Genomic DNA, 56,450 nt, shown 5'->3' on the forward strand with positions numbered 1-56,450 from the left:
GAATCAGTATCGGGATCACCTTTTAGCTGCGTAGTTTTTTTAATACTGTCCACTTTTTGGGGTGCAGTTCAGGGGGCTTGAAAGCTTTTTATTCGCTTATAAATTTTTAACCATGGTTACGTGTGGAATACCTGCATCCATAAATTCGCAAGAAACTGTTTCATAACCAAGTTTTTTGTAAAATTCTTCAGCATAGGTTTGCGCGTTTAACTTTGTTTTCGCAAATCCTTTCGATTTCACATGATCTTCCATGGCTAAAATGATATCTCTGCCATAACCATGGTCACGTTCTTCTTTTAATACACAAATCCGTTCTAGTTTACCGTACTCATCAACTAACCTAAGTCTGCTTGCTGCAACGGGACGACGCTCTAAGTTATAACCGATAAAATGTGTAGCCGTATCATCATGTTCATCCATTTCTTCTTCGATTGGTACTTTTTGTTCTTCTACAAACACAATTTTTCTAATATCATATGCTTCGTCTAATTGTCTTTTAGTTTCTACTTTCTGTACATTTAACATGTCGTATTTCCCCTTACATATTCAATCGTTTAGCAATCTTCGCCAAATTTAAACGTTTCATAAACTGTCCAGCTACCATCTTCAAGCTCATAAAGAAGCTGGAAACGGTCAACCGTATCTTTAATATCAAAAGTATTCATTCTTAAGCTACCGTAAACATCAGAATGCTCATCCTCTGATAGGTCTTGACTAATCGTGATATGAGGAACAAATTTATGCTGGCGTTCACCTGGGAAAGGCTCCTCGTGCATCTTTTCGTTTAAGTAAGTTAAGCTCTCGTGGTCTTCAACACGTAAATAAACCGTATGTGTCACCGGGCTAAATGAACTAACACGATTAATCTCAATATCAAATGGCATCATTTCGTTTGCAAGTTTTTGGCACTCTTCAGCAACTTGATCAATTCTCTCTTGTGAAGCCTGGAATCTTTCTTTTAAAGTAATGTGTGGTGGAATTAAAGAGTACCTAGGATCATAACGCATACGGTATGAGTTTGCGATGTCTTGTACTTCTTTTGATGGAAATATAGCAATGCCATAGTTTACAGAAGTCATAGTAAATCCCTCCATGTTTTCAATTATTGTTCTCCGATTGTTTAGATTAATGAAGTATAAATTTTATTATAACAGAAAATGGGCAAAAATAAGCCCCTTCATTTTGCTTATTTTCGGAAAATATCCCTAATAGCGTCTGGTAACCCAGCTTGCCACTGCTTCCATGTGTGGTCACCTTCTAACTCTTTATACGTATAGTCACTGACTTTATCTTTAAGTAACTTATTTAACTCACGATTAGGGTGGAAAAAATCATCAATGTCACCAAACGTGGTCTCTACTTCTTCTTCATCATCACCAATTGAATGGTAAATAGACATCGTATCGATTTCATCAGATTCTTGAACCATATTCTTTAAGCGCTCATCCACATATGGTGATTGCATAATAACTTTCCCAAATGTGTTTGGATATGTTAGTGCAGTCATTAGAGAAACGGTACCACCTAATGAATCCCCCATTAAGGCTCGACAAGATTTTACGTGGTAGCTTGGAAGCTCACGGTCTAGGATGGGAACCACCTCAAAGCGTAAAAACTTAATGTACGCAGCTTGCTTATCACTATCAGGGTGGAATTTATCCCACCGGTCCTCTCGATCTTTATAATGTATCCCACAAAAGATGGTATTTTCGATTTTACCTTCTTTATGTAGTTCATCACTTACATTTGCCAGACGACCTAACTGATAATAGTCATCACCATCTTGAACGATACACAGATAGTACTTATATAATGGTGAGTAATTTTCTGGACGGTAAATGTTAAGTGTGATTTCTTCATCAAGATATTCACTATCGATTACGCGTTCAACCATTGATCCATCTCTACCCAAGTTGAAGACCTCCAGTTGTGTTATCATTTTATTAGTTTAACATATTTTCACTTTATCGCGAATATTTCGATTTCTCTGTTAACCTTCACATGGTATAATTAGTAAAAGGGGGAGTTATAATGACGACTTATTCAAACCATATAAAAAGTCAAGAAGTCGAAAAAGCTGCTCGTGATTACCTTGAAAAACGAGGTGTCTCTGTTACTAGTATTGCAGAAATCGTTTATCAAATGCAAAAACCTTACAATGAAATGTTAACTTTAGAAGAATGTATAGATAGTGTTGACCGTGTTTTAGAAAAAAGAGAGATCCAGCATGCGATTCTTGTTGGTGTAGAATTAGATGTTTTAGCTGAACAAGGAAAACTCTCTGAACCATTACAATCGTTAGTTGCTCAAGATGAGGGGCTTTTTGGTGTTGATGAAACTATTGCTCTAGGGGCAGCTTTAGGGTATGGAAGTATTTCAGTGACTACTTTTGGTCATTTAGATAAAGCCAAAGTGGGAATTATTGAGAAATTAGATACTAAAAACAGTGGCCAATGTCATACATTTTTAGATGACATTGTAGGTAGCATTGCAGCTAATGCTTCTAGTAGAATTGCTCACAGAGAGCGTGACATTGAGGACGGTATGAGTAAACGTGACATTGAAAGGCGAGACATTGAAGCAAGATTCTAGTCATGAATGATTTTGAAGGAGGATTCGATGGGAAACGAACTATTAAACGTGGTTAAGACACTGAATAATGGTGTCAAGATGCCTGGGTTTGGCTTAGGTGTATATAAAGTTTGGGAAGATGCTGACGCAAGAGATAGCGTAAGAACAGCGATTGATCATGGCTACCGATTAATCGATACGGCCTCTTATTACGATAATGAAGACGGGGTCGGTGCAGGAGTTAAGGAGTCATCTACCAATCGAGAGGAAATTTTCGTTACATCAAAGGTTTGGAACGAGGAACAAGGGTATGATGAGACACTTCGAGCATTTGAGCGAAGCCTAAAACGCCTTAATTTTGATTATTTGGACCTCTATTTAATCCATTGGCCAGTTGGAGATCTCTTTAAAGATACATGGAAGGCGATGGAACGTCTTTATGATGAGAAGTTAATCCGTGCAATCGGGGTTAGTAACTTTAACATCCACCATCTTGAGAAGTTGATGAACCAGGCGAATGTGAAGCCTACAGTAAATCAAATTGAGTATCACCCTCACCTGACTCAAAAGGAGGTCAAAGCTTTTTGTGAAAGTGAAGAGATCCAAGTAGAGGCTTGGTCACCATTAAAACGGGGACAGATTTTTAAGGATGAGACCATTCAGAGTCTTGCAGAGAAATACGGGAAAACGCCAGCACAAATTATTCTTCGCTGGGATATTGATACGAATGTCATTACGATACCTAAGTCTGTAAATAAAGATCGTATTATTGAAAATAGTCAAATTTTTGATTTTAGCCTAACAGCAGAAGAGGTTGAAAGCTTGAATCAATTAAATAAGAATGAGCGTACTGGCCCAGACCCTGAGATTTTTAGTTAATGTTAAGGTCATGTATGCATAGAAGAGAATTGAACTGATATTGATCAGTTCAATTTTTTTAACAGAAAATTAAACTGATATTTAATTTTTAAACATAGTTTAAAAAAGTATTGCATTAGCCTAATCGTGGTGATATGATATTCAATAAATATAGAATTTTCAGATTAATGAATTAAGTTCAAATTTTAAACATACATTCAAAAATGAAAACGCTTTCTAGAGGTGGGTGGTAGTAAGTGAATTTAACAGAACGAAAAATGAAACGTAAAAGAGAACAAATTCTACAAGCAGCTATTAGCATTATTAAAAGACGAGGGTACAGTGGAACAACAATGGAAGAAATAGCTTCTGAGTTACTGATGACGAAAGGCTCACTTTATTATTATTTCAAAAATAAGAGTGATTTAATGTATCAATGTCATAACTTTACATTATCGCAAGCAATTGAAGATCACCATGACATCTTAAATAGAGGCCTATCTCCAACTGAAACTTTCTATGAAATGGTCAGCCTACATATTGAGTACGCTGTTGAACAAAAGGAAACATTTAATCTAATTATGGAACCAAAGCGTTTCTTTGCAGGGGAGAAATTACCACTAGTATTAAAGTTAAGAAAGGAATATGAAGAATTATTCGACTCTGTGATCGCAGACGGGGTACAAAAAGGTGAATTTTCACCTAAAGACCCAAAAATAGCTCGTTTATTTATATTAGGATCAATGAACTGGATTCAACAGTGGTATCGACCTGATGGAACGCTTAATAAACAAGAGTTAAAGGATATTTATTTTGACTATATAATGAAAATTTTAAGATGAAAGGAGTAAAGTATGATCGTACAAGAGATTGATTTATTTAATAGGTCTGGAATTAAAGTTTTTGAAGAACGGCCTGAAAACCTTAACGAGGTCTTAAGTCAAAGTGTTCAAAAGTTCCCTGAGAAGGAGGCGATTGTATCTGAAGAAATCAGTCTAACTTATAGGGAATTAGATGAGTATTCTACAAAGATTGCAGCCTATCTTCAGAATGAATGTTTAGTAAAACCAGGAGACCGTATAGCAACTGTTATAGGGAATCGGTATCAATTTGTCCCTATTCTCTTTGCCTGCTCGAAGGTCGGTGCAATTATGGTACCTGTGAATGTTAAATTAAGCGTCGAGGAAAAGAGTTACATATTAACACATTCAGATATCAAAGTTTTAATGTCTGAGGGAGGCTATCAGCAAGAAGTAGAACAAATTAAATCAGTTCACCAGTCGTCATTGCCAGATGAAGAATCAATTTTTTATCTGGACCATGATTATTTATTTAGTCAACTACTCAACCATCAATATTCCTATCAACCAGTAGAAGTGAAAGAAACAGATTCCGCATATATTTTATACACCTCAGGAACAACAGGAAAGCCAAAAGGGGCGATCCTTAGTCACATCAATGTAATCCACAGCTTAATGAACTACCAACAAATATTTCAAACTCACCACGACTTAAAAACATTAATAGCAGTTCCATTGTTTCATGTAACAGGTCTTGTCGGTCAGCTATTACACATGGTTTATATCGGGGGTACGGCCCACATTATGAATCGTTATCAGAACCAAAAGTATATAGATCTAATATTGAAATATCGTATTAATTTCCTGTTTAATGTCCCAACCATTTTTATCATGATGTCAACCGAGGAATCCTTCCAAAATAACAGCTTTGATTTTGTTACTAAGGTTGCATTTGGTGGTTCTCCGATCTATGAACAAACATTTAATATGTTACGTCATGCTTTTCCAAATGCTGAATTGCATAATGCTTACGGCTCTACAGAAACAACATCTCCGGCTACGCTAATGCCAGTCAAGTACCCAGAATCAAAGGTAAGGTCAGTAGGTAAAGCAGTTCCTGTTGCAGACATTAAAGTAGTGGATGAACAAGGTATTGAATGTCAACCAGGTCAAACAGGTGAGATTCTCATTAAAGGTCCAATGGTAGTTAAAGGTTATTGGCGAAACCAAGAAGCAAATGAGAAAAACTTCTTAGAAGGATACTGGAAGTCCGGAGATATTGGTTGTATGGATGAGGATGGTTATTTTTATGTTCTGGATCGTAAAAAAGATATGATCAGTCGAGGTGGAGAAAAAATTTTTTCTATTGAAGTTGAGGATGTGTTAAAGGCTCATCCTGAGGTTAATGAGGCAGCAGTTGTTGGAATTCCTGACGCTGTCTATGGAGAAAGGGTTAAGGCATTTATAGCTTCTGACCACTTAGACGAACATCATCTCGATAAAATCAAGTTACATTGTAAAAATAGGTTAGCCAAATACAAAGTCCCTGAAATCATTGAAATCGTTGATGAACTCCCAAGAAATGCATCGGGTAAAATTCTTAAAACGCAATTAAAAAATAATAATGGAGGGTTATAAAATGCTGAAGGAATTATCACCACGTGTTCAAGAGTTAAGAGTTGAGCTTATTGAGTTTATGGAACAATACATCTATCCTAATGAATCTGTATTTGAAAAACAGTTAGAGAATGGAAAATCACGCTGGGAAGTCCCACCGATAGTTGAAGAGTTAAAACAAAAAGCGAAGGAAAAGGGACTTTGGAATCTGTTTATACCTAAAGAATACGGGTATGGAGCGGGTTTAACAAACTTCGAATACGCTCACTTATGCGAAGTTATGGGTCGTTCATTAATGGCTCCAGAGATTTTTAACTGTAATGCGCCGGATACTGGGAATATGGAAGTTTTAATTAAATATGGTACAGAGGAACAAAAGAAGAAGTGGTTAGAACCTCTATTAGAAGGCGAAATAAGATCTGTTTTCTCAATGACTGAACCCGATGTAGCTTCTTCAGATGCGACAAACATTCAAGGTGAGATTATTAGAGATGGTGATGAATACGTCATTAACGCTAAGAAGTGGTGGTCTACTGCAGCTTTAGATCCACGTTGTAAGGTAGCTATAGTGATGGGAAAATCAGACCCTAACGAAAAGAAGCACTTACAACAATCTATGATTCTAGTTCCTTTTGATACACCTGGTGTAGAAGTGAAAAGACCTCTAAGTGTCTTCGGTTATGATCACGCACCACAAGGTCACGCTGAAGTTCACTATAACAATGTTAGAGTCCCAAAAGAGAATATTTTATTAGGGGAAGGTAGAGGATTTGAAATTGCACAAGGTCGCTTAGGACCTGGTCGTATCCATCATTGCATGCGTGCAATTGGGGCTGCAGAGAGAGCCTTAGAATTGTTAATTGACCGTGCAAATAAAAGGGAAGTATTTGGAAGTAAAATGGTCGATAAAGATACTGTGCGTGAGCAAATTGCTAGAACAAGAATTGAGATTGAACAGGCAAGACTACTCACTTTACAAGCAGCTAATACGATTGACCAAGAAGGTACAAAAGCTGCCCGGAAAGAGATTGCGATGATTAAGGTTGTCGCGCCAACTATTTCTTTAAATGCAATAGATCGTGCGATGCAAGTACACGGTGGGGGAGGTTTTTCACAAGACTTTCCATTAGCAGAGCATTGGGCAAATGCTAGAACGTTACGTGTACTAGATGGTCCGGATGAGGTTCATTTAAGAGATATTGCTAAATTAGAGGTAAGAAATCAGCTTAACAATCATTAAGGGGGTTGATGTATGAAGAGTTACTTCGTTACACAATTAGGGGAACCTAAAGATGCGCTAGTAGTTAAAGAGTCAGCTCAACCTAATTTGCAAAATGATCAGATATTAATAAGAGTGGAGGCCTTTGCCTTAAACTTTTTTGATATTTTGCAGTGTCAAGGAAAATATCAGGAAAAACCAGAATTACCTTTTACCCCAGGTGCAGAAGTGGCAGGCGTCATTGAAGAAGTTGGTTCAGCTATTAGTAGCTATGATGTTGGTCAAAGAGTATTGGCAACGCCTTTATTACCAAATGGAGGATACTCTGAGTATGTAGCAATTCATGAATCAAATGTATTTCCAATTCCGGATGAATTGAGTTATTCAAAAGCTGCCTCCATGTTCATTACTTACCATACAGCTTATTATGCATTAAAAGAACGTGCTCAGTTAAGACGTGGAGAGAGCGTACTCGTTCATGCAGGATCTGGAGGGGTCGGTTCAGCTGCCATTCAATTAGCAAAAACAATGGGGGCAACCGTATTTGCGACAGCTGGAAGTGAAGAAAAGTTAGGTGTTTGTAAAGAGCTCGGTGCGGATCATGTCATTAATTATCGTGAGGAATCCTTTGAAAAAGTCGTCAAAGAGTTAACAGGTCATAAAGGTGCTGATGTGATATTTGATCCTGTAGGTGGTGACGTTTTCCACCGTTCTCGAAAATGTATTAACTTCTCGGGGAGGATTTTATTAATTGGTTTTGCAGGGGGTGACATGCAAGATGCTCCGATGAACCACGCTTTAATTAAAAATTATTCATTAGTAGGTGTACATTTTGGATATTTCCGTCAATTGTTTCCTGAAAAAGTGAAAGAAGCACATGAAGAATTAATGGTATTGTATCAACAAGGATCTATTAATCCGTTAATCTATCAAACCTACTCATTCAACCAAGTCGTAGAAGGTTTGGAGGATTTAGCATCTAGAAGAACCTATGGGAAGGTTGTTGTTCAGCCAATCATAGAAGGGAGTGATTAAGTGAGCGATATTGTAACTTCTAGTATAGAAGGAAGTGTAGCGTATGTATGCATGAATCGGGATACAAAGCTAAATGCCCTATCTAGGGATTTAGTAAAACAGTTGTTAGTTACGTTAGATCAAGTTTCAGCTGACGACCAGGTTAAAGTAGTTGTTTTAAAAGGGCATGGAAAGGCATTTTGTTCAGGTGGTGACTTGGAAACCATGTCAACAATTGAAACCGCTTACGAGTCACTGGAATGGATTGACTCAGTTGCTGAGCTAACAACGAAAATTAGGTCGTTGAAGCCATATGTAGTAGCGAAGGTTCAAGGTTATGCAGCAGGTGCAGGTTTTAGCTTAGCAATGGCTTGTGATTTTGTCATCGCAAAGCAGGACGCCAAATTTGCCATAAGCTTTACTAATGTGGGTTTAATACCAGACTTAGGGCTTATTAAATCTTTAACAGACCGAGTATCACCTCCTTTGGTTAAGGAGTGGGTCTCATCAGGAAAGGTTTTAAGTGCTAAAGAAGCTTTCGATTACCAGTTGATTAATAGAATTGCTGAAGGTTCTTTAGATGAGGAAGTGGAAGAGTTTATACAATTTATCTTAAATGGACCGAGTGCAGCTAATCGGTATGTAAAAGATATTGTTAATGTAGCCGGCGAGTTAACTTTTGAGCAATGTATCGAGAAAGAAAATAAGATTCAAGCAATTTTACTTCAAACAGAAGATCACCAAGAAGGTATTCAAGCATTTTTGGAAAAAAGAAGTCCACAATTTAAAGGACGTTAATGAAAGTTATATCAAAGGGGAGGCTTTAAGATGAAAATAAGTAGAATGTTATTTTTTGTGGCGTTATTGAGTGTCCTATTGTTAGCAGCTTGTGGTGATTCGGGTGATGGCGAAACGATCGAGTTAAGAGCAGCAACAGGGTTGAGTTCTCAACACGCATGGTGGGATGCAACCATGGTTCCGTGGATGGATCGTGTTGAAGAGTTAACAGATGGTCAAGTACAATTTGAAACATTTACTGGTGGTGAGCTCGTTGATGTTCCCGATGAAGCAGAAGCAACGCTAGATGGGACGATTGATGTTGGTTTGATTCTACCAATATATGAACCCGATCAATATCCAATGGCAGAAGTGACGATGTTACCACTAGCTCATTCAGATACGTTAATTGCAACGCGTGCTTGGAACCGTTTATTAACTGAAAGTATGGAGCTACAAGATGGTGAAAGTTATTCAGATATGCAATTCTCAGAGTTTAAAATATTCCCAACATCGACAACTCAGGAGTACTCGATTTCCACTACAGGACATTCATTTGAAACGGTTGATGATGTAGAAGGGACTTCATTAAGAACCCCTTCAAGAATACATGAGCTTTATTCTGAAAAGACAGGGATTAATAGTGTGACTATGCCTGCTGTTGAAATGTTTGACGCATTAAGCCGTGGATCGTTCGAGGGTAGCTATTATAGTATTGCAGACTGGTCCGGTTATGGATTCCAGGATTTATTTGAGTATACGCTTACTGGAATTAACTTTGGTCACTTTAATGCATTTATCGGAATGAGCGACGATCGTTTTGATGAATTACCAGAAAATGTTCAAGAGGCAATGGAACAAGCCGCTGAAGAAGTGTTGATTCCTGGTGGCGAAGAGTGGTTAGATCGTGCCGAAGAAATGATTGATTATAACGAAGATGAAGGTGGAGAATTCGTTGAATTTGATACTTTAGATCAATCGGTTCAAGATCATTTTAATGAAGGTATTGAAGAGACTTGGTTAGAATATGCAGAATTGCTTGAAGACCAAGGACTACCGGGGACGGACTTAATCATTCTTTGGAGAGATCTCATCATTGAAGAAGGTGGAGATGTCCCTGAGGCTTTAAAGGATATTGAGTAGTAAACATACCCCCTAAACCTTACCACTCCTATGTCAAGGAGTGGTAAGCGTTACATAAGTACTTTATTTAATAAGGAGGGGTTTAAGCATGGATAACATAGTTATTATCGCCATTATATTAACAATGGTTGTTGTCTTGTTAATGTCTGGTTTATATATCCACTCGGTTTTATTTGCTGCAGGTATTATCGGATTAATTATGCTAGAGGGCTTTAATTATCTTCCAGGGTTATTAGGAAATGAGTCGTTTAGAAGAGTTGCTAGTTATACATTAACAACGATTCCTTTATTCGTTTTGATGGCACAGTTTATCTTACAGGCAGGGATTGTTAGAGACGTCTTCTACCTTGTTAATAAAGCTGCTAGAGGAAGAAATAGTGTTTTAGGGATTTTAACATTATCAATTGGTGGTGTGTTAGGGGCAGTCTCTGGTTCTGGGACAGCTACATCGGCATCGTTAGGTCAAGTGGCTATTCCTGAATTAAGGAAGCATGGTTACAGTGGTAGGTTAGCCGGTGCTATCGCTGCTTCGGGTGGGTCCTTGTCTGGAATTATTCCTCCTAGTATTATTCTAATTCTTTATGGTGTTGCAACTGAAACTCCAGTTGGCGCATTATTTATTGGAGCCATTATCCCAGGAATTATTGTTCTGCTAGTTTTTATTACGGTCATGCTAGTCTTTTATCAAGTAGAAAAGAAACGGTCATCGCAAGCTGAACTGCCTGATGAGGAAGGTCAGCTAGAGGTTCATGGTAATCAACAAGTAAATCTATTACGATTATTCGTTGTTAGTTTTGCTGCGACGATGATTATGTTAGTTATCTTTGGTGGGATTTACTCAGGGTTATTCACCCCGACTGAAGCTGGTGGAGTGGGTGCTTTTGTTGCCTTTTTAGCTGCAGTTTGCTTAGGTAAAGTGAATTTTCAATTTTTACAACAATCATTGGTAGAAACCATTAAACTAACGGGAATGGTCATGTTGATTATGATTGGTGCTCAAATCTTTGGAAGATTTGTTTCATTATCATTGCTACCTCGTAAATTAATTGATTTATTAGAACCAATTATGGAGCAGCCAGCGATTGTGTTAATTCTCATTTCACTTTTTCTATTTGTGTTGTTTATGTTTATCGAAGGTGCAGCTGTTATTCTAATGACGATTCCAGTCCTATTACCTATAATGAATGCGTTACAAGTTGATTTATTATGGTTTGGTGTTTTTGTGGGTATCATTTGTACGATTGGATTAATTACCCCTCCTGTTGGGCTGAGTGTTTATGCGGTTTCAGGTGTTAGTAAAATTAGATCAGAAGCCATTTTTAAAGTGTGTATGATTTTTGCGTTATCTGCTTTGGCTATCGTTTGTGGGTTAATGATTCTATTCCCTGAAATTGCAACATTCTTACCAAGCTCTATGGATTAAAAAGTGAAAGGGTGAATCTAAATGGTTGCGATTGAAAAAGCTTATCATATTTTTGAAAAAATAAAGCTAATCGGTGTATGGATCAGTGGCATCAGTTTATTTGGAATGATGTTATTTATCGTGATAGATGTGGTATTAAGAAATTTGTTTAACTCATCTATCAGTGGTGGTTTTGAAATGGTTCAAAACTACTTTATGACATTAACCGTATTTCCGGCGTTAGCTTATGTTTATTCATCCGGGGTTCTACCCAAAATGGATCTATTAATAGAAAGGTTTCAGGATCAAGTTAAGAAGTTAATTATCTTCTTTATGATTGCTTTAGAGGTTTTCATATTAGCGATTATGTTTTATTTCTCACTTGATTATGCGATTAATGGTTTTGAACGAAGCATGTCATTTCCTGCGGCAGGAACCTTATATCCGATTTACCCGTTTTTGTTTTTAATTCCTTTGGCCTTTTTCTTAATTGTCATTGAAAACATGTTTATTCTGATAAAAAATATCATGTTTAAAGAACCATCTTTTCTTTTTAAAGGTGATTCAACACAAGATTCTGGGGAGTAAGTGAGGTTAGGTCATGAGAAAAATATATGTTGTGACTCAAAAAGAGCTTGTCAATTCCGATCGTTTACAAGGCGCAACGGCTATTGTGATAGATGTGTTTTTGGCAACTTCGACAATTACATTTTTATTAGAGAAAAATTATCAGCCGGTTTATGCTGCTGAGAACCAGGAACATGCTATGAATATTGCGAATCAGTTAGGTAGTGATACCCCGTTAATGCTCGGAGAAAAAAATGGTGAATCCATTAATGGGTTCGGTTTCCCTGATCCACGATTACTTAAGCATAGTGAGCAACAAAACGCAGCGATTATTTGCTCTACCAATGGAACACGAGCTATTGAAGCAGCGAAAAGAGCCAAAAAATTATATATATCTTCTATAACGAATGGACATTTAGTAGCCAAGTCTGTTGATCAAGAATCGATCAATCACTCTCCAATTGTATTAGTTTGTTCAGGTAATGGAGGACATTTCTCATTAGAAGACTTTGTAGGGGCTGGTCATATTATTGATCACTTACTTAAGAGTGGAGAATTTGAGTTAAACGATGCTGCAAAACTAGCTAGAAATACCTTTATAAACGTTAGGTCAAATAATTTTATCGATTTATACAGTTGTGATACAAAGCACTTATTAGAAAGGCTAGGTTATCCAGGTTCTGTTGATTATGTCATTAATCAGTTTGAGAAAGTAAATGTTATTCCAGTGTATCAAGAAGGAAAGATTATGAACATATCATCGGAGGTTACTCAATCATAGGGAGGTTAGGGTATTGACACAATTAGTAAATGTTCGTGTTGAGGATCATATAGCGATTATTGAATTGAATCATCAGCCGTTGAATGTACTAACTAAACCATTTTTAGGTGATATTCATTCAGCTGTTGAAGTAGTTACATCAAACGAAGAGATAAGGGCATTAGTGATTCAATCTGCTTCAGAGAAAGCTTTTGTTGCCGGAGCAGATATTAAACAATTTTCAGAACTGGACCCGTCTTCAGGTCAACAGTTAGTCGAACGTGGTAAACAAATCTTTGATCAAATACAGGATGCTAGATTTCCAGTCATATGCGCTATTAATGGGGTTGCATTAGGAGGGGGGTTGGAATTAGCTCTTGCTTGCGATATTAGGGTGGCAGAAAGTAAAGCTAAATTAGGACTACCTGAGACTGGGTTAGGTGTATTACCAGGCTATGGTGGAACACAAAGACTCGCTAGATTAATAGGTTTGGGTAAAGCTAAGGAGATGATTTTTACAGGTGAACCTCTTAAAGCTGAAGAAGCCTATCGGTTGGGGTTAGTTGAACATCTCGTTAGTGATGGTAAATCACCAAAGGTGGCATTAGAGATAGCTGAGAAGATTGCCAAACAGGGTCCTATAGCCATAACAAATGCAAAAAAGGCAGTTAACCAAGGCTTTGAGCTGCCACTCAATGAGGGGCAGCAAATCGAATCAGAGTTATTCGCACAACTATGTGAAACTCAGGACATACAAGAAGGTGTTGAGGCATTTCTTGAAAAAAGAGATCCAGTTTTCAAAGGTGAATAGTTAGCAAGAGAGGAGGATTTCATGACCACTAGTCAAGATTTTGTTGATCACAAATATATTAACTGGGAGTTATTTGAACAATTTTTAAGAGAATCCGTTGAAGGTTTACCGGATAAACTGATGGATGTTAAGAAGTTTTCAGAAGGATACTCGAATCAAACCTATCTTATTCAGGTCGGTGAGTGGGAAGGAGTTATGAGAAGACCCCCTTTTGGAGAAATTCCACCTAAGGCTCATGACATGGAAAGAGAACATAATTTGTTAAAGAAAATTAATCAAGCGTTTGATCTAGCACCCAAGCCATATGTCTATTCTGAGGGTAACCAGATAATGGATAAACACTTCTATATAATGGAAAAGAAAAATGGAATTGTTATTGATGAAAAGATCCCAAGTTGGTATGGGAAATCGGAAGATATTGGGGGCATCATTTCTGACCAAGTTATTGAAACCATGGTTAAGATGCAAGCAATCGATTATCGAAAAGCTAATTTGGAAGGTATCGGAAAACCAAATGGGTACTTGGAGAGACAGGTACATGGTTGGATAAAACGATTCAACCGTTCAAAAACGGATGATGTTCATTCATTAGAACAACTGGAGCAATGGTTTGTGAATAGTATGCCCACTACAAAAGAATCAACCATTGTTCATAATGATTTTAAATTAAATAATATAGTATTGGATGAAAAGGTAGTAGGTAAAGTAAATGGTATCATTGATTGGGAGTTATCAACGATAGGAGACCCAATGACAGACTTAGGTTCAACAGTCGCGTATTGGGGAGAAGCAGGGGATCCTGATTTAGGTATTAATGTCGTTACTGATCAACCTGGATTCTATAGTCGACGTGACTTTTTAAGTCGTTATGCAGAGAAAAGTGGTCGTGATTTATCTGAAATTACGTTTTATGTTGCATTTGGTTTTTATAAATTAGCAGGTATCTTACAGCAAATCTATTATCGTTGGAAAATCGGTGAATTAAAAGATAATCGTTTTAAGGAGTTAAATCATTCAATTAATAATTTACTAGAGATGGCTGAATTAACTAGTCAGAACCGTTTGTTATAGGGGGTTACCAATGAGTGAGGGGATATTCTATTACACTCCTTTAAAAGTTAGTGTCGAGCACATTTATCAGCTCTCTAAGATTTTAGGGTTTAAGGATGATGTTTATTATGATCGCAAAGAGGCTCAAAACCAAGGTTATGCGGACATATTAGCTCCCCCAACCTTTATGACATTGGTCGACTATTCAAATGATAAAGACCTTTATCAGATGTTTGAAGCATTAAATATTGACGGTTCAAAAGTGTTACACGGTGAGCAATCTTATGACTATCTCCAACCTGTTGTTTCAGGAGACACTTTAGAAGCAGAGGCTAGAGTGATCGACAAAGTTGATAAAGGCGATAAACGTTTTTATAAGGTGAGAACGGACTACTATAATCAATCAGGGAACAGAGTAGTTGTTGGCGAGGCAACATATATTGAATTGGATGTTAGGGATGAATAAGATGGAACAGGAACCGTTTGAAAAAATAACTCAAACCCAATTAATGGAATATGCTCAGATTTCAGGGGATTTAAACCCTATTCATATCGATGAGGGGGTTGCAAAGGAACTAGGTTATCAAACAAACTTTGCTCACGGTATGTTGATATTAGGCCTGATTACCAGGTGGGTTCAAGATCGATACAAGAGTTACCAATTATCATCTATAAATACACGTTTTATCTCACCAATTTATAAAGAAGAATCTTTATATTACTCGGAATCTATAAAAGAATCTGAGGTATTAGATGTCGAGATTATCAGTGAGAAAAATATAAGGAAACTGATAGCTACAGTCAACTTATCTAAACGATAGCCTATAGTTGAGGAGGAATAATATGGGTAAAGTATATTTAATTAATGGAGCACGAACACCTTTTACGGCCTTTGGTGGATCGTTTGTTGACACAGATGCAGTACAGTTAGGGGTAGCAACGGCTAAGGAGGCTCTAAAGCGATCTCAAGTATCCCCATCTAATGTGGATCAAGTAATTTATGGGAATGTGATCCAGTCTGGAAAAAATGCTGCATATTTATCACGTCATATTGGTCTGTACAGTGATGTACCTAAAGAAATACCAGCGTTAACGTTAAATCGCCTGTGTGGATCCGGTTTACAATCTGTTGTAACGGGGGCACAACAGGTCTTACTAAATGAAGCGAATATCGTATTAGCTGGTGGTTCTGAGAACATGTCACAGGCTCCTTTTTCGAATTTTAAACAGCGTTTTAAAGGGGTGAAAATGGGAGAATTAGCTTTTGAAGATATGCTTCAAGCAACATTAACTGATCAGTATACAGGTAAAGGTATGGGGATGACGGCTGAGAAGCTTGCAGAGTTACATGGCATCTCTAGGGAAGAGCAGGATGCCTATTCAGTGGAATCCCACAAGCGCGCAACTCAAGCCGTTGAAAATAGGACGTTCGAAGAGGAGATTGTGCCTGTTGAGGTAAAGAAACGTCGAGATACAGTACAAATTTCTAAAGATGAACATATCAAACCAGACTCGACAGTTGAAGTCATGTCAAAATTAAAACCCGTATTCAAACAAGATGGAACGGTTACTGCTGCTAACTCATCAGGCATTAATGATGGGGCAGCTAGTGTTGTTATAGCTGGTGAAAAAGCGATTCAAGAGCACCAGGTATCACCTATGGTAGAAATTAAATCATGGGGAGTTGCAGGAGTCGACCCAACTATTATGGGAATTGGACCTGTCCCTGCTATTAATCAGGCTTTACAAAGAGCTAACCTAACTATTGATGATATGGATTTAGTAGAAGTAAATGAAGCATTTGCTGCTCAGTATTTAGCAGTTGAAAAGGAGTTAGGGTTAGATCGTTCTAAAACGAATGTAAACGGGGGAGCTATTGCGTTAGGTCATCCTGTTGGTGCTAGTGGAACCCGTGTTTTGTTAACAGCTGCTTATGAATTAAAACGCAGAGAAGGTCGCTACGCCGTTGTTAGTTTATGCATTGGTGGTGGCCAAGGGATAGCTGTGGTGATTGAGAATGTCTAAGCTACCTTTAATTGTTGCGCCGATGTTTTTAGTATCAACTCCTAAGATGGTAATTGAAGCAGGAAAGTCAGGAGTAATAGGGTCGTTCCCCTTATTAAATGCTAGACCGATCGAAACATGTGTAGAATGGTTAAAGGAAGTAAAAGCTGAGCTAACTGATCAGCCTTGGGCGGTCAATTTTATTGCTCATAAAAAATCAAATAAACGATATACTGAGGACCTTGAGTTAATTAGGGAATACCAACCACCGATTGTAATTACCTCTCTTGGTAGTCCAAAAGAAGCCATTGAGGTCGTACACGGCTATGGTGGGACTGTTTATTCAGATGTCGCAACAGTGGAACATGCTAAGAAAGCTGCTCGATCTGGTGTGGATGGGTTAATCCTAGTCTGTGCTGGAGCTGGAGGCCACGGTGGAACATTAAACCCATTTGCATTTATAGCTGCCGTTAAAGAATTTTATGACGGTAAAATTGTTTTATCAGGCAGTATATCAACAGGAAAAGATATAGCAGCTGCTCAACTAATGGGAGCAGATTATGCATATATGGGAACTCGTTTCTTGGTGGCTAAGGAAAGTCATGCACCTGAAGCATATAAAGACATGGTACTTGAGTCAACTATGGAAGATGTTATATATACAGATGCTTTTAGTGGTGTACACGCTAATTTGTTAAAGCCGAGTTTAAGAAAACAAGGAATTGACCCTCATGAGTTGACTTCAAAAGGAGAAGTTGATTTAACACACTTAGTTGATGTGAAAGCATGGCGAGATCTTTGGTCGGCCGGACATGGAGTTACAACGGTTAAAGAGAAGAAAACGACTAAAGAAATTATTAATCAGTTAAGCGAAGAATATGGAAAGGGGGTCATGCAACTTGTACCAAACGTTAAAAGTTGAACAGGATGAAGGTATCTTAACGGTGACATTAAATCGACCTGATGCGATGAATGCATATACTTATCAGATGAACGAGGAGCTAATGAATGTTTATCAAAAAGCGAATCAAGATGATCAGGTAAGAGTCATTATTGTGACAGGGGCAGGCCGAGCCTTTTGTGCTGGCATGGATCTTGATGAAGGTGATACCACGTTTCAAACTGAAGATACGATAGAATCCTTTCGTGATATTGGTGGGAAAACGAGTCTAACGGTTTATGAACTAAATAAACCAATTATCGCGGCCATTAATGGTCCTGCTGTTGGCATTGGTCTAACGATGACATTACCAATGGATCTAAGAATTGTTAAGAAAAATACCAAAATCGGATTTGTCTTTGGAAGAAGGGGAATCGGACCTGAAGCAGCATCGGGCTGGTTTTTACCTCGTGTGGTACCAATGGGGAAAGCCTTAGAGTGGACGTTAACTGGGAGAATGATTCCGACCGAGGAAGCATATCAGGCTGGGTTAGTTCAATATGAGGAGGAAGATCCGTTAAATAAAGCATATGAGATTGCTAGAGAAATCGTCGAAAATACGGCAGCTACATCGAATGCATTTACTAGACAGTTAATTTGGCAAATGAGAGGAGATCAACATCCTGAACGATCGCATTTAATTGAATCAAAGTATTTATATTGGGCTAGTAGAAACAAAGATTCAAAAGAGGGGATCGAATCTTTTATGGAAAAGCGAAAGCCAGATTTTCCACTATCAGCTAGTGATTTACCAAACTTTTTTACAGAAAAGAGGGAGTAGTCATGACAATAGGTGTATTAGGTTCAGGTATTATGGGGAATGGAATTGCTCAAGTTTTTGCTATGAGTGGGTACAACGTGACTATTGTTGACTTGAAGGAATCCGCACTAATTAATGCAAAGCAGGCAATCGAACATAGTGTAGTTAAAATGCTAGAAAAGAAAAATTATGAAGAAAGTGTTGAGTCAATTATTAACCGAATTTCCTTTACAACGAATCAAGAAGAGTTAAAGGATGCTGAGTTAGTTGTTGAAGCTATTGTAGAAAATATTGAGGCAAAAAAGAGTGTATTTAAGGAGTTAGAGGAAATTTGTGGCGATTCAACGATTTTGGCGACGAACACATCGAGTTTATCCGTGACAGAAATTGCTGCTGTTACAAATAGGCCAGAAAGAGTATGTGGCATGCACTTCTTTAATCCAGTACCGGTTATGAAATTGGTTGAAATAATTAGGGGGGAAGAAACATCTGAGGCCGTTATCAATCGAATAAAGTCTTTGACGGATGACATTAACAAAGACCACATTTTAGTATCAGATGCCCCTTTATTTGTCGTCAATAGAATTTTAGTGCCGATGATTTCCGAGGCCATATTCGTTTTGGATGAGGGGATTGCTTCTGCAGAAGATATAGATCAAGGAATGATGTTAGGTGCAAATCACCCGATTGGACCTTTAAAGTTAGCTGATTTAATTGGTTTAGATACGTTGCTGTATGTTCAACAATCTTTGCTAAATGAAACAGATGACCCTAAGTACCGTATACCAAGGTCGCTAAAACGTTTAGTAAGGGCCGGACATTATGGGCGTAAAACGGGTAAAGGGTTTTATAATTATAAGTAGGTTTAAATAGGGTTCAAAATCCCTTTTTCTATTTCGACCCCCGAAGTAATTTACAAACTGGTAGACTTACTATATTATGAATATTAAGCAAATAAACAAAATTGGGGGAAGAGAGAATGCTAGTTTTTAAGAATGCATCGGGATTTGACGGGTTAGGTAAGTACTTTGAAAATCAAGTAATTATCGTTGAGGATGGTCAAATCAAAGAATTAACTGATACATATGACATTCCGAGTGACGCTTTGGTCATTGATTTGGCTGGGAAAGTTGTGTCACCTGGTTTAATCGATGTCCATACACATTTAGGTGTGTTTGAAGAGGGGAAAGGACCTTCAGGGCATGATTTCAATGAAACAAGTGATGCAAATACGGCACAGGTTCGTGCGATTGATGGAGTAAATCCTTTTGATGAAGGGTTTGAGGATGCGCGTCAAGCAGGTGTGACAACGATTCAGACGTTACCGGGTAGTGCTAATGTGATCGGTGGCGAGATGGTCATTCTAAAGACGGTAGGAACCGTTGTGGATCAGATGGTGGTGCGAAATCCGTCTGGGTTAAAAGCAGCAACTGGTGAAAACCCTAAACGTGTCCACGGTGGGAAAGGAAAGCTTCCAACGACGCGAATGGGTGTGGCTTCGGTTTTAAGAGATAAGCTATATGAAGCGAAGACGTATATAGAGAAGCGAGAGAAAGGTGAAGCAGATTATAAACTTGAGCTTGAGCATATTGCAAAAGTGTTAAAAGGTGAAATGCCTTTACGTGTTCATGCGCATCGCGCCGAGGATATTGCAACCGTTTTACGGGTAAAGCGTGAGTTTGAGATTGATGTGACCGTTGAACATGGCACGGAGGGTCACTTAATTCCAGAGTTTATTGCCGAGCACAATGTAAGTGTCGCTGTTGGTCCGACACTAGGTTCACGTTCAAAGGTAGAATTAGAGAATAAAGGTTGGGGAACATTGGCTGTATATGCTAAACATGAGGTGCCGTTCACGATTACGACAGACCATCCAGTTGTACCTATTGATCACTTAATGACGAGTGCGATTATGGGTGTGAAAAACGGGTTATCGGAACAAGAGGCGATGAAGGCTCTAACTATTAATGGTGCAAAACATTTAGGGATTGAAGAACGTGTTGGATCAATTGAACCAGGTAAGGATGCTGACTTAGTCATCTGGAGTGGTGATCCGTTTGATTTAAGAAATAAAGTCGAAGCAACTTATATTAATGGTGAGAAGGTCAATTAATTATTAGTCATACCAGGAATCTTGCAGACTGTCTAAAACTAGTGGTTTTTAGACAGTCTTTTTACGTTAGGAGACCTTGTTTTCGAAAGTGAGGTAAATTAGAATAGTAGTTAGAATTTTCTAACATAAGGGGCATCAAAATACGTTTAAGGAGTGGGCTTTTTCATGAACATTGATGCAAATGTTGTGGAAGGACTTGGACAGACTTTAAGTCAAGTGAGGCGTCAAACGCTTGGAGACCTATTGTTAAGAACCAAAGAGCGTATGCCTGAAAAATTTGCCTTAGCATACGGTGAAAAGCGACTAAACTATGCAGAGTTAGATGATTTAGTGAACCAGACTGCACATGCATTTTTAGAAAATGGCATGAAAAAAGGTGACATGATTACGGTTATGTCGAAGAACAGTCTTGATTTTGTCGTGGTTATGTTTGCTTTAGCACGAATTGGGGCAGTGATGATTCCGATTAATTACATGTTAGGTGTTGAAGATGTTCGTTATATTTTGAAGCATGCTAGAGCTAACGGGTTAATTGCTTCTAAAGAATGTGCTCCTGTTCTTGACGAGTCTTCGGGTGAATTAGAAATCCTGCATCGATATTTAATGGATTATGATTCAAATGAAGATCTACCCGATCAGCTTTCTCATTGGTTTCCACTAGATGAAGCAAGAAAAGGAATGTCACAAGATTTAGTCAATGCTGATCTTGATGATGACGATCTGGTGCACGTGTTATACACGAGTGGGACGGAATCACGTCCTAAGGGGGTCATGCTAAGTCATAAAAGCATTATTAGTGAATATATGAGTTGTATCGTAGACGGAAAAATGGAAGAGAAAGATGTCTTAGTTCATGCATTACCTTTCTATCACAGTGCACAGTTACACGTCTTCTTAGGACCAAGCATATATCTAGGTTCAAGTGGAATTGTTTTACCAGGTGCAAGTCCTGACGTCATATTGGAGACGATTGAGAAAGAGGGTGCAACTCAGTTATTTTGCCCACCTACTGTTTGGATTGCTTTACTACGTCACCCTGATTTTGACCGGCGCGATTTATCTACGCTACAGAAGTGCTATTATGGTGCAGCAATTATGCCAAGGGAAATATTAAAAGAGTTATCTGAGCGATTACCCAATGCAGAGTTTTGGAATTTTTATGGTCAGACAGAAGTGGCTCCATTAGCGACAGCTCTTCAACCAGAAGATCAGCTTCGTAAGCTAGGATCTGCAGGAAAGCCGACGTTAAATATGCAAACGAAGTTAGTTGACGATGAAGGAAATGAAGTGCGCCGTGGTGAAGTTGGAGAGATTGTTCACCGGACTCCACATGCGATGAAAGGGTATTTACATGATCCAGAGAAAACTGCTGAAGTATTTAAGAATGGTTGGTTTCATAGTGGTGATTTAGGTGTGATGGATAACGAGGGTTATATTACAATTGTCGACCGTAAGAAGGACATGATCAACACAGGTGGTGTCAATGTATCCAGTCGAGAAATTGAGGAAACCATCTATCAAATGGAAGGTGTGTCTGAGGTCGCTGTAATTAGTATTCCAGACCGTTATTGGATCGAGGCAGTCACGGCAATCATCGTTCCCAAAGATGGTGTTTATATGACGAAAGAAGCCGTTAGTGAATTTTGTAAGCAACATTTATCAAAATTTAAAGTGCCAAAATATGTAGAGTTTACAGACTCCTTACCAAAAAATCCGAGTGGAAAAGTGCTGAAACGTTCGCTAAGAGATCAATATGAGGAGTTAGCTGAAGGATAAATGATATGAGCTGTTCCTAAAGCCTTTTGTATAGGCCTTGGGAGCAGCTTTTAAGGTGCGATGCAGGAATTTGTCTTTTAAGCGTGTGACTGGGGAATGAGAGTGCGCCTCTATTCCTGGAGCGCAGCCATAAAGTGTGTGACCGGTCAAAGAGAGCAGTCCTCAATTCCCGGAGCCCGGGCATAAAGTAAGTGACCGGTCAAAGAGAGCGGTCCTCTATTTCCAAATGCCAACACCTAATCACTCAACCGGGAGCATAGAACCAATTTCATAGTTATTCATACTCTGTTTGGTTTAATTTTGCATGAATTTCGGAACAAAACATCCATATTGTTAAAGTCTTGCATCAAATTCCCTTATATAAATTTTCACCCTATCATATCAAACGTTTGTAAAAACCTGTTGCTTTTGCCTCAAAACCACGTCTAATATAGAATCGGTGGGCCGTATGTCTTTCACGGCGGTTCCCACTATTAAGAACTAGTTTAGTCGCCTCATTTTGTTTAGCCCACTTTTCGGCTTCATCCATGAGTTGTTCACCAATCCCTTGGTTTCGATAATCGGAATCGACGACTAAAGCGACAATTCTGACGTAGTTGTCGTTGTTTTCGTAGTGATAGCCGAGGATCATACCAATCATGCCCACTAGTTTTCCGTCTTTTTCTTTAACTAATGTCTTGTATTCAGGGCTTGAATTAATTTTCTCCATTCGATGTTTCATTTCTTCCTCAGTTGTTGGGTAGCCTAGCTCACCTATTAAATAGGCTAGTTTGACCATATCGTCTGAAGTGGCTGGTCTAATCATAACAGACTCCTTTTCAAAAATTATTCTGTTTCAGTCGGGCGCTCAAGATGAATCGGTTGATCTAACGTTGAATAACTAGGTCCGGATAAACGTGCAAGTGGGTTTAAGGCTTGTGCGTCAATTTTATTTCCATCTTGATAAACAGTGTGATCAATATGATATTGGACAACCTTTCCGATTAGTAAATCGTTATGGTACTCACCATTTTCCCCAAGTGGTATATGATCAAAGAGCTCGCATTCAAGACGAATTTTGCATTCTTTAATACCAGGGACCGACACTTTGTCGCTTGGGATGGTTGTTAAATTGGCTTTGTCAATTTCGCTAATGTGCTCTTTGTAAGGGGCGGAGGTTTGGTTCATTTGCTCAATTAGATCAACGTCAACTATATGTACGACGAATTCCTTTTGGCTTAAGGCGTTTTTAGCCGTGTGTTTGACTATTTCTCCGTCAATTCTACCAACAGATATGGCAACTAATAGTGGCTCGGCGCTAATCATATTAAAAAAGCTGTATGGAGCCGCGTTGATGACGCCTTGCTCATTTTGAGATGTGACGAATGCGATTGGTCTTGGGATGATACTGCCACTTAATAGCTTATAATTTTCCTGTTTGTTCAGGGTTTTCGGGTCAATTGTTTTCATGAGTATCCTCCTTATATGGATTACTATATACGTTATTATATTATCAGAAAATAACAAAAGGTTAAAAAGTTATGGAAGAAATTATGCTATAATTGTTAGTAATATGAGTGAGGAGTGAGGGGATGTCATCGTTTTATGAACTGGAAAGGAAACGATTACTTGCGGAAAAGTCATGGTGGTTAGCCAAATTAGGAGAGTCTATTTACCATCAGTATCGGATGGGGAATTTATATAGTGAAGAGTTGAAGGAATTTGGAGAGAAGTTACAGACACTTGATGAAAGGTTGCATCAGGTGAGGGTTAATGAAGAGAGTATTAAGATTAACTATTGTGTATGTGGTCATGAGGTTGACACAGAAGACAAATATTGCGGTAAATGTGGAGTGGAATTAAGTCATTTACGGGCTAATCGAAAGGGAATCGCCTGTACTTATTGCCAGACAGAGTTAATGGCGCAGGCGAACTTTTGTCATGTTTGTGGCATGAGGCATGAGCAAGGTCAGGAGGATTTGGCGTGATTTATTGTACAACGTGTGGTACTGCCAACCCTAAAGAGGCTGTTTATTGCATGCACGACGGATTACCTTTACATAAAGATTTTGAGGTAGCTGAAGTTAAACATAATGACATGAAACCTTGTCTATATTGTGGGACAGAGTCGATTGAAGGTGCGAGTTATTGTTACGTTTGTGGTGAATCAATTAATGAGTTGACCCAAAAGCAGATTAAAGGTCACCCTCACACGGTAACATTTGAACGAATATCGAAAAATGACGTGGTCAAACAAGCGTTCATGGTCATTCCATTTGTCATGTTCTCACTGCTGTTAATAGTAATGGGCATTCAACTAACGACTGAAGAGGTTGATCGAAATCAAAATATCGCATCACTTCAATCTCCAAATATTTTTACGCAATATCACAATACTGTAAGACATTTGGATCGCTTAAAGTTTGAAACGACTAACGGTGGCGGGTACGAACGGGGGACAATTCCCACCGAAGCTGATGAGCCCCATTTTTCGATCAGTGAATATATGTTGTTAGCGAATGGAACATCAATTAAGTTTAGTGTAGAGGAAATGAACCACTATGATGAGGCTAATTCTAGCTATCATTCGTATCAGATGTACTTTTCGTTAGGGGTTGTCCATTATTTAGTTATTATTTTAATAGCCACCTTTATTAGCGCCTATCTTTACAGCATATGGCGCAAAGAGAATCATTTAACGAATCAAGTAGTTAGTTCGTTAATGTATGCTGGTTGGTATGCTTTATTTTTTGCTATTCTGACCTTATTTGTAAAAGATGAAACAGTTATTGAACATGACTATGCTGACCAGTCTTACCTGTTTAATTACCCTATGATTGACACCTTTTGGAAGAGTTTTTTGATTGCTAGTATCGTTTTTTTTGTGGGACAGTTAGTATGGGGTAAGCATAAATTACCTGTCGTTTTATCTGGTGTTAAAGTGGGGGCCATGTGGTTTTTAGTCATACTTACATTATTTTATTTAGGTAGTACTCTATTTTCTTTAGTGACGTTAACAGATAGCTCCTACTTTAATACAGTATCCAAATCTTCATCATTTATCAGTCTGTTCATTGTTATAGGCCAGATTGCTGTTTTGGCGTTGAACATGGGCTTATTAAATGTGTTGTATTTAAAAGGGAGTATCTTTTTTGAAGAAACCTTATATTACCATCTCCTCACACAAGAGCTTGGGTTTGAGGTTGAGCGAGTAGATCCGATGTTTGAAGCGTTTTTCGAGCCATTATATTCATCACATCTATGGTTTTGGGTGAGTATGGTTGTGGTATTCGGCCTCCTATTCTTTGCAGGACAACGAGTGGAGTTTAAAAATATTAAAAATCAAATATGGTTTATTTCCGGTTTTGCGTTGATATTTGCCGTTTTAAATTCCATACTCGCAAAAGGGACAACGACAAGCATGAAACAATTAGGTGATGAAGGAGAAAATTATACTCGACTAACAGGCTTCGAATTTATCACCACCTTTGGGATTACCTTGATCTTAGTTTGGTTAGTTGTGTTTATGGGAGTACTATTAAGAAGAATGATGACAAAAACATAAGGAGGAAACAACAATGAAAGCAATTATACATGAAAAAATAGCTGGCTTAGCTGGTTTAGATTTGAAAGAGGTAGACGAGCCTGAAGTGCGTGAGGGAATGGTGAAAGTCAAATTAAAAACTGCCGGGATGAATCGTCGAGATGTGGCTGTGACTAGTCGTCATAAAGTGGCAGACCCAGCACTGATTTTAGGTTCAGATGGTGCGGGTGTTATTGAAGAAGTTGGTGAGGGCGTGACAGATTGGCAGGTTGGTGATGAAGTCATGGTTAATCCAGGTTTAGGATGGGAGAAGAATAGTGATGCGCCCCCTGAAGGGTTTGAAATTGTTGGCTTACCTAATCACGGAACATTCGCGGAGTATTACGTCGTGGATGCTAAGCATGTTGAGAAGAAGCCAGAATTTTTAAGTTGGGAAGAAGCTGGTGTGTTAGGATTAGCTGGGTTGACGGCTTATCGCGCGTTGTTCACTCGTGGTCAAGTGAAAGCTGGCGATACGGTAATGCTTCCGGGAATTGGCAGTGGTGTGTTAACATTTGTTTTGAAGTTCGCCAAGGCTGTCGGCGCGCGTGTGATCGTGACTTCTCGTCATATGGAGAAGCTTGAAGCGGCGAAACAGTTAGGCGCTGATGTCGCCATTTCAACAGAGTCTAACTGGCAAGAAGAATTACAGGGGGAAACGGTTGATTTATTAATTGAAAGTGTCGGTCGTGCTACTTTTAATAAGTCTTTAGATATCATTCGACGTGGTGGGACAGTTGTGACATTTGGCGCGACGACTGAAGATTTAGTTGAGATTGATATACGTAAGTTTTTTTATGGTCAATATAATTTATTAGGTTCAACGATGGGTAGTGCTGAAGAACTTCGTGACATGCTAGCCTTTGTGGAAAAAGAGCAGATTAGACCAGAGATTGACCGGATGTTTAGAATTGAGGACTATCAAGAAGCATTTCAGTACTTACGAGATACGAAAAACTTTGGAAAAATTGGATTTACTATTAAGTAATGGGAGGACTGTCTTGCCAAGTCTGGTACGTAACTTGGTGGGACAGCTTTTTTTATTGGATATTCGTATCTAAATGTAAGCAAAATCCTCGTAACATTTGTCGACATCCTACGTCTAATTCAATAAAGGAGGCTTACCGGTGTTAAGAATAATAGGAGTATTTATGATATTAGTATTGGTCATAACAACTGCGTGTGGTACACAGTCATCTGGTGATGGTGGCAATAGTGAAGATTTTGATCAGCCACAACCTGATGAACACAGAACGTTTACTGGTTATATTGCTAAGCTTGAAGATGATCGCATGTTAGTGACTGAAAATAAAATTGAAGAAGAAGAGGCAAATCACGAGGACCTGGATGATTTCGGAGAGAAAGCAGGTTCTGCTGTTTATTTTAGTATGGATGAACTTGATGGAAGCTTAATTGAGACACTTTCTGTCGGTGATTTTATTGAAGTTGACCACGAAGCTATAGCTGAGTCTTATCCAGGACAAAGCTCTGCACTAGATGTCAGACATTTAGATGACGATTAGGCGGTGAAAAAATGAAAAGCATTCTTTCAATAGGGATGTTATTTATGTTATTGGTGTTATTTGGATGTGAAAAGAATAACTTAGAACTTGGTCAAGTCGTTACTAGTATAGAGGTGTACAAGTGGGATAACGAAGAGCTAGTAACGACGATTTCTGATGACGAGTTTATTGATGAGTTAATCCATAAGCTAAATCATGCCGATTCGATCACCACAGCTAATTTAGATTTTATGTTACCAGATTATGTTATTTATTTAAAACACGATGAGGAGACTTTATATGAGCTTGGGTACTACATGAGAACGTTAAAGCTTTCAGGGATAGATGGTAAGTATTTAGATTTTGAAGCGGATTTATTTTATGATGTTGATTTGGCTCTTCCAATTGAGTGATTACTAATCCTCACATTGATTTACTTTTATCACCTTGCCATTGAACCATACTACTCCCCTTTTCGTTCCTTATCAACCTCGTCTGCTATTCGTTTTTCGTCTTTTCTCTACTGTTTGTACTACCTTTTGTTAGAGGAGGTAAATTGACATGAATATTACCATTGCTCCAGATTCATTTAAAGGAAGTCTAACGGCTAATCAAGCAAGCGATCTTATGGAACAAGCTTGTTTAGAAGTAAACCCGTCAGCAATTATTCGTAAAATCCCTATGGCTGATGGTGGAGAAGGAACCATAGATAGCTTAATTTATTCGACCAATGGAAAGCGCAGCTATGTCCAAGTGTCTGGTCCTTTAGGTGACACGATTGAGGTGCCTTTAGGAGAAAGTGGTATCAAACCTGAAGCATATATTGAAGTAGCAAGTGTATGTGGTCTTGTCCAAGTTCCAAAAGAAAAGAGAGATCCATTAAAAACATCATCTTATGGATTAGGAGAGTTAATTAAAATTGCTTTAGACAAAGGATATCGGCGGTTGATGATTGGACTTGGAGGGAGCGCAACTAATGATGGTGGGTTAGGAATGCTCCAAGCATTGGGAGCTAAATTTATGAATCGTGATGGTACTGAAGTTGGGCGCTTTGGTGAAGATTTGTTCGAAGTCGCATCTATTGATTTTACAAACTTAGATAAGCGATTAAATGAGTGCGAAGTGGTTGCCGCAACTGATGTTAATAATCCTTTGTGTGGTGAAAATGGTGCGTCATTTGTGTTTGGTCCACAAAAAGGAGCAGGCCCTGAAGTAGTTAATAAACTAGATCATGCGCTAAACCATTACAGTGATTTAGTTGAGGATGAGTTAAATCAATCGTTTAAATGGGTTGAAGGTTCTGGAGCGGCCGGTGGTATAGGTTTTTCCTTACTTGTGGTAGGTGCGACGATTTCTTCTGGAGCTGAAATTATGGGAGATTTAGCAAAACTGGAACAATCGATAAAAACGAGTGATTTAGTCCTTACTGGTGAGGGGAAGAGCGATGTCCAAACCTTCTTTGGGAAAGTACCTGGTTTTACAGCGAAGTTGGCGAATAAATATGGAATTCCCTGTGTTTTAATTTCTGGTGCGATTGATGACCAAGAAAGAAAGTTACATCAATTATTCACAGGTGTTTTTTCGATCGTAAATGAGCCAATGTCATTTGAAGAATGTATGACCAAGGCAGACGAACTCCTTTATTTTCAAACGGTTAATGTCATTCATTTTTATCAAAACTTACTGGAGGAAAAAGAAAGCTGAGGGAATTAGATGGTTTTGTGAGGCGAAGCTGAATCATGAGATGGAGACACCATTTTTCAAATGCCCCCGTATAAACAAAAAAGTAATACCGTAACACTTTTCTGTGGATGATACGGTATTACTTTTTTTATTTTGGCTCTGTTAAATTTTAAAGTATTTGAAGTTTATTTTGTTAATGATGAATTTGTTCAAGAATGTCCAAAAAGTTATTCAACTCTTTAATAGAAAGTTCTGGATCTTCTTGGCCTGTTTTTTCAGAATACATTCCTTCTCTTACTTTTTCCAGCCTATTAAATACCTCCTCTAAAAACTCTTGATCACTAGTTGTTATTTCTTCTTTACTAGCTATTTCAAATATTCTAGGGGCAGTTTCTAACCTAATCTGTTCATTATATTTCAGTTCTTTATCTAAAAGTAATTCACCAATTGTTAGGGTGGTATCTATCTCTACTAAACTAGAGTGGAAGTTATATAATCTTTCAGGGCTAATATCAGATTTCTCGGTCAACGGGAACTTCATAGCTGAGTCAACCTGATAATATAGTCTGTTTAAAAATTGCTCATAAGCACGATCATTGTGTCTTTTTTCACTATAAAAAAGGATACTGGTTATAGCAAATAATATAATTAGCGCTATAAGAATCCACCTTTTTTTATCAAAAAATAATTTCATGATAACCCCTCCATAACTGATTATATTTATCTGTTTCACTCCACGAAGTTCCAAATAGTTCCAATAAAATAAATGTTAACATAAATGTTCAGTCAACTCCATTGCCAGTAGCGACAGCCACGCCATTAGAACGCTCCTGTATCGATTATTTCCCTCTAAAAATAGTTTCCTCTAAAGTTTGTGATTTCCTGTCAGAATTGCTTAATCCCCTCTAAAAAACTTCTTTCTATATTCATTTATTTCTTTTCAACTCATATTTATTAAAAAAACTATCATAAACATAAAAATAATAGTCGTGTCAGGCTAGGCGTTTACATATACATCTATTAATCTTAACTCGTATTTTTATGATGTCTAGTTACACACTTATTTTCTATCTGCTTCGATTGTTTAGATGAGGAAATCTTTGGCGTAAGCCGTTCAACAAAGAGAGCTTGAACATATTTTATGTTAGGGAAGGAGGTATTTTGATGAACAGGTGGATTCAAGATGCCGGGCATGGTGGGTCAGACAGTGGAGCTACTCATGAAGGCCTAAAGGAGAAAGAATGGACATTGGAGGCTGCTCTTTACGTCTTTGATCGTCTAAATGAGTTAGGTATTCAAACGGATATTACGCGTACTGAAGATATTACTCTTGATCGTCATAGTCGAACAGAAATGGTTCGCCAGTATGATCGAGCTATTTCCCACCATTTTAATGCAGGTGGGGGAGCAGGAGCTGAATTCATTCATAGTATATATGCGGAAGGGGAGTTCGAACAAAAGCTAGAAGAAGAGTTTGCTAAATCTGGTTATCCGATTAGACGAACGTTTACTCGAACTTACCCGGGAAATGATCAACAAGACTATTACTATATGAACCGTGAGACAGGAGATTGTCGTGTAACGATTGTCGAGTATGGTTTCTTAGATGGACCTCACTTAAACCAATTAAAAGATCGCAATTACCGAGTAGGGATGTATGAATGTGTTATTCGGGCTATTTGTCGTGAAGAAGGAATTGATTACCGTCAACCTGGTGATTCTGAAGTTTACTATCGAGTGGTAGCTGGATCATTTAAGGAATATAACAATGCAACCAAATATGTAGATACACTAAAGGATAAAGGTTTTGACGCTTTCGTTGCACGCCATGAGATTAGCTCTAGGGTCTATTATCGAGTCATAGTGGGCTCTTACAAAAAAAGAAAAAATGCAGAAAAACAAGTTGAGGTTTTAGATGAGGTGGGTGTCAGTAGTTTTATTGATGCTTATCAATCTTAGTTTCGAAAGGGGTGAGGATCATGGAGTTAATGAACTATATCATGGATGAAGCTTTAATTTTAGTTCCTGTCTTATTGATTTTAGGTAAGATTATAAAAGTTTCATCAATTATCCAGAATCGATTCATCCCATTTGTGCTACTAGCTATTAGTGTCGTATTTACCACTTTAATGATGGGTCTATCTGTGCAGACAATCATTCAAGCTATCCTCGTCACTGGTGCGGCCGTCTTTGGACATCAAATAACTAAACAATTAAGAGACGTCCAATAACACCTAGAATCCCGAACGGTTAGGAATCGTTCGGGATTTTTTAATAACTAGTTATTAAGATGCCGAATTTGGTTGAATGACCTCCGTTACTTGTTCAACTTTCCATTGGTCATTGACGTAAAGGCCAACAATTTTCATATCATAGCCCCATGAATTCGCAAGTTCTGTTGTTTCTTTAATTTGTTTGACTTGCTCTTCTCTTGGGACTGGATTTCCAGCACAATCATGATGTCCTGCAATCACTAAAACCTCGGATCGGTGACCATGGTGTGAGATCTCGACTCGCTTTTTAATAGATGCTAGTGTTTCTTCATTTCCTTCTAAAATAACTTTTGTTGGGCCAGCGTCGTTAATTTTGTCTACATACTGAACTTGAAATTGTTCCTTTACCCAGTTCATGACTGGCTCTTGTACTCGTCCGTCCATACAGTTAATGGCTGTTCCAAAAGTTCCATTTGTCATTGCTAATTCCTCCAAACTCCAATGTATATAGTTTGTAGTTGCAGTGGTTCTAATTCTATTATAGCAGACTGTTTATTTGTGTCATGAGATATCGTGTGAACATATTAGGAAAATGAAGGAGTCTTAAGGAAGGGTAGCGAATTAGTGTTTATAGATAAAATGTCGAATTTGATTAGGAATGTAAATAAAGAAGGTGAAAGTGTGAAGAAAGTTGTGTTTATTATTTTTTTGGTGCCATTATTTATTACTTTAGTAGGTTGTCAATTTATAGAGGAAAACCGGGCGAAGAATATAACTAAGGGTTATTATCAAGCATTAGTTAATAGCGATTATGAAGAGGCTTTTGATTATCTATATTTATATGATGTGGCTGAAGACCATTCGCCAACAGATGGTACGGTTTTAAGTGAATCTGTAGCTAAACAACATTATATGGACAAGGTGCATTATTTAGAGGAACAGGGTTATCAAGTTAAAGACTTTGAAATTGAAGATATCAGATATGAGGATGGACATACTTTTTTTCTTGAGCTCTCATTATTTGTCGAACATGGTGGAGAGACTTTCGAGTGGGCTGAGACAGTAGACATTTGGGATGGAGAAGTATGGGTGATTGAGAAGGACGATCCGTTTGCCATTTATCGGGATGGAAGGCTGAACATTGATTTTGATGAGTAAATATGAGCGTATCTATTAAACAGATACGCTTTTTTTAAATATTTTTATCAAGTTGCGACTTTTTTAATTAAACATACGTCTTAATATCGAGTATGGATTGGGAAGTGGGGGAGGACGTTGTCGAATCGAAAGAGAGAGGATATATCGGATTGGTACGACCTTTATAGTGATGCTATTCTTAAATTCATTCTATTGATGGTACGTGATTATCAATTAGCAGAAGATCTAACACACGATACGTTTATCAAAGCTTACAAACATTATGATTCATTTAAGGGTCAGTCAAAAGTTAAGACTTGGCTATTTAGTGTTGCTCACCATGTCACGATTGACCACCTTAGGAAGCGAAAACCACTTGCTTATTTAAAAGAGATACTCCCAACACCAGATCTGGAGTCTTTACCTGAAGAAGTGATCGAGCTAAAAGAGGATTCTAAAGAATTGTATGAGGCAATAGGTAAGCTTAAACCTTCTTATCGAAAGGTGATTATGTTAAGGAAAATCAAGGAATTTTCTATAAAAGATACGTGCGCCATATTAAATTGGTCCGAAAGTCGAGTGAAAACAACTCTCTATCGTGCATTACCAGCTTTGGAGAAACAACTGAAGAAGGGTGGATATTCATATGAAGAATCGGTATCAAAAGCCCAAAGAAGAATTTAATTTCAACAGTTTGAATGAAAATATGGTCTGGAATATGGAACGTCAACGCTCCCTCAAACAAAGGCTATTAAATAGTATGGATCAGTTAGAGAAGCCATCCCGTCGATTGCAATCATCTTCAAGGCTTGTTTTCCCTGCGACTGTGGTGGCGTTCATGTTCTTTATTGTGATCGGTTATATCATCTTGCCATTTGGTCATGATGGAGAAGTCCAAGCACCAATAGATGTAGAGGAAGAGGAAGATCAAGAGGATGATAACACTGATGATTATACAGATGATGAGTCTGAAGGTGTGGAGTTAGATACAGATCGAGATACTGAAAATCAACCAGTTCGCTATCACGGTCGGGATCGTAAACAGGATTCCTATCTAACGTTAGGCTTGGCGGATGAAATGGCTATGTATCTAATTGAGGCGAATGTTCCTGATCTGACGATTGAAGAGGCCGCAACTATTAATTTTTCGCCGGATGATAAAGTGAGAGAAATGCTTGAATCCGAGTATGGATTAATCACCGCACGTGGTGATATTCCGTTAGAACGTTATCAGGTAGTTGATGAACATCTACAGTTATATTTTAACGAAGAGGACTTAACTAATGTACGAGGATCGACGGGCGTTAGTATGGGATTGTTTAGTATTAGTGCCTTTGCTTCTAACTTTAAAGGTGAGGTTGATGCTTTTACTGGTTTTGGCGATGAACAGATATTCTATCATCACGGTGAGGAGTTTGACTTAGATGATCGAGACCTTGGTGGGAAGAGATACTACTTTCCTATCAAGACAGAGAAAGGAGTCTTCTTAGCAAGTAACTATTCCTATATTGAAGGAATCAATTCATTGTTCGATGACTTTTTTGGTGCCCCTGAACAATCTGACTTGATTGATCTTTCAATGTTATCAGTCGAAAGTCTCGAGGAGAATGGAAGTGAGTTGGATATTTCTATTGAAGGGGACTTGGAGAAGGCTGCTAAAGACAACTCAATGGAAGAAGAAAATATCAAAGAGTTAGTATCACATGGTCTTGGTCTAAATATTAAACACCATGAAGAGTTTTTTGAAAATCCTTTACAACAGATGAACATTCGCTTTAATGATGAGGATTATGACCAACTCACTCTTGATGACATCGTTCCGAATGTGATTGAAAAGGTGTGGGAGTAAAGATCCGTGCAAATTGGTGTGGGGGGGAAGCTGACTGTGGATGGAGTAATTTATTGATGGAAAAAGTGGAAAGCTTTGAATAATTTAGTACGATGATGACTATTTCATAATTGGCAATGGAAAATGCATGAATGAAAAATTAAGATTTTCCCTGTATGATAAGGAAGGAGCCTGGTATTGAACCAAGCTTCTTTTTTTGAATTGAGCTTATAATTAACAAAAAGTGTGATCTATATCACAAAAATATCACATTCTAGCCAAAAATCTCTCACGTTTAATAAGCTTCAGAGTTGTTATAATCGGGTAAAATATATGTTAGAAAGATTATTTTCCCTTTGAAGGAGGGGATGGTGATGATGATGTTATTTGAGGATCCGGTGTTTGGCAGTCGGATGTTGACGTTGTTGACATTGACGTTTCATGTGATTTTTGCCACTCTGGGTGTTGGTATTCCACTGATGATTATGATTGCTCAGTGGGTGGGAATTAAGAAAAATGATTTACATTATATAATGATGGCGCGTCGATGGGCGCGAGGATTTGTCGTGTTGGTAGCAGTTGGTGTTGTGACAGGTACAGCGATCGGACTACAGTTAGCGTTGTTGTGGCCTAATTTTATGGAGTTGGCCGGACATGTAATTGCTCTACCACTCTTTATGGAAGTGTTCGCGTTTTTCTTTGAGGCGATTTTCCTAGGGATTTATTTGTATACTTGGGATCGGTTTGAGAATCAAAGAAAACACCTTTTACTACTTGTTCCAGTTGCAGTCGGTGCAGCAATGTCGGCGTTTTTCATCACAACGGTGAATGGGTTTATGAATGCACCTGCTGGTTTTGACATTGTGAATGGTCAAATGACCGGTGTGAATCCGATTGAGGCGATGTTTAACGCAGCGACACCGACAAAGGTTAGTCACGTCGTTGCAACAGCATTTATGACTTCAGCGTTTGTGTTAGCGGCTGTTGCAGCTTATCGCTTAATTCGTGGTTCTGATCATGTCTATCATAAAAAGGCGCTTCATTTAACGATGAAGATTGGTTTAGTGTTTGCGGTTGCTATCGCTTTAATTGGTGACTTTGCAGGTAAATATTTAGCAGAGTACCAACCTGAAAAATTAGCAGCTGCTGAATGGCATTTTGAGACAGAACGAGAAGCACCACTTGTCTTGTATGGTTTGTTAGATGAGGAGCGAGACGTTCGTTATGGACTTGAAATTCCTTATGCTTTAAGTATTTTAGCACATAATCACCCAAGTGCTGAGGTGATTGGTTTAAATGAGTTTCCAGAAGATGAGCAACCACCGTTATTTATTCACTATTTCTTTGATGTAATGATTACCATTGGCATGTGGATGATCGGACTGTCACTCGTCTATTGGTTCGCGATTCGTCGTGGCTGGGCTTTTGCTCAGGCGAATTGGTTCAGGTGGCTGATCGTGTTAGGGGGTCCACTTTCCATGCTCGCGATTCAATCCGGCTGGTGGATGACTGAGTTCGGTCGTCAGCCGTGGATTATGCGTGGGGTGATGACTGTACAGGAAGCAGCCACACAAAGTGATTATGTCGGTTTAATGTTTGTCTTATTTGCTGGATTGTATTTTATCCTAGGTGTTGGGGTCGTTGTTGTGTTAACGAAAATGTTTAGAGGTAATCCGGTTGAAAAAGAGTTAGCTGAACAAGGTGGTGATCGTTCATGAGTTATGAAATTATCGGCATGGCTGTGTTGTGGACGTTCTTGTTCGGCTATGTCATTGTCGCATCTGTCGACTTCGGTGCTGGTTTTTTTAACGCTTATAGTTTGATGACGGGAAAGCAGCATATTTTAACTAGAGTGATCCAACGTTATTTATCACCGGTATGGGAAGTTACGAATGTGTTTTTAGTCTTTTTCTTTGTGGGCATTGTCGGATTCTTCCCATCAACGGCTTATTATTACGGTAGTATTTTGCTGATCCCGGTGAGTATTTCGATTATTCTCCTAGCGATTCGTGGTTCTTATTACGCCTTTGAAACTTATGGTGCCAGAGGACATAGAGGCTATGCGTTTATGTACGGGGCGACAGGTTTGATTTTACCGGCATCATTATCTGTTGTACTGACGATTTCTGAGGGTGGATTTGTTGAACTGACAGACAGTGGTCCCCATTTAGATTACTGGGCATTATTCACAAGTCCATTGACGTGGAGTATTGTCGTATTGAGTGTCGCAGCTGTCCTTTATATTTCAGCGGTCTTCCTTACTTGGTATGCAGACCGTGCAGGTGACGTTGAAGCGACAAAGGTGTTACGTCGTTATGCCTTGATTTGGGCATTGCCAACGATTGTTACTGCGGGTGGAATTGTTTATGAGCTTCGTTCCCATAATGTCGAGCACTTTGAATCACTTATGAACTTATGGTGGATGTTTGCGATTTCGTTTATATTTTTTGTGGCAAGTGTTTGGTTAATTTGGAACCGTAAAAAGTATGGCGTAGCGTTTGTGATGCTAATTGGTCAATTTGCCTTTGCGTTTTATGCTTACGGAATTTCCAAATACCCATACTTGTTGTATCCACATTTAACGGTGTTTGATGGCGTGACCAATGATTCGATGGCGATTGCCTTGATTATTGCATTTGTTGCTGGCTTGGCATTGCTGTTGCCGTCGTTGTATTTACTCATGCGCTTGTTCCTGTTTGATAAAAAATATGTATCTGGAAAATCTAAGTAGAGGTGAACGAAGTGAGTGATTTTCTAATTTCATACGCACCATTTATTGTGTTGGTGATCGCAATAGCAATTGCATTTTTTGTTGCGATTGAAGATATTTATAGAGATGAATAATCAAGGCTGACCACAAGCATTTCTTAAAATGAGAGTGCTTGTGGTTTTTTTATGATGTAATCGTTTCTTCCTCCTCAAAAAATCCATAAAGAAACATATTAAATCCAATGAAAAATAAAAGTGGAAAGATATTAAGCATCAGCCAAGAGGTGATTGCAGTGATGGGGTTTTCTACAATATTTCGCATTAGACCAGGAACCATTAAGATCACAAATATTAAAATCCATCCCGTACTGATTGAAAATAGGAATTTAAAGGTGCGTTTGATTTTTGGTGGATTTCTTAGAGGCATATTAACAAGGTCATAAATATAAAAACCACAACTAATAGCTGTGAAGAGAAAACCATACCCCCAAAAAATGAAGTGAAAACTGATAAAATCGGACCAAATCATTGTATCTCCTCCTATTATAGCTGTTTGCCATAATTATACAGTATTGTTTTTATGTTGTGTATGGATATTTCGTAATCTTGATGAGATCCCGATATAATTCCAAAGGTTATTTGCTGGTGTGGAAACTTTAAAGCGAAAGAAATAAAATAATCACGTAAATTCCATTGTTGAATTTACGTGATTATTTTTATGGTGAATGTTTCTCGTCTGGTAATGGTTCTGCAGGTGGTGGAGGTCCTTCTGGAACAGGCATAGGCTCCATGATTTGTTCTCCTTCAGGTAATGGTAATAATCCGTTATCGTATGATTGATTTTTATTTATATCTAAATTAATGTTTTGTTGGTATGTTGAATCGTGAGTGTCATCGTCTGATTCCGACGCAAGATGATTGACGGCTTGTACACCGAGTAAAGTGAGAGTTGAGATCACAATGACAAACAGGACCGAAAATATTTTAAGTCTTTTCAAGTCATCACACTCCTTATCATTATTCTATGTCTGGTGAGTGTGAAAAAAACCGGGAATCTGTACCAAATCAATGCCATTTTTATATGAGGGTTAGTTTTGGCGGAGTTCTAATTAACGGAATGAGTCGTGATCGAGGGGGAACCGTCAATTAGGGAGGTTCTAATTAACGGAATGAGTCCTGTCTAAGGGGGAACCGTCAATTAGGGAGGTTCTAATTAACGGAATGAGTCCTGTCTAAGGGGGAACCGTCAATTAGAGAGATTCTAATTAACGGAATGGGTCGTGGTCGAGGAGCAACCGTCAATTAGGGAGGTTCTAATTAACGGAATGAGTCCTGTCTAAGGGGAAAGCGTCAATTAGAGAGGCTCTAATTAACGGAATGAGTCGTGGTCGAGGGGAAAGCGTCAATTAGGAAGGCTCTAATTAACGGAATGAGTCGTGGTCGAGGGGAAAGCGTCAATTAGGAAGGCTCTTATTAACGAAATGAGTCCTGGTCAAGGAGAAAATGTCAATAAGGGAGGCACTCATTAACAAAATGAGCCCTCACCAAGCCGAAAACGTCAATAAGACAGCATCTAATTAACGAAATCACCACCCTGTGTAGTCAAAATGTCAGATAGACTAGTCTAAATAAATAAAAAAGCATCAAATTGAAATTCAATTCGATGCTTTCATAATTCTCAAGTAAATCAACTGTATATGAGTTTATTTTGTTTTCTTAAGCAAGTACAACAGGTAAGGTGCTCCAATTAAGGCTACAACAAGTCCTGATGGTATTTCTTTTGGAACGAGTACGGTTCGCCCGATAAAATCAGCGGCGACGAGTAAGATTCCACCAAGTAATGAGCTTGTGATCAGTAATGGCAAGTGATTAAATCCAACAATCCGTCTGGCCATGTGTGGCGCGAGTAGCCCAATAAAGCCAATCGTTCCGACGAAGGAGACCGCAATCGCACTAAAAGTGACACTCGTAATTAAGGCAACTAACCTTGTTCGGTAAACATTTAGGCCGTGACTAGTTGCTAATTCATCACCAAAAGCAATGGCATCTAATGAACGAGTTAGATAAATCGCTAAGGGCAATAAGACGATAAACAGAATGAAGACAATTTGGACTTCATCCCATGTCTTCGCATACGTACTTCCGGAAAGCCAGACAAGTGCAGCTGCAACTACAAGGTCAGCTTTTACAACAAGAATTTGGATAATTGCTGAACCAAAGGCTGATAAGGAAATCCCCATTAACGCTACTAAAATTGGCTGCAATCCATTTCGCCAAGCGGATATTAATATCACGACTAGAGCTAAAAATGCGCCAATTATAGCTCCAACTGGCATCCACGCAGCAGGTAAGCTAGGAAATAAGATGAGAAACATCATGGCACCTGCTCCACCAAGTGATGTGATTCCTAGGATACTGGAATCAGCTAATGGATTTCTTAAAACACCTTGTAACATCATCCCACTGATCGCCAGCATCACTCCGACGATAAAGGCAATTAAGACACGAGGGATTCTAAATTCGGCAATGATCGGACTGAACCACTCATCGACTGAAGCCCAGGCTACGCCTCCATAAGAAAAAGAAACGTAGATCATGATAATGCTGATGACTGCGAGTATTGGGTAAACCAGCTTTTTTGAAACTGGTTTTTTTGTCCCACCAAGCGTTTTCTCACCACGTTTTTGTTGTTTAGCAGTTTTATAGGCTAAGAACATCAGCCATGGACCACCAACAAGCGCTGTCATGGCACCGACTGGAATTTCCTGACCAGGTTGAATCCATCTAGCAATGGAATCAGCGGTAATTAGAATGACACTCCCCCATAAGAATGAATGGATAATGAGCTGTCTGTGTCCGGTAATCCCAATTAGACGAACGATGTGTGGAGCAATTAGTCCAATAAACCCAATTACACCGACGACACTAACCACAACGGCAGCAAGGGTAATCCCAATGGTCCAAGCGAAAAACTTTAAACGGTCAGTTGATTGCCCTAAAGATCTAGCCATATCTTCTCCTAAAGCAAGCACGTCAAGAGACTTTCCTAATAATAATGCAAGAATAATAGCAATTACAATAAATGGTGCAGCAAATATAGTGCCTGACCAATCCATTTGAATTAAAGTCCCTGAGCCCCAAAGGAACAGGCCGCCCGTTTCATTTTCAAATAATAATTGAAGTGCTGCTGTTAAGGATGAAAATAATAAGGTAATGATCATTCCCGTTAAGGCTACACGTACGGGATTTAGTTCTTTACCAGCTAAAATTAAGACGAAAATCGTTGTTAAAACAGCACCTGCAAAAGCCACTAAAAAAGAAAATTGTGCTAGCCACGACGGGAAGAAGACCGCTGCAAAGACAACGGCAAAAAAGGCCCCTGAGTTGATTCCTAACGTACTAGCTGAAGCTAGTGGGTTGTTGGTTAACGTTTGGAATAACACGCCAGAAGCGGCTAATGCACCACCTGCTAAAATACCGATAACTAAACGAGGTAAACGCATTTCAAGGATAATATCCTGGATTCTTCCAGGCTGCCAGACGTCAGTGATTAGCTCTACGATCGTAAACCCAGCTTGTCCTTGTGATAAATTGATTAAACTGACGAAAAATAAAAGGAAAAGTCCCGTCATTAACGAGATGAGGGACTTTTTTTCAAGAAAAGACATATTACTCAGACACCATGCTTTCTACGACTTGTTCAACAAACACTTCAGCGGCTAGTGGTCCACCAAATAACCAAGTATCGCTACCAATATCGTAAGTGCGACCTTCTTCAACGAAGTTTAAGTTGCTCCATACACTGTGGTCAGCTAAGTCTTCATAAAGATCATCGCCACTTTCCACGACATATAAATAGTTAGCATCTTCAAAGTTGGTAAATGCTTCTAAGTTCACTTCGCTATAACCGTAAGCTTCAAACTCTTCTGATTCGTATGGGTTTTCAAGACCAATTTGCTCCATTATTTGTGAAACCATTGAATTTTGGGTGAATAGGCGGAAAACCGGAGCCTGATCAGCACTCCAACCATAAGTCAGAATCGTTTCATAAGTGCCAAGCTCAGCTTCTTCTAAGGTAGTTCTTGCTTCAGCATAGGTTTCTTCTAGGTCAGCTAGAATATTCTCTGCTTGTTCTGATTCTCCAACTGCTTTTGCGATTTCTTTAAACGTATCTTCCATTTCTGTATATTGGTCGACTGTACCTTCTTCTGGGTAAGGGTTAAAGAAAACAGTAGGCGCAATCGATTCTAATTGTTCTTGAATACCTTCGTGTCTAAATTCGATTGCAATGATTAAATCAGGATCTAATGCAGAAATCGCTTCTAGGCTTGGTTCTTGGCGAGTTCCAACATCAACTACATCTTCACCAAGTGTTTCATTGATATTAACGTATTGATGGAAACCGTCGATATCTGCCACACCCGCTGGTTGATGACCTACAGCAAGTAGATCCTCAGCATATGTCCATTCAAGTGCAACAACTGTTTCAGCTTCTTCCTCTAATTCAACGTCTCCTAGTGCACCTGAAATAGTGATATTTTCATTTGTCTCCTCAGATTCATCATCATCATGATCAGATATTTCTTCTGTAGAGTCACCATCTTCAACTGGTTCTTCTTGGTCCGAATTACAGGCTGCAAGAAGCATACCAAGTATTAGTACGAACATTAGTGCTAAAATTGATTTCAGTTTCATATTTTTCATATGTAAACCTCCTGTATGTGTCAGTTTTTGTGAATGATAATCATTATCAATTATCTGCCATCTTGATAATAAACCCAAATGAAAAAAAGTGCAAGTACCTTTTTTTAGTAAAAAGATTAAGACAATTGACTTTTGGTGATAAATCAGCTAATCTTTACTTGAGAATGATTATCATTAATTATTAACAACAAAAGGTGTGTGCTCGTATGGCAAACCATCAGATTCAAGCAGAGTCGTTAACATTAGGGTACGACGACCATATTATTATAGATGAATTAAATTTAGAAGTTCCTAAAGGTGAGATCACTGTATTAGTTGGCGCAAATGGATGTGGGAAGTCTACTCTATTAAAATCTATGGCGCGCTTACTAAAACCGTCCACAGGTGCCGTTTTATTAGATGGTAAAGATATTGCAAAAACTCCGTCAAAAGAGGTGGCGCAAAACTTAGCGTTATTACCACAATCCGTCATGGCTCCTGAAGGGCTGACTGTTTATCAATTAGTTAAGCAAGGTCGTTATCCACATCAATCTTGGATGAAAAAATGGTCTAAAGAAGATGAGGATATCGTTGAAAATGCCTTAACTTTAACGAAAATGCAGGATTTACGAGATCGCTCCATCGATGAACTATCTGGTGGGCAGCGTCAACGTGCCTGGATTGCGATGACACTTGCACAGGATACAGATGTCATTTTACTAGATGAACCTACAACTTATTTGGATATGACGCACCAAATTGATATTCTTGATTTATTGTTTGATTTGAATCAGCAAGAAGGTAGAACAATTATTATGGTGCTTCATGATCTAAACTTAGCTTGCAGATACGCACATAACATTGTGGCAATTAAGAATGGCGATGTTTATGTAAATGGTAAGCCAGAAGATGTGATTACATGTGAGAATGTCCACACTGTATTTCAAATGCATTGTCAGGTCTCACAGGATCCGATTTTTGGTACGCCACTTTGCATCCCGCACGGTAAAGGTCGTTGCTTGTTTAAACAACAATTAGAAGGTAATTTTAATGCAGTTAAATAATATTCAAGTAACTGAACTTGCGGGGTTTCGAGTTGTATCTGCAGTTGAATCGATGGATGAATTGCTCATGCCCAAGCACCTATTTGAAGATATGGATTTGTTATTTAAAAAGTTAAGTACACGTATCGATGCACCAAATGAAAAAGTTCTAGCCTCGATGTGGATGAGACGCTTTGCCTTTTTAACCGTTGCACAACTATTTATGTTTAGTAAATATCGCCTTGTATGGACAGGTGATGTGAGTAATGTCAATTTGTTGGATCGAAAGCGAAATGATCAATGGCTTCCAGATATCGTGCTAAATGACGGGGAATGGAAGTCTAGTGACCAATCAGAGATTTGTTTAAATCAAATCCTCAAGCAATCTGGAGCGAAAATGATCGATCAGTTACATGAACGTACGCGAGTGTCAAAGCGCATTCTTTGGGAGAATATTTGGAGTTACGTCATTTGGATGTATTCAACCAAGTTAATGAACCATCCTGATTATGAGTTGCGTGCGCGTTATGACCTTGGTTTACTAATGAACGATAAGGTATGGCAAGGAGCAGCTGATTATTCATTATTTAATGAGTTTGCTGATGGACAAGCGATTGATCATATATTTGCTCATTTTAAGCGAATGACCTGTTGTCTAAATTTGAAAACACAATCTTCAGGAGGAAAACCTTGTCCATATTGTCCGAAACTTGAAATCGAGAAGAAATCTGAATCGAAAGTTGTTTAGGATCCGACTCTTTTTTTGAGGGTCGGATTTTTTCGTGGAAATGTAGTATAGGCGAGGGTGGATGATGAATAGGTGGTTTGAGTGATGAATCCCTGTCAATAAATGATGAATCCAACCACTACATTTTATAAGTATATGAGACAACTAGTCGACATATGATTAATTATTGACAATATAATTTATGCTCGCGTATAATGAATGACAGTCAGTCAGTTAATTAAAAAGTAAGAAACGAGGTTATTATGGTGGATAAACGTGAGCGCATTATTCAGGCTGCCATTGAAGTATTTAATGAATTAGGAATAGAGAAAACAAAGGTCTCTAAAATTGTAAAAAAAGCTGGCGTGGCACAAGGAACGTTTTATTTATACTTCCCTTCAAAGCTATCAGTCATGACAGCTATTGCTGAGAAGGTTATTGAGCAGTATGTCCAGAAAATTGATGAGATGGTTGATGAAGAGGGAAGTTTACCAGAACAGCTGAATCAGATCATTGAGGCCATGTTCACCGTATCACGTGAATTTAGTGATTTAAATATGTTAGTTTATGCTGGGTCTTCGTCGAGTGATCAGATGAATGAATGGGATAAGATTTATTCACCACTTTATGAACGCGTCCAAGAACTAGTGGCTGAGCATCAGGAAAAAGGGATGGTGCGGGATAATACAGAGTCGTATCGCCTAGCTAAGTTAATGGTGGGGTTAATTGAGACGACGGCAGAACAAGTTTATTTGTATGATGAGTATAAAGAAGATGAAGAGAAAGCGCAACGAGAAGCTTTAAAACTCTTTCTAGAACGTGCTTTGCAATAACTGTAGTAGTGGCTATTACTAGGGTCTTAAGTAGTGGCCATTTATTCTCCAACTGCAGTGACTGACAATCAGTCACTTTATAACTATAATGACAAACTCAAGCGAAAGGAGCTGGGTTTGCCTCGATTAAGGGGGATTCCGATGAATAAGTACTGGTTTTTTGTAGGGATGACTTGTTTGCTTGAACTTGCTTGGGTATTTGGTTTCACTACTGCCGATAAGTGGTGGCATTGGGGATTAGTTGGGATCGTAATCGTTGTTGATTTTCTATTTTTCTCCAAAGCATGTGAGGGGCTGCCAACAGGGACGGTTTACGCTATGTTTGCGGCAGTAGGATCAATTGGAACAGTCTTGATGGATGTTTATTTGTTTGGTGGTAGTATTGATTTTGCCAAACTATTTTTTATTGGTTTATTGATTGTCGGGGTAATTAGCCTTAAGATAGCTGATCAACAAATTGAGGATGGTGAGAAATCATGATGGGTTGGGTATTCATTGCGTGTGCTGCAATATTTGAGATGGTTGGAGTTGTTGGCTTGAAGTTATTTAGTCAGGTAAAGAAGCTTATCCATGGTGTCTTGTTTTTTGGTGGTTTTGCACTATCGTTTCTATTTTTGTATCAATCGTTTAATTTTGTACAGATTAGCATTGCCTATGCGGTATGGGTTGGGTTAGGAACGGCAGGAGCAGTCGTTATTAATATGATCTTTTTCGACGAACCTCGAAGCATAAATCGGATCATGAGTGTCATTTTAATAGTAATTGGTGTCACAGGGTTAAAATTGGTGTCGTAAAGGTGTCGAAAACTTCCCAAATTTTTGATACAATACTATCGGAAAATTGACATGAAGGAAGTGATTGGATGAACCTATTAAACTACTTCCAAGATCATCACAGTGAGATTTTGTCTGATATTGAGTCAGTCGTTAAACACGAATCACCGTCACATCGAAAAGACTTGACTGATCGTTGTGCGGACTATATATATGAGTTGTTTTACGATCGGTTAGGTGTCAGAGGTGAAACTTATTCTAACGAAAAAACGGGTAAGCATTTGAAGTTTGAAATCGGTGAGGGTGAGACAACGGTTGCTATTCTAGCTCACTATGACACGGTTTGGGATGAAGGAACCTTATCTTACTATATTGATGGAGATAAAGCCTATGGACCAGGTACGGTCGACATGAAAGCAGGGCTTATTCAAGGTATGTGGGCGCTTAAAGCTTTACAAGAAGAGGGGAGGTCATTAAATAAGAAGGTTCGCTTTTTAATAACTTCAGATGAGGAAATTCAAAGTCCGACTGGTAAGTATTTTATTAAAAACCAGGTAACAGATTGCGATGCCGTATTAGTTGTCGAACCTCCGACTGGCTATTCAGGATTGTTAAAAACAGCTAGAAAAGGTGACGCGGTGTATCAAGTTAGTACAAGTGGTGTAGCTTCACATGCGGGTAATGACCCCAGGCCTAATGCTAATGCGATTAATGAAATAGCTCATCAAATTATTAAGTTAGAGAGTCTATCTGATTTAGCTAACGGGACGTCTGTTAATGTTGGTGTGATTAATGGTGGGACGTTATCAAATGTCACGGCCGAGCATGCAGAAATTGAAGTGGATGTTCGCTTTACAAAAAAAGAAGAAGCCTACCGAGTCGATCAGGCAATACAGAATTTGGTACCAAAGTTACAAGAGACAAGCCTCCAAGTTAAAGGAGGGGTCAAACGGTTTCCAATGGAGAGAACTGAAGGAACTCTTCAGCTGTATGATCACGCAGAAAAGGTCGCCTTTGATTTAGGAATTGAACTTGGTGAATCTCTATCAGGTGGAGTCAGTGATGGTAACTTCACGTCTGCTATGGGGATTCCAACTTTAGACGGCTTGGGTGCGATTGGTGATGGCTTACATGCCACACACGAACATATAGTTATAAGTGAAATTCCGAGAAGATCAGCACTATTGGCAGGATTATTGCATCGAATCTGTAAATAGCAAACAAAACGCTCAGAAAATATTCTGAGCGTTTTTTAACGTAATATTTAATTTCCTTCTTCAACTAAAGCTCACGATAGTGAAAATAGGGTATTACTTTATGGTTTTATTCTTAATAACGGATAGGATGCCGATGATGACAGCGATAATATGCGTCAGCAAAAAAGTATAAACATTAAAATATATACTATTGGTGTACTGATTAAACCAACCAAAGCGGAAAATTTTAGAGTTAGGGTTAGAAGGTGTGCCACCCAACGCAATTACTAACTCACGTGCATAATTGACGATTGGGAGTATCAATAAAGCGCAGGAAATGAGGGCTAAGGTTAATATGACTACTCTTATTTTCCTTTTCATTATGTTGTATGATATTTCCCTTGATATTTTATAAGTTAAAAAATAACTCAAAATAAAAATAGGTGAGAAGAGCATCATAATCAAAATACCAAGATTTCCATTACCTGACCATACATCAGGATTAATCGTAAACATATTTTCTATGAGATAGAAACCAAGAAAAGTAAGCAGAATACTTATGAAACCAAAAATATATATTTTTTTCAATAAACCACCTCTTTGATCTTAAACTAAACTGATTCATTAGTTTAAGAACGACTTTTCACAATCTCTATAATCATTTTAACATAAATTTTCCATTTACCTTTTAAAAAATATAGTCCACCATAACTTATGTTAACTAACACTGTTACGGCAATAAAAAAAGGATGCCAAATCATATGTGATTTACATCCCTAAATAGTAAGTTATTTTATATTTTCTCTTCTGTAACTGAACGAGTTATATTTACGTAAGTGTATCTTTTTCTATTTGTTTTAGTTGATAGAAGTGGCCACGTTGGTTGATAAGTTCTGAATAAGTTCCCGATTCCACAATTTGTCCTCGATCTAGCACGATAATCTGATCCATATCCTCTAGTCCTTTAAGGTTATGACTCACGTAGATCAAGGTATTAAATTCAGCAGCGGTAAAGATTGAATCCATCACCTGCTTAGACGTGATCCCATCTAGTGAGGAAGTGGGTTCATCTAACAACCACAAGTTCGCTTTTCTTAAGAGAGCCCGTGCGATTGCTAGTCGTTGCTTTTCACCACCTGATAGATTGGCCCCTGCTTCATAAACAGGGTCATCTAATGAAAATCCTTCAAGACCAGCTTGTAATAAAGCTTCTGCCAACTGATTCTCACTCAATTCTCTTAATGGAAGCAAGTTTTCTCTGATAGTTCCATGGAAAAAGTGAGATTCTTGTAAAACGGTGTTCGTTTGTTTCCAGATGGATTCTGGATTTATTGCCTCAATTGGATGACCATTAATTTGGACAGCTCCACTCTTAGCTTGCTCTAACGCTAAGATAAGTTGGAGGATCGTCGACTTTCCTGAACCACTCGCCCCGACAATCGCTGTCTTTGAACCAGGTTTAATCAAGAGATTGAGATCTTGGAGGGCTAAACGTGGTTCATTAGGGTAAATAAATCTTACGTTTTCAAAGGATATTTCGATAGGTGTTTCAGACAGATTAATCAAATTATGACTGGATTGATTAGATTGATCTTCTTTTGAAAAAATCCGAGCCGCAGCCTGTTTATTATCCTCCCAATATTGTGGAAAGACAGACATAGCACCCGTATTTTCGAAAACCGTCAAAGTAATAAGCATGAACATAGCTAGAAAGACACCGTTTAGTTGATCAGTAGAAATTAAATACCCACCAACAGCTAGTACTAACCAAGCGATCAATAAACCAATTAATCCATCAAGCGTTTGACTGGTTAAATCTTGTTGTTGGTTAAACCCTTGAGCTTCAACGTATTGATCGTTGGCTCTTTTAAATTGCTCTTCCTGCTTGATTAATTGTTGATGGACTTTTAAATCGCGAAAGCCAAATAAATACTCTGTTACCTGTTCAGATAAGTCACTTCTTTGTTTGTGAATGTTTTGATCAATTTGACGCTGTCTAGCTGCAAAAAAAGCTGGCAAAACTGTCATGGATAAAATCATCCCAACGACAAGTAAAATAGCAATCCATACCGAAAAGAACATGGTAAAAAGAATCGTACTTAAAAATATTAAAGCTAACACGATTGGTGGATAGAAAATTCTAAGGAAGAAGTTTTGTAAAGACTCCACATCTGCGACGATTCGTGATAATAGGTCACCTGAACGAAAACGATGCATGGTTGCTGGTGAGCGTTTTAATAGGTTTTTGAAAAATGTCACCCGTATATGGCTAAGCATGGTAAAAGTTGCTCGATGTGAAAAGTAACGCTCACCATATCGAGTGATGGCCCGAGTGAAACCTAGTAATTTTACAAGAGCGATCACGATTGTTAATGCATATATAGGGACACCAAGAGCAGCCTGAGATAGTAAGTAGCCGCTCGCTGCAAATAAACCTACAGCAGCAATACCGGCGATGAAGCCAAGAATGATTGTAAGAATGACATCTCGCTTTTCTTTCATCAATTGTTTCATAATTCCTGAAAAATCATTCATGCCTCATACCCCCAGTTTTTTGGTTTACTCCTACTAATTCTCGGTAGGTTGGCTCTTTTTTTAGTAGCTCTTCATGAGTTCCTTTAGCAAGTAATTGACCTTGATCTAAAAGTAAAATTTGATCAGCTTGCTTAATCGTGTGTAGTCGATGAGCGACCGTAATCATTGTCGCATTTTTAGCAAGTTCATTTATCGACTGTTTTAACGTTTGTTCAGTTTTTAAATCTAAACCGGTTGTCGGTTCATCAAATAAGATCAGTGACGGTTTTTTGATGAATGCCCGTGCTAGAGCTAGACGTTGTTTTTCGCCCCCTGATAGACCACGGCCACCTTCACCAACTAGCGTATCGATACCTTCTTCAAGGGATAAGATTAAGTCAGTTAACCCTGACCACTTCGCTGCTTGCATGACCTCTTCTTTTGTTACATGACGGTTTTTCCCCATTGCAATGTTGTCATAAATCGTTCCTGCGAATATATATGGATGTTGAGTAATATAGCTGACATGTTTAAACCACTCATCTTCGTTAAGTTGATTTTGGGGAGTTCCACTTATAAAGAGTTGGCCAGTGTGGACAGGTAACATACGTGTGAAGATATTGAGTAAAGTCGTTTTACCTGCACCACTTTTCCCGACAATAGCGACATGACTGTTTGCTTCAATAGTGGCATTTAGATTTTGTAAAGTCGGGTGATCTTCATCATAATAAAAGGAAACCTCCTCAAGTGTGATTGAAGGTGGTAAGGATTCAATGGATTGATTGCCCCAAGTGATCTGTTCAGTCGGCTCAGCTAGGACTTCTTCTATCTTCTTCGCTGCAGTCATGCTTTCTCGTCCTGTGTGAAAGGCACTACTTAGATCTTTCAACGCAACAAAAAACTCAGGAGCTAAAAGTAAGATGAAGAAGGCGGTTGTAAATGCGATATTCTCGAAGATAATCAATCCAAGCGAAAGCTCAAGTGCGATTAATCCAACACTTAACATAGAGATTAGTTCCATCATAAAGGAAGAAGTAAATGCTACTGCAAGAACACCCATTGTTGCTTCACGAAAACGAATGCTACTTGCTTCGATTTTACCCACTTCGTTTTCTGCCCGACCGAAGAGTTTCAAGGTGGTTAAACCTTTTAAGGAATCTAAAAATTGACCAGAAAAAGCGGATAATTCGTTAAGCTGCTCTTCTGATTTCTTCTTCGTTTTAATACCAATTAATGCCATAAACAACGGAATAAAGGGTGCAGTTATTAGGATGATTAAACCGGATGTTACGTTTTGTGTAAAAATTACTATGAGTAATACTAACGGAATGGTAAGCGCTTGGATATTTTTCGGTAAATATTGGCTGAAGTAACCATCAACTTCTTCAACGACATCAAGAATCATGCTGACTTTTTTCCCTGACTGACCTTGTGTGGATCGCTCAAGAGGTTGTTTTGACAAATGATCAAGAATTTTTACTCGAAAGACACGCTTGGCTTGTGTCGTCATTTGAATACCAATTCGTCCATTGATATGGTTGGTTAGCGTACGCAATAACATGACGAACGCCAGGAATCCAAGATGTGGCAAAATACTATGGAATGTTGCATTGTTTAGAAAGATTTCATATATGATTTGAACGATTAGATAAGCTTGTACAACGATGGTCGCCGCTAACATTACACTGATGATGGTTAAAATCATTAGCTTTTGTCTTTGTTGTTTCACAAGATCTTTTAATAGAGACATAAGAAACGTCCTTTCATTAATCTACCTCTATTTTAAGCCTATAGGAACAGTATTTAAACAAATACGGTTATAAACGCTCAATTCCTTCTAGGTTATGTCTAAAGTAAGAAAATTAAGATATAATGGGTAGTAATGAAAGAATAGTAGATGAATTCTATGCAATAGAAGGGAAGAAGCAGTTTATGAAGTGGATAATTCCGTGGATAATGATCCTAGCTATATTAGTCGGCTGTCAATCAGGGTCTGCCGGTACAGAAACTGAAGATGCAGTGGATGAGATCGATGAAATGAACGAGGCATTAGTTGATTTTCAAGGTGGAAATCCTGATAATACTGACGAATATCTTGGGGCATGGTCAACTTATACAGGAGAAGATGAGGCTTATCAATTATTACAAATTAAAGAGGAGGACGGTGAGTTTTTATTTAATTTTGATGCGATTGATGCACATGGGCGATTATCGAACTCCTATTTCGGTGAGATGGACGAGCCAGTTCAAGGTTTTGGCGAATTTATATATAAAGCTGACCAGTTTGGAACTTCTGGGCAATTTGAGATTGAATTCCAAGAGGATGGTCTACTTGTATTTCATGAAATAAATTTGGAAAATCGAGATGATACGAGAGTTGAGGAATTTTTCTTTGGTCGTAAATTAGAGAGGCAATCATAATCAAACACACTGCTAGCTGGTTGGTTCAGCTTAGCAGTGTGTTGTTGATTTAATATAGGTCAATTTCCATGTCGACTTTCTCACCGACATCTTCCCAGTCTTCATCGTGTGGTGCACTAAAGACTAAGCGAACATTTTCCACATCTTCAGCACTTGAATTTTCTAAGACATAGAAGAAAGTTCCACTACTTTGGGTGTTCGCCATCATATCACCTTCGATATGATCACTTAACCACATGTCAGGGTCTAGCTGCTCACCAGTACTCGTCGCCATAGTCCCTTGGCTAGAATAGAAAGTGATGTCATCGTCAGACGTGTTTTCCACATGGATATCGACTTGAACATATTCTAATTGGTCGGTTTCCATAAATTCAGCCATATCCCCCTGAAGTTCACCGGATGCTGTTGCAACTTGCTCAATGGTTAAAGTGATCGGTCCGGTTTCAAATGTATGGGCTTCTTCAGTTTTCCGGTGGAGGGTAAAGGTACCAGCTTCATTTTCAATTGTGTCACCTGGCTGGGCTTCTTCTGCCTCTTCAGCTAATTCCTCACCTTCTTCAGCACCCTCATCATCTGGACCCGCATCGTCACCGTTTTCCTGATCATCTTGTTGCTCCTGATCCTCACCATTAGCGCCTTGATCCTCAGTATCATCCTGCTCGGCACCACAAGCTGCGATCATTATAAAAAGAAATAATGACATAAATAATAGAGATATTTTTTTCAAAAGTGTTAACCCCCTCTTATCCATGAAGGATTGTGTTTTATATGTTTTGTCGTCGTTATTATTTCCAATGAGGGGCAAAGTATGAATTAGTCGGTCCTTAAATTGAATTTCAATCAACAAAAAGTGGGTGGTAATCACCGTGATCTGGGGGCAATCAACAATTTTGAGAGGTCTATCAACAAAATTGGACGTGTAATCAACAAAAATTACGTTCCAATCAACAAAAATGGCGGTGCAATCAACAAAAATTATGTTCTAATCAACAAAGTAACGTAGCTGACATTCGAAAAGTGGCAGTCAATCCGTGAAAAACAGCGTTCAATCCGTGTAATCACCGGTCTATCCGTATGTAGGAAAGCACCAACATAAGAAAACCACTCCGGTTCAGAAGTGGTTTACTTAATGGTACAGCTTTTAAAGGATTGGTTTTCGTAAATTAAGCAGTTCATTTGATAGCCAAAAGTGTAGCCTCCATCGATACCAATTTTATTTGCTGCAAAATAAATGTCAGGACTTTTTTGAATGTTAACAGTAGGTGTATGTCCAAAAATAATTGTTTTTTCGGTTGGGAGGTTAGTTGCTTTAATAAACTCATCTCGAATCCAAAGGAAATCTCTTGTTGATGTGTCTTTCCAATTTTCATGGTTGGGGTCAATTCCGGCGTGGACGCAGATAAAGTCATCATGTTCATAGTAATAGTTAAGGTTTTTTAGAAACTCAACGTCTTCAGCATGGTTTGACCGGATATATTCAGCCCATTCTTCGGTTTCTAAACGATTAAAATCTGAGTGCCTTAAATCACCGACGTATGATTCAATCGTCTCTATACCACCGTGAATATAGAAGTTTTTAGAAACTTCAAGGGGGTCCGTTATAAATTGAAAAAACCAATCATCATGATTTCCCCTTAAGGCTACGGCTCCTTCGTTAACTAATTCCCTTACGAATTCGATCACTTGTTTACTTTTTGGGCCTCGATCCACATAATCACCTATTAAAATGAGTTGGTCATGATTTGGTGAGTAATTGACCTCCTTAAGTAATCGCATGAAAGGGTCTAAGTGTCCATGAATATCACTAATCATTATATGTCTTTTCAAAATAACACCTCTAATGGCAAATTAAATCTGACAAACTGGTTACTAGCTATATTGTACCAGAAAATGGTTATTATTGGTGTTATTTTCTGTGATTTATGAGTCTTCTTGATCACTTTTCCATCGTCGATAGTAAGAATCTGCAAGAATGATGCCTAATGTAACTAAAACTAAAATACCGGCAACAATCGAAAGCGTTAAACTATGGTACACTCGGCTGAGCCCAGCTGCTACAGCTGTTACTAAAATTAACATGACCATCCCTACATTTTTGGACATGAAATCACTCCTCAAGTTCGTTACTCCTATTTTGCTTGTCTAACCAAATTTTATGAAGACTGTTCGGCTGATTTCAAGGTAATTGCACATTGATTGTTTTTTGAAGTAGTTGTAAAATTGTAACAATAATCGTCAATGAAATCGGATAGTGATTTGTTTGTCATCTATTGAGTTCTACCTATGAATTTATATTTGCTGTTCAAAATGAAGTCGAAGGTGAAAGAGTATGTTGAATCAGTTGAAGAAGTTTGAACAAAAGCATCGGAGAAAATGGGTTTTATTCATTGTCTTAATGATCACTTGGTTTGCTGTTCACACTGTGGTGATGGTCATTGATGGCGTAACAGATGACCTAGAAAAAAGTGATGTCGCCGTTGTTTTAGGAAATAAGGTTGAACGAAGTGGGGAGCCATCAGATCGCTTACAGGCCAGATTGGATAAAGCTGTTGATCTTTATGAACGAGGTTATTTTGATCACATCATCGTCAGTGGTGGGATTGGTGAAGAAGGATTCGATGAAGCAGATGTTATGCGGGCTTATTTAACAGAAAAAGAAGTACCGATTGAAAAAGTCACGACGGATTCTAACGGATATAATACCTATATGACAGCTGAGAATACAAAGTCCTTACAAGAGGATTTAGATATTGATTCAGTGACAGTGATTTCTCAATACCATCACTTGACTAGAACGAAGCTCGCTTTTCATAAGGTCGGGTTTGATCAAGTTTATTCAGGTCACGCTGAATATGTTGAGCTAAGGGATGTTTATTCAGTTGTTCGGGAGTTTGTCGCTTATTATGCTTACTTATTCAAATAAATCAACGGAGGACTTATGAAAAGAATTATCTACATAATACTTATAGTTACTGTGATCATCCTATTAATCACATTTTTAGGAAATGAATTATCGAAAGCAAGATCATTTCAGTTATTTGGTGATTTAGTCGATCACGTTGAGACGGAGGAGCATGTTGTCGCTTTAACATTTGATGATGGACCTGGTATCCATTCTGAGGAAGTGTTGCAAGTGTTGGATGAACAGGAGGTAAAAGCTACCTTCTTCTTAACAGGAGAAGAAATTGAAAATGAGCCTGAGTTAGCGCAACTTATGGCAGATCGTGGACATGAGATTGGGAACCATTCGTATTCACATGAACGAATGGTGTTAAAATCTCCCTCGTTTATTGAGAAGGAAGTTCAAAAGACAAATGGGCTTATTCGAGAAATAGGCTATAAGGGAGAGATTCACTTTAGGCCACCTTATGGAAAGAAGCTTTTCATTTTGCCGTATCATTTAAGTCAACATAACCAGAAAACGGTTATGTGGAATTTAGAACCAGAGTCGGATCCAGAATTGGCACGTGATTCGGAAAAAATGATCACATATGTTGAAGAAGAAGTGAAACCTGGGTCTATTATTTTGATGCACGTCATGTACGAAAATCGTAAGGAATCTTTAAAAGCGATACCAGGGATGATTGAAAGCTTAAAGGAAAAAGGTTATACATTTGTAACAGTCTCAGACCTGATGCAGGATCAAGGTAACTAGGAGGGTCGATATGATGAACTTTTCACATGAAGAAAAACAGTATATGATCAATCAAATTCAGAGTTATTATTTTGAAGAACATGGTCAGGAAATAGGTGAGTTAGCCGCTGGAAACTTTCTTGAGTTTGTTTCAAATGAACTCGGTCTCTTTTTTTATAATCAAGGGGTCCGTGAAGCAAAAGAGGTTGTGGAGCAAAAATTAATGAATGTGGATGAGGATTTAGTAGCTCTTGAACGGCCGGTTAAAAAAATGAGATAGGTGAGGTGGCCAACCATGGATGACTTATCATTAGTAATTCTTCCAATTCTTGCGGTGTTTGTGGGTGTATCGGCTTCCAAGTTTTTTAAATGGTGGATCACTCCGGTTTATACTTGGCTAGCTTATATCGGATTTATTTTGCTATATGAACTTGGGCTATATGGGCGAATGGAAGTATTCAAGACGATTGTAGAAGAGTTTCATACTAGCATTTTTTTAGCCTTGATTGCTACATTAATAAGGCTTACTATTGCTGGAATTGATAAGAGAAGAAACCGTATTATTTATGGTGCAGCGATGTTAACCTTTCTAGGGCTCATGATTGTAGGCCACCAGATGCAATATACGACTTATGAAGAGGTAATGTTAGATTGGGTAGAGCTAGATGACATAGAAAGTGTTGAGGTGAGGTTTATTGAACAAACAGGTGAGCAAATCTCTATAGGTTCAAGGTCTTTTCCAGCAACTAGCAGTACTGATGTGACTATAGAAGACCCACGATTAATTAAGAAGTTGGTTGAAGCTCCATCTAATGTGGAATTAAGAGAAGTTAATTTCCCTAGATTTGGCAACGATAAGTATATATTGATTAATTATTCTAAAGAAGTAGGTAGGCAAACTTTAAATGTAGAAATGGACGGAATTAGGGTTGATCGGGATTTTTATCAAGTGGTTGGCGATGAGAGTGTTTACAATATTGTTGAAGGTTTTGTCGAAAATGAAGACATATAGTTAAAAACCTCCTACAACGAGGAGGTTTAGCCTATTTTCTGAGATCGTCTTTTTCAATTAAGCTACCAAGTTCAACATCGAATTGGTTACCTGGGTCATTTAATGGGTAAACTCTTGCTTTACCATTCTGATCATCGACGTGTTGTATGTAGACACGCTCTCCGTTGTACTGGACATCTTTCATGTCTGGTGAGTTGGCAATTTCTCTAGCTCGTTCTTTGTTCATTTAAAATCCTCCTTTTTTAATGTGGACCTTCTTCAACCAAGTCATCTACTTGAACTTGTTGTCTTTCCTCAACATCTGTTAATGGAGACACAGTAGCAGTGTTGTTCTCTAGGTCAACATCTTGGATAAATACAGGTTGCCCCTGATAGCTGACGTTAATTAATACTGGGGCTTCGTATATTTGCTGTGCGCGCTGACTTTCCATAAAATCCTCCTTTTTTAAAAAGTCTCATTAATACTTTTTGTTATTTTATGTTAAATATACATGGTTATTGTGCTGACTATGATGTAGTAACCTAAAGTGACATCATCATAAAAACGCTCAAGGATGACATGACCTTGAGCGTTTATAGGTGTTTGTATTAATAATCTTCTTGACCGTCTTCTTTTAAAGATGCCTCAGGTTGACGGTCATCTTCTTCCACCTTTTTAAACTTGTCTAAATTACCGGCATTTTCAATATCCCCTGAGGCCTGATAGCCACCGATTTCCTGATTTGAAGTGGTTCCATAAAGCCCCATGCCACCTAGTTTGGCATTGACATTTTCTTCATTACGTTTCTTTTGATTATC

At 38.4% G+C, this 56,450-nt stretch carries 66 protein-coding genes (1 of these 66 running past the window's edge); 46 read left to right on the forward strand and 20 right to left on the reverse strand.

Features of this window, described 5'->3' with window-relative positions; all coding sequences use genetic code 11:
• Positions 1-96: 96 nt before the first annotated feature.
• The 3 genes from HWQ49_RS12910 to HWQ49_RS12920 form a co-directional block, all read right to left on the reverse strand.
• Complete coding sequence (locus HWQ49_RS12910; protein ID WP_188208044.1) at positions 97-525, reverse strand: GNAT family N-acetyltransferase; 429 nt, start codon at positions 523-525, stop codon at positions 97-99.
• Between the two features lie 29 nt (positions 526-554).
• Positions 555-1,079, reverse strand: coding sequence for a YjcG family protein (locus tag HWQ49_RS12915; protein WP_188208045.1), 525 nt, complete (start codon positions 1,077-1,079; stop codon positions 555-557).
• A gap of 107 nt (positions 1,080-1,186) precedes the next feature.
• Positions 1,187-1,912, reverse strand: coding sequence for an alpha/beta hydrolase (locus tag HWQ49_RS12920; protein ID WP_188208046.1), 726 nt, complete (start codon positions 1,910-1,912; stop codon positions 1,187-1,189).
• Positions 1,913-2,031: 119 nt separating this feature from the next.
• Between HWQ49_RS12920 and HWQ49_RS12925 the strand changes: the two genes are divergently transcribed.
• The 21 genes from HWQ49_RS12925 (at position 2,032) to HWQ49_RS13025 (ending at position 22,182) form a co-directional block, all read left to right on the forward strand.
• Positions 2,032-2,592 carry a phosphatidylglycerophosphatase A family protein gene (locus HWQ49_RS12925; protein ID WP_188208047.1) on the forward strand — a complete coding sequence of 187 codons (561 nt, stop codon included), beginning with the start codon at positions 2,032-2,034 and terminating at the stop codon, positions 2,590-2,592.
• Positions 2,593-2,619: 27 nt separating this feature from the next.
• Entirely contained in the window at positions 2,620-3,450 is an 831-nt protein-coding gene (locus tag HWQ49_RS12930; RefSeq protein WP_188208048.1) for an aldo/keto reductase, read from the forward strand.
• Between the two features lie 236 nt (positions 3,451-3,686).
• Positions 3,687-4,271: a TetR/AcrR family transcriptional regulator gene (locus HWQ49_RS12935; protein ID WP_188208049.1), complete on the forward strand. Its 585-nt coding sequence runs from the start codon at positions 3,687-3,689 to the stop codon at positions 4,269-4,271.
• 12 nt (positions 4,272-4,283) lie between these two features.
• Positions 4,284-5,867 (forward strand): class I adenylate-forming enzyme family protein, encoded by a 1,584-nt coding sequence (locus HWQ49_RS12940; RefSeq protein ID WP_188208050.1) that lies wholly within the window; start codon positions 4,284-4,286, stop codon positions 5,865-5,867.
• Between the two features lies 1 nt (position 5,868).
• Positions 5,869-7,086 carry an acyl-CoA dehydrogenase family protein gene (locus HWQ49_RS12945; RefSeq protein ID WP_188208051.1) on the forward strand — a complete coding sequence of 406 codons (1,218 nt, stop codon included), beginning with the start codon at positions 5,869-5,871 and terminating at the stop codon, positions 7,084-7,086.
• 12 nt (positions 7,087-7,098) lie between these two features.
• A complete protein-coding gene (locus HWQ49_RS12950; RefSeq protein ID WP_188208052.1) occupies positions 7,099-8,100 on the forward strand; it encodes an NADPH:quinone oxidoreductase family protein in 1,002 nt (333 codons plus the stop codon).
• Positions 8,101-8,877, forward strand: a complete 777-nt coding sequence (locus HWQ49_RS12955; protein ID WP_188208053.1) for an enoyl-CoA hydratase/isomerase family protein — start codon at positions 8,101-8,103, stop codon at positions 8,875-8,877.
• A 30-nt stretch (positions 8,878-8,907) separates the two neighbouring features.
• The gene (locus HWQ49_RS12960) at positions 8,908-9,999 is read left to right on the forward strand and encodes a type 2 periplasmic-binding domain-containing protein (protein ID WP_188208054.1); all 1,092 of its coding nucleotides are present in this window, start codon (positions 8,908-8,910) and stop codon (positions 9,997-9,999) included.
• 88 nt (positions 10,000-10,087) lie between these two features.
• The gene (locus HWQ49_RS12965) at positions 10,088-11,422 is read left to right on the forward strand and encodes a TRAP transporter large permease (protein ID WP_188208055.1); all 1,335 of its coding nucleotides are present in this window, start codon (positions 10,088-10,090) and stop codon (positions 11,420-11,422) included.
• Positions 11,423-11,443: 21 nt separating this feature from the next.
• Complete coding sequence (locus tag HWQ49_RS12970; protein ID WP_188208056.1) at positions 11,444-11,989, forward strand: TRAP transporter small permease subunit; 546 nt, start codon at positions 11,444-11,446, stop codon at positions 11,987-11,989.
• Positions 11,990-12,002: 13 nt separating this feature from the next.
• On the forward strand, positions 12,003-12,749 hold the full coding sequence (locus tag HWQ49_RS12975) for a 2-phosphosulfolactate phosphatase (RefSeq protein WP_188208057.1): 747 nt from the start codon (positions 12,003-12,005) through the stop codon (positions 12,747-12,749).
• Positions 12,750-12,762: 13 nt separating this feature from the next.
• Positions 12,763-13,539 (forward strand): enoyl-CoA hydratase/isomerase family protein, encoded by a 777-nt coding sequence (locus HWQ49_RS12980; protein ID WP_223155182.1) that lies wholly within the window; start codon positions 12,763-12,765, stop codon positions 13,537-13,539.
• A gap of 21 nt (positions 13,540-13,560) precedes the next feature.
• Entirely contained in the window at positions 13,561-14,610 is a 1,050-nt protein-coding gene (locus HWQ49_RS12985) for a phosphotransferase family protein (protein WP_188208058.1), read from the forward strand.
• 10 nt (positions 14,611-14,620) lie between these two features.
• Positions 14,621-15,055 (forward strand): FAS1-like dehydratase domain-containing protein, encoded by a 435-nt coding sequence (locus HWQ49_RS12990; protein WP_188208059.1) that lies wholly within the window; start codon positions 14,621-14,623, stop codon positions 15,053-15,055.
• Complete coding sequence (locus HWQ49_RS12995; protein ID WP_188208060.1) at positions 15,048-15,410, forward strand: MaoC family dehydratase; 363 nt, start codon at positions 15,048-15,050, stop codon at positions 15,408-15,410. The genes HWQ49_RS12990 and HWQ49_RS12995 overlap by 8 nt, the downstream gene beginning before the upstream one ends.
• Before the next feature lie 22 nt (positions 15,411-15,432).
• Complete coding sequence (locus HWQ49_RS13000; protein WP_188208061.1) at positions 15,433-16,614, forward strand: thiolase family protein; 1,182 nt, start codon at positions 15,433-15,435, stop codon at positions 16,612-16,614.
• Entirely contained in the window at positions 16,607-17,515 is a 909-nt protein-coding gene (locus HWQ49_RS13005; RefSeq protein WP_188208062.1) for an NAD(P)H-dependent flavin oxidoreductase, read from the forward strand. Before HWQ49_RS13000 ends, HWQ49_RS13005 begins: the two co-directional genes overlap by 8 nt.
• Positions 17,493-18,314 (forward strand): enoyl-CoA hydratase-related protein, encoded by an 822-nt coding sequence (locus tag HWQ49_RS13010; protein ID WP_188208063.1) that lies wholly within the window; start codon positions 17,493-17,495, stop codon positions 18,312-18,314. Before HWQ49_RS13005 ends, HWQ49_RS13010 begins: the two co-directional genes overlap by 23 nt.
• A gap of 2 nt (positions 18,315-18,316) precedes the next feature.
• Positions 18,317-19,156 carry a 3-hydroxyacyl-CoA dehydrogenase family protein gene (locus HWQ49_RS13015; RefSeq protein ID WP_188208064.1) on the forward strand — a complete coding sequence of 280 codons (840 nt, stop codon included), beginning with the start codon at positions 18,317-18,319 and terminating at the stop codon, positions 19,154-19,156.
• Between the two features lie 116 nt (positions 19,157-19,272).
• Complete coding sequence (locus tag HWQ49_RS13020) at positions 19,273-20,406, forward strand: amidohydrolase (RefSeq protein WP_188208065.1); 1,134 nt, start codon at positions 19,273-19,275, stop codon at positions 20,404-20,406.
• Between the two features lie 165 nt (positions 20,407-20,571).
• On the forward strand, positions 20,572-22,182 hold the full coding sequence (locus tag HWQ49_RS13025; RefSeq protein WP_188208066.1) for a fatty acyl-CoA synthetase: 1,611 nt from the start codon (positions 20,572-20,574) through the stop codon (positions 22,180-22,182).
• A 376-nt stretch (positions 22,183-22,558) separates the two neighbouring features.
• Here the strand turns inward: HWQ49_RS13025 and HWQ49_RS13030 are convergent, their stop codons facing one another.
• Both HWQ49_RS13030 and HWQ49_RS13035 read right to left on the reverse strand, forming a co-directional pair.
• A complete protein-coding gene (locus HWQ49_RS13030; RefSeq protein WP_188208067.1) occupies positions 22,559-22,987 on the reverse strand; it encodes a GNAT family N-acetyltransferase in 429 nt (142 codons plus the stop codon).
• 20 nt (positions 22,988-23,007) lie between these two features.
• On the reverse strand, positions 23,008-23,631 hold the full coding sequence (locus tag HWQ49_RS13035; RefSeq protein ID WP_188208068.1) for a flavin reductase family protein: 624 nt from the start codon (positions 23,629-23,631) through the stop codon (positions 23,008-23,010).
• 122 nt (positions 23,632-23,753) lie between these two features.
• Between HWQ49_RS13035 and HWQ49_RS13040 the strand changes: the two genes are divergently transcribed.
• From HWQ49_RS13040 to HWQ49_RS13065, 6 genes are all read left to right on the forward strand, one after another.
• Positions 23,754-24,149, forward strand: coding sequence for a zinc ribbon domain-containing protein (locus HWQ49_RS13040; RefSeq protein WP_188208069.1), 396 nt, complete (start codon positions 23,754-23,756; stop codon positions 24,147-24,149).
• The gene (locus tag HWQ49_RS13045) at positions 24,146-25,726 is read left to right on the forward strand and encodes a zinc ribbon domain-containing protein (RefSeq protein ID WP_188208070.1); all 1,581 of its coding nucleotides are present in this window, start codon (positions 24,146-24,148) and stop codon (positions 25,724-25,726) included. Before HWQ49_RS13040 ends, HWQ49_RS13045 begins: the two co-directional genes overlap by 4 nt.
• 13 nt (positions 25,727-25,739) lie before the next feature.
• The gene (locus HWQ49_RS13050; RefSeq protein ID WP_188208071.1) at positions 25,740-26,732 is read left to right on the forward strand and encodes a zinc-binding dehydrogenase; all 993 of its coding nucleotides are present in this window, start codon (positions 25,740-25,742) and stop codon (positions 26,730-26,732) included.
• 139 nt (positions 26,733-26,871) lie between these two features.
• Positions 26,872-27,267 carry a DUF3221 domain-containing protein gene (locus HWQ49_RS13055; protein WP_188208072.1) on the forward strand — a complete coding sequence of 132 codons (396 nt, stop codon included), beginning with the start codon at positions 26,872-26,874 and terminating at the stop codon, positions 27,265-27,267.
• A gap of 11 nt (positions 27,268-27,278) precedes the next feature.
• Complete coding sequence (locus HWQ49_RS13060; protein WP_188208073.1) at positions 27,279-27,659, forward strand: hypothetical protein; 381 nt, start codon at positions 27,279-27,281, stop codon at positions 27,657-27,659.
• A 148-nt stretch (positions 27,660-27,807) separates the two neighbouring features.
• Positions 27,808-28,950, forward strand: a complete 1,143-nt coding sequence (locus tag HWQ49_RS13065; RefSeq protein ID WP_188208074.1) for a glycerate kinase — start codon at positions 27,808-27,810, stop codon at positions 28,948-28,950.
• A gap of 172 nt (positions 28,951-29,122) precedes the next feature.
• Here the strand turns inward: HWQ49_RS13065 and HWQ49_RS13070 are convergent, their stop codons facing one another.
• Positions 29,123-29,623: a hypothetical protein gene (locus tag HWQ49_RS13070; protein ID WP_188208075.1), complete on the reverse strand. Its 501-nt coding sequence runs from the start codon at positions 29,621-29,623 to the stop codon at positions 29,123-29,125.
• Between the two features lie 470 nt (positions 29,624-30,093).
• On the opposite strand from HWQ49_RS13070, the gene HWQ49_RS13075 reads away from it, so the two are divergent.
• Positions 30,094-30,888: an N-acetylmuramoyl-L-alanine amidase gene (locus tag HWQ49_RS13075; protein WP_188208076.1), complete on the forward strand. Its 795-nt coding sequence runs from the start codon at positions 30,094-30,096 to the stop codon at positions 30,886-30,888.
• A gap of 20 nt (positions 30,889-30,908) precedes the next feature.
• The gene (locus HWQ49_RS13080) at positions 30,909-31,160 is read left to right on the forward strand and encodes a phage holin family protein (protein ID WP_188208077.1); all 252 of its coding nucleotides are present in this window, start codon (positions 30,909-30,911) and stop codon (positions 31,158-31,160) included.
• A gap of 54 nt (positions 31,161-31,214) precedes the next feature.
• Here the strand turns inward: HWQ49_RS13080 and HWQ49_RS13085 are convergent, their stop codons facing one another.
• Entirely contained in the window at positions 31,215-31,622 is a 408-nt protein-coding gene (locus HWQ49_RS13085; RefSeq protein ID WP_188208078.1) for a carbonic anhydrase, read from the reverse strand.
• 201 nt (positions 31,623-31,823) lie between these two features.
• On the opposite strand from HWQ49_RS13085, the gene HWQ49_RS13090 reads away from it, so the two are divergent.
• The 6 genes from HWQ49_RS13090 to cydS all read left to right on the forward strand — a co-directional run bounded on the left by HWQ49_RS13090 (position 31,824) and on the right by cydS (position 36,951).
• Positions 31,824-32,300 carry a hypothetical protein gene (locus tag HWQ49_RS13090; RefSeq protein WP_188208079.1) on the forward strand — a complete coding sequence of 159 codons (477 nt, stop codon included), beginning with the start codon at positions 31,824-31,826 and terminating at the stop codon, positions 32,298-32,300.
• Between the two features lie 117 nt (positions 32,301-32,417).
• Positions 32,418-32,963, forward strand: a complete 546-nt coding sequence (locus tag HWQ49_RS13095) for an RNA polymerase sigma factor (RefSeq protein ID WP_188208080.1) — start codon at positions 32,418-32,420, stop codon at positions 32,961-32,963.
• Positions 32,926-34,128, forward strand: coding sequence for a hypothetical protein (locus HWQ49_RS13100; protein ID WP_188208081.1), 1,203 nt, complete (start codon positions 32,926-32,928; stop codon positions 34,126-34,128). The genes HWQ49_RS13095 and HWQ49_RS13100 overlap by 38 nt, the downstream gene beginning before the upstream one ends.
• Before the next feature lie 359 nt (positions 34,129-34,487).
• Positions 34,488-35,825, forward strand: coding sequence for a cytochrome ubiquinol oxidase subunit I (locus HWQ49_RS13105; protein ID WP_188208131.1), 1,338 nt, complete (start codon positions 34,488-34,490; stop codon positions 35,823-35,825).
• The gene (locus HWQ49_RS13110; protein ID WP_188208082.1) at positions 35,822-36,838 is read left to right on the forward strand and encodes a cytochrome d ubiquinol oxidase subunit II; all 1,017 of its coding nucleotides are present in this window, start codon (positions 35,822-35,824) and stop codon (positions 36,836-36,838) included. Before HWQ49_RS13105 ends, HWQ49_RS13110 begins: the two co-directional genes overlap by 4 nt.
• 11 nt (positions 36,839-36,849) lie before the next feature.
• Positions 36,850-36,951: a cytochrome bd oxidase small subunit CydS gene (cydS, locus tag HWQ49_RS14910; RefSeq protein ID WP_394810782.1), complete on the forward strand. Its 102-nt coding sequence runs from the start codon at positions 36,850-36,852 to the stop codon at positions 36,949-36,951.
• 49 nt (positions 36,952-37,000) lie between these two features.
• On the opposite strand, the gene HWQ49_RS13115 is transcribed toward cydS, so the two are convergent.
• The 4 genes from HWQ49_RS13115 to HWQ49_RS13130 form a co-directional block, all read right to left on the reverse strand.
• Positions 37,001-37,345, reverse strand: a complete 345-nt coding sequence (locus tag HWQ49_RS13115; protein WP_188208083.1) for a hypothetical protein — start codon at positions 37,343-37,345, stop codon at positions 37,001-37,003.
• A 187-nt stretch (positions 37,346-37,532) separates the two neighbouring features.
• A complete protein-coding gene (locus HWQ49_RS13120; RefSeq protein ID WP_188208084.1) occupies positions 37,533-37,814 on the reverse strand; it encodes a hypothetical protein in 282 nt (93 codons plus the stop codon).
• A 705-nt stretch (positions 37,815-38,519) separates the two neighbouring features.
• Positions 38,520-40,484 (reverse strand): iron ABC transporter permease, encoded by a 1,965-nt coding sequence (locus HWQ49_RS13125; RefSeq protein ID WP_188208085.1) that lies wholly within the window; start codon positions 40,482-40,484, stop codon positions 38,520-38,522.
• Position 40,485: 1 nt separating this feature from the next.
• Positions 40,486-41,520, reverse strand: coding sequence for an ABC transporter substrate-binding protein (locus tag HWQ49_RS13130; protein WP_223155183.1), 1,035 nt, complete (start codon positions 41,518-41,520; stop codon positions 40,486-40,488).
• 206 nt (positions 41,521-41,726) lie between these two features.
• Here HWQ49_RS13130 and HWQ49_RS13135 point away from each other — a divergent pair, with 206 nt between their 5' ends.
• The 6 genes from HWQ49_RS13135 (at position 41,727) to HWQ49_RS13160 (ending at position 46,092) form a co-directional block, all read left to right on the forward strand.
• Entirely contained in the window at positions 41,727-42,563 is an 837-nt protein-coding gene (locus tag HWQ49_RS13135; RefSeq protein WP_188208086.1) for an ABC transporter ATP-binding protein, read from the forward strand.
• Positions 42,550-43,290 carry a hypothetical protein gene (locus HWQ49_RS13140; RefSeq protein ID WP_188208087.1) on the forward strand — a complete coding sequence of 247 codons (741 nt, stop codon included), beginning with the start codon at positions 42,550-42,552 and terminating at the stop codon, positions 43,288-43,290. Before HWQ49_RS13135 ends, HWQ49_RS13140 begins: the two co-directional genes overlap by 14 nt.
• A gap of 245 nt (positions 43,291-43,535) precedes the next feature.
• Positions 43,536-44,102 carry a TetR family transcriptional regulator gene (locus HWQ49_RS13145; RefSeq protein ID WP_188208088.1) on the forward strand — a complete coding sequence of 189 codons (567 nt, stop codon included), beginning with the start codon at positions 43,536-43,538 and terminating at the stop codon, positions 44,100-44,102.
• A 141-nt stretch (positions 44,103-44,243) separates the two neighbouring features.
• Positions 44,244-44,582 (forward strand): DMT family transporter, encoded by a 339-nt coding sequence (locus HWQ49_RS13150; protein ID WP_188208089.1) that lies wholly within the window; start codon positions 44,244-44,246, stop codon positions 44,580-44,582.
• Positions 44,582-44,896 (forward strand): DMT family transporter, encoded by a 315-nt coding sequence (locus HWQ49_RS13155; protein WP_188208133.1) that lies wholly within the window; start codon positions 44,582-44,584, stop codon positions 44,894-44,896. The genes HWQ49_RS13150 and HWQ49_RS13155 overlap by 1 nt, the downstream gene beginning before the upstream one ends.
• A 68-nt stretch (positions 44,897-44,964) precedes the next feature.
• The gene (locus HWQ49_RS13160) at positions 44,965-46,092 is read left to right on the forward strand and encodes a M20 family metallopeptidase (protein WP_188208090.1); all 1,128 of its coding nucleotides are present in this window, start codon (positions 44,965-44,967) and stop codon (positions 46,090-46,092) included.
• Positions 46,093-46,185: 93 nt separating this feature from the next.
• On the opposite strand, the gene HWQ49_RS13165 is transcribed toward HWQ49_RS13160, so the two are convergent.
• The 3 genes from HWQ49_RS13165 to cydD all read right to left on the reverse strand — a co-directional run bounded on the left by HWQ49_RS13165 (position 46,186) and on the right by cydD (position 50,335).
• Positions 46,186-46,659, reverse strand: coding sequence for a hypothetical protein (locus HWQ49_RS13165; RefSeq protein WP_188208091.1), 474 nt, complete (start codon positions 46,657-46,659; stop codon positions 46,186-46,188).
• A 240-nt stretch (positions 46,660-46,899) separates the two neighbouring features.
• A complete protein-coding gene (gene cydC, locus HWQ49_RS13170; RefSeq protein ID WP_188208092.1) occupies positions 46,900-48,606 on the reverse strand; it encodes a thiol reductant ABC exporter subunit CydC in 1,707 nt (568 codons plus the stop codon).
• Positions 48,599-50,335: a thiol reductant ABC exporter subunit CydD gene (cydD, locus tag HWQ49_RS13175; protein WP_188208093.1), complete on the reverse strand. Its 1,737-nt coding sequence runs from the start codon at positions 50,333-50,335 to the stop codon at positions 48,599-48,601. The genes cydC and cydD overlap by 8 nt, the downstream gene beginning before the upstream one ends.
• Positions 50,336-50,517: 182 nt before the next feature.
• Here cydD and HWQ49_RS13180 point away from each other — a divergent pair, with 182 nt between their 5' ends.
• Positions 50,518-51,006, forward strand: a complete 489-nt coding sequence (locus HWQ49_RS13180; protein ID WP_188208094.1) for a hypothetical protein — start codon at positions 50,518-50,520, stop codon at positions 51,004-51,006.
• Positions 51,007-51,055: 49 nt separating this feature from the next.
• Here the strand turns inward: HWQ49_RS13180 and HWQ49_RS13185 are convergent, their stop codons facing one another.
• The 3 genes from HWQ49_RS13185 to HWQ49_RS13195 all read right to left on the reverse strand — a co-directional run bounded on the left by HWQ49_RS13185 (position 51,056) and on the right by HWQ49_RS13195 (position 53,109).
• Positions 51,056-51,733 carry a DUF4352 domain-containing protein gene (locus HWQ49_RS13185; protein ID WP_188208095.1) on the reverse strand — a complete coding sequence of 226 codons (678 nt, stop codon included), beginning with the start codon at positions 51,731-51,733 and terminating at the stop codon, positions 51,056-51,058.
• A gap of 395 nt (positions 51,734-52,128) precedes the next feature.
• Positions 52,129-52,833: a metallophosphoesterase family protein gene (locus tag HWQ49_RS13190; RefSeq protein WP_223155185.1), complete on the reverse strand. Its 705-nt coding sequence runs from the start codon at positions 52,831-52,833 to the stop codon at positions 52,129-52,131.
• 93 nt (positions 52,834-52,926) lie between these two features.
• Positions 52,927-53,109, reverse strand: coding sequence for a hypothetical protein (locus tag HWQ49_RS13195; protein ID WP_188208096.1), 183 nt, complete (start codon positions 53,107-53,109; stop codon positions 52,927-52,929).
• A gap of 226 nt (positions 53,110-53,335) precedes the next feature.
• On the opposite strand from HWQ49_RS13195, the gene HWQ49_RS13200 reads away from it, so the two are divergent.
• Genes HWQ49_RS13200 through HWQ49_RS13215 form a run of 4 tightly spaced genes read left to right on the forward strand, consistent with a single transcriptional unit; the run spans position 53,336 to position 55,652 of the window.
• The gene (locus HWQ49_RS13200; RefSeq protein ID WP_188208097.1) at positions 53,336-53,929 is read left to right on the forward strand and encodes a YdcF family protein; all 594 of its coding nucleotides are present in this window, start codon (positions 53,336-53,338) and stop codon (positions 53,927-53,929) included.
• Between the two features lie 15 nt (positions 53,930-53,944).
• On the forward strand, positions 53,945-54,661 hold the full coding sequence (locus HWQ49_RS13205; protein ID WP_188208098.1) for a polysaccharide deacetylase family protein: 717 nt from the start codon (positions 53,945-53,947) through the stop codon (positions 54,659-54,661).
• Positions 54,662-54,671: 10 nt separating this feature from the next.
• A complete protein-coding gene (locus tag HWQ49_RS13210; protein WP_188208099.1) occupies positions 54,672-54,920 on the forward strand; it encodes a DUF2164 domain-containing protein in 249 nt (82 codons plus the stop codon).
• Positions 54,921-54,935: 15 nt separating this feature from the next.
• On the forward strand, positions 54,936-55,652 hold the full coding sequence (locus HWQ49_RS13215) for a hypothetical protein (protein ID WP_188208100.1): 717 nt from the start codon (positions 54,936-54,938) through the stop codon (positions 55,650-55,652).
• A gap of 31 nt (positions 55,653-55,683) precedes the next feature.
• On the opposite strand, the gene HWQ49_RS13220 is transcribed toward HWQ49_RS13215, so the two are convergent.
• The 3 genes from HWQ49_RS13220 to HWQ49_RS13230 all read right to left on the reverse strand — a co-directional run.
• On the reverse strand, positions 55,684-55,878 hold the full coding sequence (locus HWQ49_RS13220) for an H-type small acid-soluble spore protein (protein WP_188208101.1): 195 nt from the start codon (positions 55,876-55,878) through the stop codon (positions 55,684-55,686).
• Positions 55,879-55,894: 16 nt separating this feature from the next.
• Positions 55,895-56,083 (reverse strand): H-type small acid-soluble spore protein, encoded by a 189-nt coding sequence (locus tag HWQ49_RS13225; RefSeq protein WP_188208102.1) that lies wholly within the window; start codon positions 56,081-56,083, stop codon positions 55,895-55,897.
• 157 nt (positions 56,084-56,240) lie between these two features.
• Positions 56,241-56,450: the 3' portion of a hypothetical protein gene (locus HWQ49_RS13230; RefSeq protein ID WP_188208137.1), read on the reverse strand. Its footprint extends 9 nt past the window's final position; only the last 210 of its 219 coding nucleotides appear in the window; its start codon lies beyond the right edge, outside the window — the gene reads right to left on this strand; its stop codon occupies positions 56,241-56,243.

The organism is Alkalibacillus aidingensis (assembly GCF_014595945.1).
GTDB lineage: Bacteria > Bacillota > Bacilli > Bacillales > Alkalibacillaceae > Alkalibacillus > Alkalibacillus aidingensis.

Bases quoted from the DNA above. Each gene is read 5' to 3' on its own strand.
- HWQ49_RS13205 (WP_188208098.1), top strand. From the start codon at position 53,945: ATGAAAAGAATTATCTACATAATACTTATAGTTACTGTGATCATCCTA.
- HWQ49_RS13210 (WP_188208099.1), top strand. From the start codon at position 54,672: ATGATGAACTTTTCACATGAAGAAAAACAGTATATGATCAATCAAATT.
- HWQ49_RS13070 (WP_188208075.1), bottom strand. From the start codon at position 29,623: ATGAAATTATTTTTTGATAAAAAAAGGTGGATTCTTATAGCGCTAATT.
- HWQ49_RS12945 (WP_188208051.1), top strand. From the start codon at position 5,869: ATGCTGAAGGAATTATCACCACGTGTTCAAGAGTTAAGAGTTGAGCTT.
- HWQ49_RS13020 (WP_188208065.1), top strand. From the start codon at position 19,273: ATGCTAGTTTTTAAGAATGCATCGGGATTTGACGGGTTAGGTAAGTAC.
- HWQ49_RS13155 (WP_188208133.1), top strand. From the start codon at position 44,582: ATGGGTTGGGTATTCATTGCGTGTGCTGCAATATTTGAGATGGTTGGA.
- HWQ49_RS13085 (WP_188208078.1), bottom strand. From the start codon at position 31,622: ATGACAAATGGAACTTTTGGAACAGCCATTAACTGTATGGACGGACGA.
- HWQ49_RS13075 (WP_188208076.1), top strand. From the start codon at position 30,094: ATGAACAGGTGGATTCAAGATGCCGGGCATGGTGGGTCAGACAGTGGA.
- HWQ49_RS13035 (WP_188208068.1), bottom strand. From the start codon at position 23,631: ATGAAAACAATTGACCCGAAAACCCTGAACAAACAGGAAAATTATAAG.
- HWQ49_RS12985 (WP_188208058.1), top strand. From the start codon at position 13,561: ATGACCACTAGTCAAGATTTTGTTGATCACAAATATATTAACTGGGAG.
- HWQ49_RS13025 (WP_188208066.1), top strand. From the start codon at position 20,572: ATGAACATTGATGCAAATGTTGTGGAAGGACTTGGACAGACTTTAAGT.
- HWQ49_RS13135 (WP_188208086.1), top strand. From the start codon at position 41,727: ATGGCAAACCATCAGATTCAAGCAGAGTCGTTAACATTAGGGTACGAC.
- HWQ49_RS12960 (WP_188208054.1), top strand. From the start codon at position 8,908: ATGAAAATAAGTAGAATGTTATTTTTTGTGGCGTTATTGAGTGTCCTA.
- HWQ49_RS12940 (WP_188208050.1), top strand. From the start codon at position 4,284: ATGATCGTACAAGAGATTGATTTATTTAATAGGTCTGGAATTAAAGTT.
- HWQ49_RS12995 (WP_188208060.1), top strand. From the start codon at position 15,048: ATGAATAAGATGGAACAGGAACCGTTTGAAAAAATAACTCAAACCCAA.
- HWQ49_RS12965 (WP_188208055.1), top strand. From the start codon at position 10,088: ATGGATAACATAGTTATTATCGCCATTATATTAACAATGGTTGTTGTC.
- HWQ49_RS12925 (WP_188208047.1), top strand. From the start codon at position 2,032: ATGACGACTTATTCAAACCATATAAAAAGTCAAGAAGTCGAAAAAGCT.
- HWQ49_RS13200 (WP_188208097.1), top strand. From the start codon at position 53,336: ATGTTGAATCAGTTGAAGAAGTTTGAACAAAAGCATCGGAGAAAATGG.
- HWQ49_RS12915 (WP_188208045.1), bottom strand. From the start codon at position 1,079: ATGACTTCTGTAAACTATGGCATTGCTATATTTCCATCAAAAGAAGTA.
- HWQ49_RS12950 (WP_188208052.1), top strand. From the start codon at position 7,099: ATGAAGAGTTACTTCGTTACACAATTAGGGGAACCTAAAGATGCGCTA.
- HWQ49_RS13215 (WP_188208100.1), top strand. From the start codon at position 54,936: ATGGATGACTTATCATTAGTAATTCTTCCAATTCTTGCGGTGTTTGTG.
- HWQ49_RS12910 (WP_188208044.1), bottom strand. From the start codon at position 525: ATGTTAAATGTACAGAAAGTAGAAACTAAAAGACAATTAGACGAAGCA.
- HWQ49_RS12930 (WP_188208048.1), top strand. From the start codon at position 2,620: ATGGGAAACGAACTATTAAACGTGGTTAAGACACTGAATAATGGTGTC.
- HWQ49_RS13140 (WP_188208087.1), top strand. From the start codon at position 42,550: ATGCAGTTAAATAATATTCAAGTAACTGAACTTGCGGGGTTTCGAGTT.
- HWQ49_RS13100 (WP_188208081.1), top strand. From the start codon at position 32,926: ATGAAGAATCGGTATCAAAAGCCCAAAGAAGAATTTAATTTCAACAGT.
- HWQ49_RS13110 (WP_188208082.1), top strand. From the start codon at position 35,822: ATGAGTTATGAAATTATCGGCATGGCTGTGTTGTGGACGTTCTTGTTC.
- HWQ49_RS13030 (WP_188208067.1), bottom strand. From the start codon at position 22,987: ATGATTAGACCAGCCACTTCAGACGATATGGTCAAACTAGCCTATTTA.
- HWQ49_RS13105 (WP_188208131.1), top strand. From the start codon at position 34,488: ATGTTATTTGAGGATCCGGTGTTTGGCAGTCGGATGTTGACGTTGTTG.
- cydD (WP_188208093.1), bottom strand. From the start codon at position 50,335: ATGTCTCTATTAAAAGATCTTGTGAAACAACAAAGACAAAAGCTAATG.
- HWQ49_RS13015 (WP_188208064.1), top strand. From the start codon at position 18,317: ATGACAATAGGTGTATTAGGTTCAGGTATTATGGGGAATGGAATTGCT.
- HWQ49_RS13115 (WP_188208083.1), bottom strand. From the start codon at position 37,345: ATGATTTGGTCCGATTTTATCAGTTTTCACTTCATTTTTTGGGGGTAT.
- HWQ49_RS13050 (WP_188208071.1), top strand. From the start codon at position 25,740: ATGAAAGCAATTATACATGAAAAAATAGCTGGCTTAGCTGGTTTAGAT.
- HWQ49_RS13195 (WP_188208096.1), bottom strand. From the start codon at position 53,109: ATGTCCAAAAATGTAGGGATGGTCATGTTAATTTTAGTAACAGCTGTA.
- HWQ49_RS13080 (WP_188208077.1), top strand. From the start codon at position 30,909: ATGGAGTTAATGAACTATATCATGGATGAAGCTTTAATTTTAGTTCCT.
- HWQ49_RS13225 (WP_188208102.1), bottom strand. From the start codon at position 56,083: ATGGAAAGTCAGCGCGCACAGCAAATATACGAAGCCCCAGTATTAATT.
- HWQ49_RS13125 (WP_188208085.1), bottom strand. From the start codon at position 40,484: ATGTCTTTTCTTGAAAAAAAGTCCCTCATCTCGTTAATGACGGGACTT.
- HWQ49_RS12990 (WP_188208059.1), top strand. From the start codon at position 14,621: ATGAGTGAGGGGATATTCTATTACACTCCTTTAAAAGTTAGTGTCGAG.
- HWQ49_RS12970 (WP_188208056.1), top strand. From the start codon at position 11,444: ATGGTTGCGATTGAAAAAGCTTATCATATTTTTGAAAAAATAAAGCTA.
- HWQ49_RS13005 (WP_188208062.1), top strand. From the start codon at position 16,607: ATGTCTAAGCTACCTTTAATTGTTGCGCCGATGTTTTTAGTATCAACT.
- cydC (WP_188208092.1), bottom strand. From the start codon at position 48,606: ATGAATGATTTTTCAGGAATTATGAAACAATTGATGAAAGAAAAGCGA.
- HWQ49_RS13150 (WP_188208089.1), top strand. From the start codon at position 44,244: ATGAATAAGTACTGGTTTTTTGTAGGGATGACTTGTTTGCTTGAACTT.
- HWQ49_RS13065 (WP_188208074.1), top strand. From the start codon at position 27,808: ATGAATATTACCATTGCTCCAGATTCATTTAAAGGAAGTCTAACGGCT.
- HWQ49_RS13160 (WP_188208090.1), top strand. From the start codon at position 44,965: ATGAACCTATTAAACTACTTCCAAGATCATCACAGTGAGATTTTGTCT.
- HWQ49_RS13130 (WP_223155183.1), bottom strand. From the start codon at position 41,520: ATGAAAAATATGAAACTGAAATCAATTTTAGCACTAATGTTCGTACTA.
- HWQ49_RS13000 (WP_188208061.1), top strand. From the start codon at position 15,433: ATGGGTAAAGTATATTTAATTAATGGAGCACGAACACCTTTTACGGCC.
- HWQ49_RS13060 (WP_188208073.1), top strand. From the start codon at position 27,279: ATGAAAAGCATTCTTTCAATAGGGATGTTATTTATGTTATTGGTGTTA.
- HWQ49_RS13180 (WP_188208094.1), top strand. From the start codon at position 50,518: ATGAAGTGGATAATTCCGTGGATAATGATCCTAGCTATATTAGTCGGC.
- HWQ49_RS12975 (WP_188208057.1), top strand. From the start codon at position 12,003: ATGAGAAAAATATATGTTGTGACTCAAAAAGAGCTTGTCAATTCCGAT.
- HWQ49_RS13040 (WP_188208069.1), top strand. From the start codon at position 23,754: ATGTCATCGTTTTATGAACTGGAAAGGAAACGATTACTTGCGGAAAAG.
- HWQ49_RS13220 (WP_188208101.1), bottom strand. From the start codon at position 55,878: ATGAACAAAGAACGAGCTAGAGAAATTGCCAACTCACCAGACATGAAA.